Source organism: Pirellulales bacterium (assembly GCA_035499655.1).
Taxonomy (GTDB): Bacteria; Planctomycetota; Planctomycetia; order Pirellulales; family JADZDJ01; genus DATJYL01.
In genome coordinates, this window is the sequence record DATJYL010000069.1 from 1 (window position 1) to 44172 (window position 44172).

General features: G+C 56.0%; 39 protein-coding genes. 18 read left to right on the forward strand and 21 right to left on the reverse strand.

Annotated elements, in window-relative coordinates; all coding sequences use genetic code 11:
• Positions 1-44 precede the first annotated feature (44 nt).
• Positions 45-236, forward strand: coding sequence for a carbon storage regulator (locus tag VMJ32_04985; GenBank protein ID HTQ38357.1), 192 nt, complete (start codon positions 45-47; stop codon positions 234-236).
• 39 nt (positions 237-275) lie between these two features.
• Here the strand turns inward: VMJ32_04985 and VMJ32_04990 are convergent, their stop codons facing one another.
• From VMJ32_04990 to VMJ32_05000, 3 genes are read right to left on the reverse strand one after another with little or no spacing between them, the layout of a single operon-like run.
• Positions 276-668 carry a DUF4440 domain-containing protein gene (locus VMJ32_04990; protein HTQ38358.1) on the reverse strand — a complete coding sequence of 131 codons (393 nt, stop codon included), beginning with the start codon at positions 666-668 and terminating at the stop codon, positions 276-278.
• 45 nt (positions 669-713) lie between these two features.
• Positions 714-1622 (reverse strand): FAD-dependent thymidylate synthase, encoded by a 909-nt coding sequence (gene thyX, locus VMJ32_04995; GenBank protein HTQ38359.1) that lies wholly within the window; start codon positions 1620-1622, stop codon positions 714-716.
• Positions 1623-1675: 53 nt separating this feature from the next.
• Positions 1676-1939: a hypothetical protein gene (locus VMJ32_05000; protein ID HTQ38360.1), complete on the reverse strand. Its 264-nt coding sequence runs from the start codon at positions 1937-1939 to the stop codon at positions 1676-1678.
• Between the two features lie 202 nt (positions 1940-2141).
• Between VMJ32_05000 and murJ the strand changes: the two genes are divergently transcribed.
• The 3 genes from murJ (at position 2142) to VMJ32_05015 (ending at position 4736) form a co-directional block, all read left to right on the forward strand.
• Positions 2142-3767, forward strand: coding sequence for a murein biosynthesis integral membrane protein MurJ (murJ, locus tag VMJ32_05005; GenBank protein ID HTQ38361.1), 1626 nt, complete (start codon positions 2142-2144; stop codon positions 3765-3767).
• Positions 3768-3904: 137 nt separating this feature from the next.
• On the forward strand, positions 3905-4306 hold the full coding sequence (locus VMJ32_05010; protein HTQ38362.1) for a ferredoxin: 402 nt from the start codon (positions 3905-3907) through the stop codon (positions 4304-4306).
• 115 nt (positions 4307-4421) lie between these two features.
• Positions 4422-4736, forward strand: coding sequence for a P-II family nitrogen regulator (locus VMJ32_05015; protein ID HTQ38363.1), 315 nt, complete (start codon positions 4422-4424; stop codon positions 4734-4736).
• A 123-nt stretch (positions 4737-4859) separates the two neighbouring features.
• Here the strand turns inward: VMJ32_05015 and glnE are convergent, their stop codons facing one another.
• Positions 4860-8012 carry a bifunctional [glutamate--ammonia ligase]-adenylyl-L-tyrosine phosphorylase/[glutamate--ammonia-ligase] adenylyltransferase gene (glnE, locus tag VMJ32_05020; GenBank protein ID HTQ38364.1) on the reverse strand — a complete coding sequence of 1051 codons (3153 nt, stop codon included), beginning with the start codon at positions 8010-8012 and terminating at the stop codon, positions 4860-4862.
• Positions 8013-8137: 125 nt separating this feature from the next.
• On the opposite strand from glnE, the gene VMJ32_05025 reads away from it, so the two are divergent.
• The 6 genes from VMJ32_05025 to VMJ32_05050 all read left to right on the forward strand — a co-directional run bounded on the left by VMJ32_05025 (position 8138) and on the right by VMJ32_05050 (position 13821).
• Positions 8138-8677, forward strand: a complete 540-nt coding sequence (locus VMJ32_05025; GenBank protein ID HTQ38365.1) for a hypothetical protein — start codon at positions 8138-8140, stop codon at positions 8675-8677.
• 47 nt (positions 8678-8724) lie between these two features.
• Complete coding sequence (locus VMJ32_05030) at positions 8725-9222, forward strand: VOC family protein (protein HTQ38366.1); 498 nt, start codon at positions 8725-8727, stop codon at positions 9220-9222.
• A gap of 215 nt (positions 9223-9437) precedes the next feature.
• Positions 9438-10433 (forward strand): sulfotransferase, encoded by a 996-nt coding sequence (locus VMJ32_05035; GenBank protein ID HTQ38367.1) that lies wholly within the window; start codon positions 9438-9440, stop codon positions 10431-10433.
• Between the two features lie 551 nt (positions 10434-10984).
• The gene (locus VMJ32_05040) at positions 10985-11638 is read left to right on the forward strand and encodes an RNA polymerase sigma factor (protein HTQ38368.1); all 654 of its coding nucleotides are present in this window, start codon (positions 10985-10987) and stop codon (positions 11636-11638) included.
• Positions 11631-12602: a hypothetical protein gene (locus VMJ32_05045; protein HTQ38369.1), complete on the forward strand. Its 972-nt coding sequence runs from the start codon at positions 11631-11633 to the stop codon at positions 12600-12602. The genes VMJ32_05040 and VMJ32_05045 overlap by 8 nt, the downstream gene beginning before the upstream one ends.
• A 337-nt stretch (positions 12603-12939) precedes the next feature.
• Entirely contained in the window at positions 12940-13821 is an 882-nt protein-coding gene (locus tag VMJ32_05050; protein ID HTQ38370.1) for a hypothetical protein, read from the forward strand.
• A 10-nt stretch (positions 13822-13831) separates the two neighbouring features.
• Here VMJ32_05050 and VMJ32_05055 read toward each other — a convergent pair whose 3' ends face one another.
• From VMJ32_05055 to VMJ32_05075, 5 genes are all read right to left on the reverse strand, one after another.
• Positions 13832-14902 carry a dipeptide ABC transporter ATP-binding protein gene (locus VMJ32_05055; protein HTQ38371.1) on the reverse strand — a complete coding sequence of 357 codons (1071 nt, stop codon included), beginning with the start codon at positions 14900-14902 and terminating at the stop codon, positions 13832-13834.
• 3 nt (positions 14903-14905) lie between these two features.
• Positions 14906-15997: an ABC transporter ATP-binding protein gene (locus tag VMJ32_05060; protein ID HTQ38372.1), complete on the reverse strand. Its 1092-nt coding sequence runs from the start codon at positions 15995-15997 to the stop codon at positions 14906-14908.
• Positions 15998-16123: 126 nt separating this feature from the next.
• The gene (locus VMJ32_05065; protein HTQ38373.1) at positions 16124-17233 is read right to left on the reverse strand and encodes an ABC transporter permease; all 1110 of its coding nucleotides are present in this window, start codon (positions 17231-17233) and stop codon (positions 16124-16126) included.
• Positions 17234-17308: 75 nt separating this feature from the next.
• On the reverse strand, positions 17309-18301 hold the full coding sequence (locus VMJ32_05070) for an ABC transporter permease (GenBank protein HTQ38374.1): 993 nt from the start codon (positions 18299-18301) through the stop codon (positions 17309-17311).
• Positions 18302-18463: 162 nt separating this feature from the next.
• Positions 18464-20467: an ABC transporter substrate-binding protein gene (locus VMJ32_05075; protein HTQ38375.1), complete on the reverse strand. Its 2004-nt coding sequence runs from the start codon at positions 20465-20467 to the stop codon at positions 18464-18466.
• A gap of 350 nt (positions 20468-20817) precedes the next feature.
• Here VMJ32_05075 and VMJ32_05080 point away from each other — a divergent pair, with 350 nt between their 5' ends.
• The gene (locus tag VMJ32_05080) at positions 20818-24744 is read left to right on the forward strand and encodes a HEAT repeat domain-containing protein (protein ID HTQ38376.1); all 3927 of its coding nucleotides are present in this window, start codon (positions 20818-20820) and stop codon (positions 24742-24744) included.
• Positions 24745-24806: 62 nt separating this feature from the next.
• Here VMJ32_05080 and VMJ32_05085 read toward each other — a convergent pair whose 3' ends face one another.
• Positions 24807-25841, reverse strand: coding sequence for a TlpA disulfide reductase family protein (locus VMJ32_05085; GenBank protein ID HTQ38377.1), 1035 nt, complete (start codon positions 25839-25841; stop codon positions 24807-24809).
• 385 nt (positions 25842-26226) lie between these two features.
• On the opposite strand from VMJ32_05085, the gene VMJ32_05090 reads away from it, so the two are divergent.
• The 4 genes from VMJ32_05090 to VMJ32_05105 all read left to right on the forward strand — a co-directional run bounded on the left by VMJ32_05090 (position 26227) and on the right by VMJ32_05105 (position 29475).
• Positions 26227-27135: a rhomboid family intramembrane serine protease gene (locus tag VMJ32_05090; GenBank protein HTQ38378.1), complete on the forward strand. Its 909-nt coding sequence runs from the start codon at positions 26227-26229 to the stop codon at positions 27133-27135.
• 98 nt (positions 27136-27233) lie between these two features.
• Positions 27234-28157: a hypothetical protein gene (locus VMJ32_05095; GenBank protein HTQ38379.1), complete on the forward strand. Its 924-nt coding sequence runs from the start codon at positions 27234-27236 to the stop codon at positions 28155-28157.
• Between the two features lie 121 nt (positions 28158-28278).
• Positions 28279-28527, forward strand: a complete 249-nt coding sequence (rpmA, locus tag VMJ32_05100) for a 50S ribosomal protein L27 (GenBank protein HTQ38380.1) — start codon at positions 28279-28281, stop codon at positions 28525-28527.
• Positions 28528-28641: 114 nt separating this feature from the next.
• Entirely contained in the window at positions 28642-29475 is an 834-nt protein-coding gene (locus tag VMJ32_05105) for an RNA methyltransferase (protein HTQ38381.1), read from the forward strand.
• 111 nt (positions 29476-29586) lie between these two features.
• Here the strand turns inward: VMJ32_05105 and VMJ32_05110 are convergent, their stop codons facing one another.
• From VMJ32_05110 to VMJ32_05120, 3 genes are all read right to left on the reverse strand, one after another.
• The gene (locus VMJ32_05110) at positions 29587-29892 is read right to left on the reverse strand and encodes a hypothetical protein (GenBank protein ID HTQ38382.1); all 306 of its coding nucleotides are present in this window, start codon (positions 29890-29892) and stop codon (positions 29587-29589) included.
• 70 nt (positions 29893-29962) lie between these two features.
• Positions 29963-30847, reverse strand: coding sequence for a bifunctional methylenetetrahydrofolate dehydrogenase/methenyltetrahydrofolate cyclohydrolase FolD (gene folD, locus VMJ32_05115; protein ID HTQ38383.1), 885 nt, complete (start codon positions 30845-30847; stop codon positions 29963-29965).
• Positions 30848-31117: 270 nt separating this feature from the next.
• A complete protein-coding gene (locus VMJ32_05120; GenBank protein ID HTQ38384.1) occupies positions 31118-31639 on the reverse strand; it encodes a phosphatidylglycerophosphatase A in 522 nt (173 codons plus the stop codon).
• A gap of 248 nt (positions 31640-31887) precedes the next feature.
• Here VMJ32_05120 and VMJ32_05125 point away from each other — a divergent pair, with 248 nt between their 5' ends.
• Positions 31888-33669: an NADPH-dependent assimilatory sulfite reductase hemoprotein subunit gene (locus tag VMJ32_05125; GenBank protein HTQ38385.1), complete on the forward strand. Its 1782-nt coding sequence runs from the start codon at positions 31888-31890 to the stop codon at positions 33667-33669.
• 56 nt (positions 33670-33725) lie between these two features.
• On the forward strand, positions 33726-34310 hold the full coding sequence (locus VMJ32_05130) for a nucleotidyltransferase family protein (GenBank protein HTQ38386.1): 585 nt from the start codon (positions 33726-33728) through the stop codon (positions 34308-34310).
• Positions 34311-34371: 61 nt separating this feature from the next.
• On the opposite strand, the gene VMJ32_05135 is transcribed toward VMJ32_05130, so the two are convergent.
• The 5 genes from VMJ32_05135 to lpxK form a co-directional block, all read right to left on the reverse strand.
• Positions 34372-36111 (reverse strand): tetratricopeptide repeat protein, encoded by a 1740-nt coding sequence (locus VMJ32_05135; protein ID HTQ38387.1) that lies wholly within the window; start codon positions 36109-36111, stop codon positions 34372-34374.
• Between the two features lie 222 nt (positions 36112-36333).
• Positions 36334-37371, reverse strand: coding sequence for an EF-P lysine aminoacylase GenX (locus VMJ32_05140; protein HTQ38388.1), 1038 nt, complete (start codon positions 37369-37371; stop codon positions 36334-36336).
• A 105-nt stretch (positions 37372-37476) separates the two neighbouring features.
• Positions 37477-38274, reverse strand: a complete 798-nt coding sequence (locus tag VMJ32_05145; protein HTQ38389.1) for a metallophosphoesterase — start codon at positions 38272-38274, stop codon at positions 37477-37479.
• Between the two features lie 111 nt (positions 38275-38385).
• Entirely contained in the window at positions 38386-39162 is a 777-nt protein-coding gene (locus tag VMJ32_05150; GenBank protein ID HTQ38390.1) for an alpha/beta hydrolase-fold protein, read from the reverse strand.
• Positions 39159-40226 carry a tetraacyldisaccharide 4'-kinase gene (gene lpxK / locus VMJ32_05155; protein HTQ38391.1) on the reverse strand — a complete coding sequence of 356 codons (1068 nt, stop codon included), beginning with the start codon at positions 40224-40226 and terminating at the stop codon, positions 39159-39161. The genes VMJ32_05150 and lpxK overlap by 4 nt, the downstream gene beginning before the upstream one ends.
• Positions 40227-40648: 422 nt before the next feature.
• Here lpxK and VMJ32_05160 point away from each other — a divergent pair, with 422 nt between their 5' ends.
• Positions 40649-41524: a hypothetical protein gene (locus tag VMJ32_05160; protein ID HTQ38392.1), complete on the forward strand. Its 876-nt coding sequence runs from the start codon at positions 40649-40651 to the stop codon at positions 41522-41524.
• A 118-nt stretch (positions 41525-41642) separates the two neighbouring features.
• Here VMJ32_05160 and VMJ32_05165 read toward each other — a convergent pair whose 3' ends face one another.
• The 3 genes from VMJ32_05165 to VMJ32_05175 form a co-directional block, all read right to left on the reverse strand.
• Positions 41643-42749: an isocitrate/isopropylmalate dehydrogenase family protein gene (locus VMJ32_05165; GenBank protein ID HTQ38393.1), complete on the reverse strand. Its 1107-nt coding sequence runs from the start codon at positions 42747-42749 to the stop codon at positions 41643-41645.
• A 183-nt stretch (positions 42750-42932) separates the two neighbouring features.
• Entirely contained in the window at positions 42933-43397 is a 465-nt protein-coding gene (locus VMJ32_05170; protein ID HTQ38394.1) for a DUF4231 domain-containing protein, read from the reverse strand.
• A 76-nt stretch (positions 43398-43473) separates the two neighbouring features.
• On the reverse strand, positions 43474-44172 hold a 699-nt coding region (locus VMJ32_05175; protein ID HTQ38395.1), incomplete at its 5' end, for a hypothetical protein.

Consider the following 44172-nt stretch of genomic DNA (forward strand, 5'->3'; position numbering starts at 1 on the left):
TAGGGGATGTCCCCTCAATCTGGCAATCTCGAAAGGAGTCTGCCATGCTGATTCTATCGCGCAAGCAGGGACAGTCGATTGTGATTGCCCAAGACATTGTGGTGAACGTGGTCGACATTGGCCGTGGCCGGGTGCAAATTGGAGTTACGGCCCCTGCGCATTTGCCGATCCACCGAGAAGAAATTCATCGCCGCATTCGGGAAGAGAGCAGAGAACAATTAGCGGTTAGCAATTAGCCGATCATGGCAGCGTGGGTGCTTGCCAATCGCTAATCGCTAATTGCCTGGACATGCCGAGCGGTGAAAATGAATGTGCCGCCAACGGCCCCCGTCGCGCTGCCACACGCGCGTTTCCTGCATGGCCGTGGTGACGGGATTGCCATCAGGGCCAAGTTTCTGCGTCAGCCGTACATAAGCCACGACGGCCGCATCTTCGCCGCAAAAAACCACATGCGGCGCTATCATCGTGGTGTTGCGCTGACCGCCGCCATTGGGCAAGTCGAAATAAAACCGATGGAAAGACATGCCGTGGACCAAATACCCATGTGCCTCAGGCTCGAAGCACGTGAGTTGTGGGTGACAAAGTTCCTCGTACGTTTTCCAATCGCCCGCCACGATAGCGTCGAGGAGTTTTTTATTGAGCGTTAGCAATTCGTCACGAGCGGACATGGCATGCACCGAAAAAAGCTGTGCGTGAGTTAAGGACAATCTTGGTCAGGCGTTACTTTCCAGCAGCCCGAGCGAAATTAGTTTTTCCTGGCATTCGTCGCGCTCGCGGCAGCGATTCAGTCCGATCCAGGTGGAATCTTGGACGGCCATAAAATCTTCGGCGGTTCCGCGCGCGCGGCCGGTGGCGGCCAAACGAGTCATCAATCGGACGATCAACTCTCGATCCAGCCGCGTCAAAAACATGGCTTCCAGCCGGTAATCGACAAACGCTTCCCACACGAGCGGGAACAGCGGCTGCACAATTTGCTGGCCCATGGCCGTGGAATAGGCCCGAATTTCTTCCTGGGCGTGCGAATCCATCCGTAGCGCCAAAAAATGCAGCAGGTTGTGCAGATCGATTTTCCAATAGGCTTCGGTATAAGTCGATAGTGGCAAATCTTTTCGGGCTTGCTCGCGGGCCACGCCGGCGGCGATTCGCTCTTCGTACATACGCCGGGCATGGATTTGAAATTCGGCTTCGGTGGCCGAAAGCTTGGCGCCCGTTTCGGCGCTGACGGCTGTGCCGCTGCCTTGGCGATTGCCGGTGGCCTGCGAGCGCCACTGCGTCGGTTGCGTGGCCTGGGCGGCGTCGATCGCCAGCGAATAGCGAGTGCTGTACTCGTTTACGTTGGCGGTGCGGTGGCGAATCCATTGCCGCCAGCAATCCATAGGGACACGCACCAAGAACTTGATTTCCGCCATTTCGAACGGCGTGGTGTGCCGGTGCCGCATGAGATAACGAATGAGCCCACGGTCGTCGGAAACTTTGCGTGTGCCTTCGCCGTAACTTACACGGGCCGCTTGAACGACGGCCGGATCGTCCCCCATGACGTCGACCAGGCAGACGAAGCCATCGTCTAGCACCGGGATTTTTTTCCAGCGAAGCTCGTCGGCGATGGCGGCGTTGTTGGGCATGGAAGAGGGTTCAGGAGTCAGGAGCTGTAGGAATGCAGAAAAAAGTGGGCGGTTCACTTTTGTTTGGCCAGTAGTTCTTCGAGCAGCTTGGCCAGCAGCGATGGGTTGTCTTTTTGCTGCAAGTTTTCGACGCGAGTGGAGGGTATCTTCAACTTTTCTAGCACTTTGGCGATGTCTTTCCAGCGCTTGGCCCGGGCTTTTCCCTCGGCCAAATACAGTTCAGTGACATGCTCGCCCAAGCGTTGCAGCAGGATGGCTTCCTGGTTGTTGTAATAGTTTTTGATGACTTTCTGCTGATATTTCGAGTAATTGGCCATGGCTGTGAATCCGTTCAGAAAGGGCGTATGTGGGGGACCGCTGTCGTCGTCGAACCGCCGTTGAACGTAAGCAGTTGGGCGACGTTTCACAAGTGGGGGAGTGGCCAAGCTGCAATGCCGGTTGCAAATGGGTTATGCGGAAGCTCGAGAGCCACAATTTCGCCTTTCATGTTCCGCTGGCCGGCTTTACCATCGTGCTACAATGTCAACCGGCGAACGCCATCCTCTGCTGACCGGCACGGTGATTACCAGCGTCGGCACGCTTGCCAGCCGCGTGTTGGGATTGGTGCGCGACAGCGCTATAGCGGCGCTGTTTGGTCTGGCGGCCGGTGGGGTGCTGGATGCCCTGGTAATTGCCTTTCGCATTCCCAATTTGTTTCGGGCGCTGTTTGGTGAAGGCGCGCTCACGGCGAGTTATTTGCCGGTGTTCACGCAGGCTTTAGAAGAAAATCGCTCCAGTGGTTGGCAATTGTTCCGCGCCACGATGAAGTGGCTGGCGTTGCTGTTGTCGATTGTTACGCTCATCGTTGAATTAGGCATTGGCGTTTGGGCATGGTTGGCCAAGGACAATCCACATGTCCTGCTGCTGGCAGGGCTCACGGCGGCCCTGTTGCCCTATTTGATTTTGGTGTGCCTTATGGCGATTACTTCGGCTACATTGCAGGGGCTGGGACGATTTGGGGCACCGGCTTTCGCACCGGCGGCATTGAATGCGTGCTGGATTATCGGCGCGGTCTGCGTCGCTCCGCATGTTTCGAGCAATCCGGTTGTTCAAGGCTACGCACTTGCCGCATGCATTCTCATCGGCGGAATTGCGCAATGGATGGTGCAGTGGCCGGCGCTGCGGGCTGAAGGTTTCATGGTTAAGCCGGCGCTTCACGCCGATCACAAATTCGATTCCACGCTGGTTCAGTTACGGCGAATTCGCCTGGGCATGATTCCCACCACGCTGGCTTTAACCGTCACGCAGCTAAATACGCTCTCCGATAGCGTAGTGGCCTGGGCATTAGCCGCGCCGAAAAACGGGCCACACACCATCGCCTGGCTGGGAAATGTTGCATACCCCATGGAACAGGGCGCCGCAGCAGCGATTTATTTTGGCGAGCGATTGTATCAGTTCCCGCTGGGTTTGATCGGCATCGCCGCGGCGACCGTGGCATTTCCGCTGCTGGCGCAACATGCGGCCCGGGGCGATCGCGCGGCGTTGGCAGGCGATTTAACCCTGGGATTGCGGATGGTGCTGTTGGCTGCGGTACCCAGCGCAGTTGGCCTGGTTGTATTGGCCCAGCCGATTGCCCGATTGCTATTTGAACATGGCCGCTTTACCGCCGACGATTCTCAACGGGCTGCCGGCATGATCGCTGTATACGGCGCCGGCGTGTGGGCTTACTGTGCGCTGCCCGTGTTGGTGCGAGCATTTTATGCCGTGGGCGATCGGATCACGCCGTTGCGCGTGGCATTGGGGGCGGTCGGGTTGAATTTAGCGCTGGACTTCACGCTGATTTGGCCGCTGGCTGAAAAAGGATTGGCCGCTGCGACAGCCATATCTGCGGCGCTACAAGCGGGGGTTTTGACGATGCTATTTTCCAAATTTCACGTGCCGCTTGTCTGGCGAAGACTGACGGCCACTACCGTGCGATCCATCGTTGCGTCCGCGGCAATGGCTGCGGTTAGTCTGCTGGTATTGCACAGCATTCCCTACCATGCCGGCGCGTGGAACGCCTGTCTGCGCGTTGTGGCGCCTATCATGGCCTGTGTTGCAGTTTATGGCGGAGTGTTGACAATGATCGGCCGCACGGAGTGGGGGGATTTGCTCAGGAGAAAATAGCGGCTCGTTGCCTCTCGATTGCCCAGGGAACAATCATTGGCCTCCCTGGATTTTTGATCCTACGGACACTAAATTAACAGTTCCGGTTAATCCCACGATTCTCACTCCTTGACTTCTGTTCCCCCTGACCTCTGCCAATGCCCACAATCAACTTCGTTAACGAAAAGAAAGAAATCCAAGTTTCCGATGGCGCCAATCTGCGCAGCGAAGCATTGAAGGCCGGCGTCAATTTATACTACGGTTTCAATGGTGTCGGGCAGTCGGCCAACAAACTATTCAACTGCCATGGCTTTGGCTTGTGCGGCACTTGCCGAGTGCTGATTACGCAGGGGATGCAAAACGCGAATCCCATGACCGTGATGGAAAAGGTGAAATTCAAAACGCCGTTGCCCACGCCCATTCCCGATCCGCTGCCGTGTCTGGCATATATTGGCCATGAAGACACCATGCGATTGGCTTGTTGCGTGAAAGTTCACGGCGATATGACCGTGGTCACGAATCCGCCGGTTGACCTGTTCGGTGAGAATTTTTTTAGTTGAGAAGTAGAGCGATTAGCAAATGGCCAGCGGAATAAACGTTGTACATATCGGATATTGCTAATCGCGGGTTGTTGCCAGCTAATTGCTAGTCGCTAACTGCCAACCGCTTTTATTTGTGAAACAAATTGTCGCCATCGTCAAACCGTACTTAGCGGAAAAGGTGTTGGAGAGCCTGAAGCGTGCCCCTTTGGAGGCCGTCAGCGTCCGGGAGGTGAAAGGTTATGGCCGGCAAAAAAGCTATCTCGATCAATACGGCGACAGCGAATACTCGCTGGCTTTCTTATCCAAAGTCGAACTGAATCTCTGGGTCGACGACGCCCGGGCCGAGGAAATCCTCCGCAAAATTGTGGAAGTCGCCCGCACCGGCCGCATGGGGGATGGCAAAATCTTCGTCTTGCCTGCCACGCAAGCAGAAACGATTGAGTTTTGAAGCGGGGAGAAGTGACACGTAAAGCGGCCGGAGAACGTCATGCGTACGGTTGCCGGTCGAGCTGTAGTAGGGTGGGTCGCGCTACGCTTGACCCACCCTACGTAGTTGATCTTCGAATTTACTTTAAATCCCGCCGCCGCCGGTGCCGGCACCTTCGTGGGCGAAGATTTTTTCGAAGCGGGCGCGGTTTTCGCGGGTGAGCCTCTGGCAATCGAGCAGCATTTTTTCGCGGTCGGGGTATTCCAGCAGCCGGGCCAGTTTGATTTGCTCTTCCGGATCGTCGGGCAAATCGTGCCGGGCCGTGGTGTTCATCAGGCGCAAGCGGCTAACCATCGCCAGCAGCACGCGGTAGCTAGTGCTGAAAAAGTCGAAATCTGCTTGCGAAATCGCGCCGATTTTTTCCAGTTTTTCCAAGGCGTCCAAGGTGGCGGGCGCGCGCACTTCCGGATGTTGGCCGCCGTGCTTCAGTTGCAGCATTTGGGCGACAAATTCCACGTCAACCAGACCGCCCGGCCCGCGCTTCAAGTTCGTGTGCTTGGCGGTGTGTTCCATGCGGTGGCGCATGGAGCGGATTTCGTCGGCGTATTCAGGCTGCCAGGGCCGACGGTAGGCGCAATCGACCACGGCCTGCATGGCGGCGGCCGCTGCTTGCGATGAACCGTACACCACCCGCGCTTTACACAATGCCTGCCGCTCCCAAAGTTGCCCGCTGCCCGCGTCAAAGTAGCGGCGGAATTCAGCCAGCGAGGTCGCCAGGGCGCCGCTTTTTCCGGTGGGCCGAAGCCGGGGATCGATCTCGTAGAGCCGGCCGTGTGGCCCCAGTTGGCTGCCTGATTTAATCACGCGTTGACCCAGCTCGCTGAAAAAATGCTGGTTGGTGGTGGTCTCGCCGCTACGCTTGCTGCGACGTGCGTGAAACGTGCCGCCATCGGTCTCGTACAAAAACACCATGTCCAAATCGCTGTGATAGTTGATCTCGCAGCCGCCAAACTTGCCCATCGCCAGCACGATAAACTCTGACGGTTGTCCGGTCCGCTCGCCTTCGGGGATCATCGGCTCGCCCAATTTGGCAGCCAGTTTTCCGTATTCGGTACGGGTAATAAGCCGCAGACAAACCTCGGCAATGTCAGCCAATGCACTGCACGTAGCCACAATGTCTTCCTTGCCCAAAATGTCTCGTACCCCTACCCGTAGCACCTGGGCATTTTTAAAGCTGTGCAAAATCAGTTCGAGATCTTCCGCTCCGTGCGCCAATTCATTGAGGTTGGCTTCCAGCGTTTGGTGCGAGGGGAGCTTATCGAGCACCAGGCTGTCCATCAGCTCGTCGATCATGCCTGGGTTGCTGATTAAAATGCTTGACAAGTACGGGCTGGACGCACAGAGCTCGACGTACAAATGCAGCGACGGTGGATTGAAGCTAAACAACTCCCACAAGACCCCTTTACCGCCGAGGGAATCGCTGACTTTGCTCAAGTTGACCAGCGTTTGGTCGGGGTCAGGGGTGGCGGCAATGGCCGGCAACAGCCGCGGGGCAATCGCCGCCAAAAAATGACGGCACCGCCGCGTGGACAAAAAGCGAATGCGCTCCTGCGATAGCGTCATCAGGTTTTGATAAGCCAATTGCGAGTCGTGGAATGGATAGCGTCCCAGCACGCCGGAAATGTAATCGGACTGCGGATCAGGATCGAGCACGAGATCGACCTCGGGCTCAGGGTGGTCTTCTTCGCCGAACGCATCATGCAACAAGTGGTCCAAAATCTTCCGGTTTAACACCGTGCGTTGTTTGTAATCGGCGGTGAAGGCGTCCAGCGCTGGACGTTCAGGCGTGTCGGTGTAGCCCATGCGAATCGCCAGCCGCCGCAATTCCTGATTCGAAGTGGGGAGCAAATGCGTTTGCAAATCGAACATCAATTGAAGCCGATGTTCGGTTTTGCGCAGGAAGGCGTAGTTTTCCTCCAAGATGCCGCGTTCCTGCCAAGTGAGGCTACCGCCGTTTTCCAACATGGCAATGGCTTCCAACGTGTTGCCGGTGCGCAGCTCAGAGAAATCGCCGCCAGAAAGCAATTGCAAAAACTGGATGGTGAATTCGATGTCACGGATGCCGCCATGGCCTGTTTTGACATTTCGCAAATCGGCCCCTTCCGATTTTACGTGCTGTTCGATCCGCCGCTTCAGCGCCTTGATGCCGGCAATGTCGGCCCTATTCAAATAGCGTCGATAAATCCACGGCTCCAATTGACGCAAAAACTCCTGGGCGAAATCCAAATCTCCCGCTGCCGCGCGGGCTTTCAAAAACGCCTGCCGTTCCCAGGTACGGCCCGATACATCGTAATAATGCAGCGCGCTTTCAAGGCTGGGTACCGTGGGGCCATGCTGTCCTTCGGGCCGTAGCCGCAAATCGACGCGATAAGCAGTTCCCAAATTGGTCGGTTCAATTAACAGCTTGATGATGTCGCGTGCCAGGCGGTCGAAAAATTCCACATTGGCGAGCGATCGCTGCCCGTCGGTAGCGCCATCCGCTTCGTACAGAAAAATCAAATCGATGTCGCTGGAATAATTCAATTCGTCGCCGCCCAGCTTGCCCATGGCTAGCAAGGCAAATCGAGATCGCTGCCCATCGGGCCGGCGGGGCACGCCGCGCTTTTGCTCCAGCGCGCTGCGGGCGAAACGAAAGGCCGCTTCTAAAATGGCGTCGGCCAGGTGGGAAATTTGGCTGGTCACAATTTCCAACCGCTGCCCACGGATGATGTCGCCATAGGCAATCCGCAACGTTTCGCGGCGCTTGAACCGCCGCAGGGCGGTCATCACGGCCTTCTCGTCGTTGAGCGCCGCCACTTCGGCACACAATTCATCGACAATCACGTTCCGCGCTACCGGCTGCCCTTCGGTCATGCGTAGCAGGTCGTAGGCTTCCGAATCGGTCACTAACAAATCGCTGAGATACTGACTGGTCGAGAAAATTTGCAACAAGATCGGCAACGCCTCACGATCGCGCTCAAACAGCGTGGCCAGCGACAAGGGATTCCGCACAGCCGCCACAAACCTGTCCAAGTTATTGAGCGCCATGTCCGGGTCGCTGAGCCGCGGCAAGTGCTCGGCCAATTGATCGCACATGATGCCGAGCAAATCGAGCGGAATGCCGGACAGCGCCATCCGCACCAACGAGGCATGGGCCCGATCGACATCGTCCAATTTCCAAGCGCCCAGCCAGCGGCCGGCTTCTTGCGGATGATCGAGGTATTGGCGAAGTTGGTTGATGTCCATGGAAAGTGCCATTATGCACAAAAAACCGGAGGTAAATCCAGGACCGTCGGCACGGTGAAATTGGTATTCTGTGGTAGAATCTGGCCACCAGAGCTTGGGCTTCGATTGTAGTGATGACGGAAAATGGGAATCGCGCAATGGACGATCAAGAACTGGAAAACCTGGAACCAGATCCGCGATTTCCCAGCGGCGCATGGACCGGTTTCTATTTGCAATACTGGCTGCCCGGCCGGCATGCGACAAACCTGCAACTAAGCTTCAGCGAGGGAAAATTAAGCGGTGAAGGGAAAGATCAGGTGGGGAGATACACCGTTGACGGCGGCTACGATCTGGAAACGGGCCAATGCCAGTGGACCAAACAGTATATTGGCCGGCACTGCATTGCGTACAAAGGCACGAACGAAGGGCACGGAATTTGGGGCGTTTACGAATTGAATCAACTTTGGGGCTTGCTGACCGACCGAGGTGGCTTTCACATTTGGCCCGAGGGGTTCGATGCCGCCGACGCAGCTGATGCGGCCGACGAATCGGACGAAATTGAGAAAACTTTGCTGGAAGTGATGCGCAGCCAATCTGGAAATCGTACGCTTCGGTTTGTGTTTGCAGGCTTTTTGATTGTTATTATCGCGATCGCCGTCGGCCTGGGTTTTTTGCTGAAAATATTTTGGAAACCATAGTCCACTTGTGCGCGTAGTGTCAAACACTCCGACTAAAGGATGAATTCATGGTCAACGTTCAACGGATTACGCCGTTTTTGTGGTTCGACACGCAGGCCGAAGAGGCGGCCAAGTTTTATGTTTCGATCTTTCCCCATTCCAAAATCACCGCCACGACGCATTACAGCGAGGCGGGCCGCGATGTTCATCACAAACTGCCTGGCAGCGTGTTGACGGTGGGCTTTGAACTCGATGGGCTGCACTTCACGGCGCTGAACGGCGGGCCGCAATTTAAGTTTACGGAAGCCGTTTCGTTCGTCGTTCATTGCGAAACGCAGGCCGAAGTGGACCACTATTGGAGCAAACTCGGCGCCGACGGCGACCCCAAAGCCCAGCAATGCGGCTGGCTGAAAGATAAATACGGGTTGTCCTGGCAGATTGTGCCCAATGCCATGATTCAAATGCTCAGTGACCCGGACAAAACCAAATCGGGGCGGATCATGCAGGCCTTGATGCAGATGAAGAAGCTCGATATCACCAAGCTGCAGCAAGCCTTTGCAGGATAACTTGGTCGGAGGCGCAATGTTCTTCAAGATGGCATGAACGTGCGCCGATGAAGAAAATGGCGGAAACCCGAATCTAAATGGGTTCCGTGGGTCTTGTAGAAAAGGTTCCCGCACCTTTTCTCGCGAGTTCAGACTCTTTTCGCGGCTCTAGTCCGGCGTTTTTACTTACTCGGGGGGAGCGGTTCTCAAGGATTGATCCTGGAGGATCGCGAGACATGCTAGCACGGATTTACCGCCGCGCTGCGCGAACGATGCGCCCGCTCTGGCTCAAAAACCGTTTAGCCGGGCGCTTTGACGAACAAAGCGTGCTGGTGCTAACTTCGTCGCCACGTTCGGGGAGTACTTTGCTGGGGCAGGTGTTGGCTTCGATTCCAGGGACGTGCGTACTGTTTGAGCCGCTGCACTTGGATCGGGTGCCGGAGGCAAAGGCGGCCGGCTTTTCCTGGAGGACTTACGTTGAGCCGGACGTAAGTTGGCCCGCGGGAGAGGAGTTTTTGAGACGCGTGTTTTCCGGGAGGGTGATCAATAAATGGACCGCCAGCGAAATGACTTTTCGTGAAGCAACTAGAGCGAACAAGATGATCGTTAAGTTTGTGCGAGCCAATCGGCTGCTCCCCTGGATGTGCCAAACATTTGAAATGCCCGCTCCCATTTTGTTGATTCGGCACCCCTGTGCGGTGATTGCTTCGCAGTTGAAATATGGTTGGAAGAATTCCAAACGATCTGTCGCGCCGCCTTACGTCACTGAATGCCCGCTCTTCAAGGCTACGCTTTCTAAGACGGGAGGCGACGAAGAGAACCTGGCTGCCTATTGGGCATTGGATCAGCTTCCGGCGTTGATGCAATCACCGCCTCATCCTTGGACCATAGTCACGTACGAGGAACTGGTTTTGCGCCCCGTGCCGACGCTGACCAGGATCGTTCGACGATGGAACCTGGAGATCGATATTTCGGCCGCGCTGTCACGACTTAAAATTCCCTCCAGCATGGTCAGCAAGTCGGGCATTAGCGGTGTTACCGGATGGAAAAAGGACTTGTCGCCTTTCCAAATAGCAAGGATTCTCAGGATCACACAAGCGATGGGCCTGCAGTTTTATACGGCAGAAGAGGAAGCTGATTATAGCGCTTTGTACAGCCAGCAACTGGCCGAAGAATTACGTCGGGCCGGCACGACGGAAGACGGCCAAAATCAAGTCCGCCGCGCTGCCTAGGGAAGGCAAGCGTTCGTGCGTGACAATAAGTCTGGCAGAGAATTTTGCTGGACTCTTATGATTTCAGTCCACTTGTCGTGCTTGTCAGATTCCCGTGCTACAACGGCGCGATCGTCTCAGAAATCGTCTCAATTCGAGACTGCCCTTTCGGCATGAGCTAGGATTTATTTAGGAAGCCTGTTTCTAGTGTGCCAACATCCCATCGAAGGTTGTATGGGTACAATAAAAGTGAAAAGTACTATTGTCTAATGTTTTGCGATGAAATTGCTGTCCAGCATCCCTCAAAAAGCGTCTGAAATGGTTACAGCAATTGTCGCAAATCTTTGACAGGCACGGCACTTGCAACTGTAAGGGGTATCAACGTCCGACCCCTTTCAAGGCGCGATTATTTTTCTCATCTACGCTCATCGTGTGCGCTTAAATGGTGAGGCGGACAGAAGGAAAACGCCATGTATAATGCTCGTGCTTTATCCCAGGGGGTATGGGCCAAACTTTACCCCCTAGGTTCGCCCGCTGCACCGCGAACCGCTTCCCGTCCGGAACGTATAAAAATGAGTAGTGCCATCGACATACCATCGCAAACCGAAAATTCAGAAGCCTGGTCGCGGAAGTCCGACGAAGCGCTTCTGTTGGAGCATCGGTTGCGAGGGAGTCGTCGGGCTTTTGAGGAGTTAGTGCAACGTTACGAACGCGAACTTTATAGCTACCTGCGTCGCTATTTGAGCGACGCCACGCTGGCCGAGGACGTGTTCCAGGCGACGTTCCTGCAGCTACACTTGAAGGCCGAACAGTTTGAGGAAGGACGCAAAGTGCGTCCGTGGTTGTACACTATTGCCACGAATCAGGCGATCGATGCCCAGCGCCGCAATCGGCGTCACAAGATGGTCAGCCTGGATCGGCGCGGTCACAGCCAGGAGTTGCAAGACAACGTGGGCTCGCTGCTCGATTTGCTCACCAGCAAGGAGCCGCAAGCCGCCGATAACTTAGAGACAGATGAACGTCGCCAATGGGTGCGCCAAGCCATTGCGCAATTGCCCGACGCCCTGCGGGAAGCGGTGTTGTTGGTATACTATCAGGGAATGAAATATCGCGAGGCCGCTGAGGTGTTGGACATTCCGGTTGGAACCGTGAAGAGCCGGATGCACGCTGCCATTTTGAAGCTGAACGAAGCCTGGATTCAACATCATCCGAGCGAAGATGAGTAATTCCATCCGCGAGCACTTGATTGGTTATTTGATTGGGGCCGCCGAGCCCGAGGAATGCTCGTTGGTGGAGCAGCAATTGGCGCAGGATGAATCGGCGCGCCGCGAATTGGAATTGCTGCGGTCAAGTTTGCATCCATTGGACAGTGACAGCGCGCACGAGGAACCGCCCGCCGGGTTGGCGCAGCGTTGCTGCGATTACGTTTATTCTCGGACCGAGGTTTTGCCCGCCGCGCTGTCGGCAGCGGCTAGCGGCACCTCAACTAAGGCTACGCGGCGCTGGTCGCGGTTGGAGCTGGCGGTCGCCGGCGCCATAGCGGCAGCCGTGGCGGTGTTCCTGCTGCCGAAAATATATCAAAGCCAAATCCAAGCTCAACTTTTGGCCTGCCAGAATAATTTGAAGGACATCGGCTTTGCCGCGGCAGATTATAGCCAGCATAACGGCGGGTACTATCCGGCCGTGCAACCTGGCGACCGCATTAATGCCGTGGGGATGTGGGCCCCCACGTTGGTTACGCAACAATATATTCCGCCATCGGGCAAAACGATGATTTGTCCTTCGTCCACAGACGCCGGCATTTCGAACTTTCACGTTCCGACGGTCGAGGAAGTGGAAGCTTTGGACGCTGCGCGCTTGGCACAAGAGTTACCGCAATTAAGTGGCAGCTACGGCGGCCCGGTCGGCTACATGCAAGATGGGAAATATAAATTGCCCCGCAATCAGGGTCGTTCAAATATGGCGGTATTTGCCGATCGCCCTGGAAAGAATGGCACCAATAGCCCCAATCACGGCAGCGGGCAAAATGTGTTGCGCGACGACGGGAGCGTGATCTATTTGACCACGCCAGAAATTGGCCCGAACGCCGATAACATCTACCTGAACCGCAACCACGAAGTAGCGCCCGGGGTGGATGAAGGGGACTCGGTGATCGGAGACAGCGCGCTAAAGTTACCGCCCTTGCCGTGACGGAAATGTTGCTCATCTGCAACGCATCTGCCTGTTGGATGTGGGTTGCCGGCATCACGCGAAACGCCGTAGCTCTGATCCTTTCAGGCACGTCTTCTCGCTAAACTCTTGTGAGACTTCCGGTTGGGGGCGATCGAATATCTTTCGAAGCGTCCTCCGCTCGTTTGGCATCGCACCTGCATTAGACTCATATCACCTTCCTAACGGATCTCCTCCTGATCCACTTCTCCCGCGGCGGCGGAAAGGGCCCTCGTCCCCTCCGGCTTTTTTCGCCGCCCGTGGAGAAGGAAAGCCCCCGCGGTTTCAGCATTTTTAATCTCAACATGTTTTTTCCTTCATGCACGCCCGCGAGCTTATCGATCTAGCCGTTTTTGTAGCCGCGCAAGGACCTGTCCTGTTGGGTAGCGTGCGGCAAGTTCCCACGACGGCGCTGTCGCAGTATTGGACGGTGTCTAAGTGCCGATTGGATCGCTGGAACCGCACACTCCGCGAAGGGCAAGTTCCAGCCGCTGCTCGCCACGACGAACTAGCAACCGGTCGCGGTTTGCAAGCCGTGTGCGAAGAAATTCTCATTAGCGAAATGCTCACCCGCGTGTGGTCCAGCATTTTAACTGCGTTGGATTATGTCTCACAGAACAATGAAGCGCAACCTGTGGCCGCCAGCGTGCTGGCCGGGCATCTGGAAGCATCGAACCGGGTGCTGAGCCTGATTTCTTACAATCCCCAAGCCGCACTGAACAACGAAGGCGAGCTGAACCGCTTGCGCCGCCTGACCGAGCGATGGACCGATTTGCTGTTGGGCAGCCTGGGGTCGCTGATTCATGCACCTCAATTTGCTCACGATGCGGTCCGAGCGGAAGAATTTTCCCGCGACTTTGACCGTTCGCGTCAACCGCACGTTCGATTACAAGCTTGGAATTTAATTTCGGCATCGTTGCGCAGCACGTTCGAGTCCCATTTGCATGGGGTTACGCCCAACGCCGATTTGAACAGCAGCATTGCCGGGGCCGTTTTGGTTTGCTTTCCGGCGCATTTATTCGATTCCACAGGCGTTTATCATTCGCTTTGGAATCTGCGGTTATCGGCCATGACCAGTGATACGCAAAACATGGTGGACCAACTCCTGGCGGCCGATTCTCCTGAAGAAGCATCAAAGCCCGGCTTCTCTTTGCCTAAGCTCCACAGAAGTGCGGGGACGCGTCATTCCAGGCTGGAATGAATCAGGGCGTTTATTGCGCCAGGGTAGAATCGGCGTTCGTCCATTGTTTGGCCGCTATTTGTTCGCGAATAATCTGGCTGATTTGTGCGGCGTTTGAAGACCCTTGCTCCAGGGCCTGCTGTACGGCATGGCACCGCACCAGGTGTTCTTCTAAATTCAATTCTCGTGGAGGAGTCGTGCGGCACACGTCCATTGCCAATGGACAGCGTGGATGAAATCGGCAGCCCGGCGGCGGATTCATGGGGCTGGGCACGTCGCCTGGCAAAATTATCCGCTTGCGCCGGCGGCCCGGGTCCATCGACGGCACGCTCGAAAGCAGCGCATGCGTGTACGGATGCAGCGGATTGCGGTACAGCTCGCGGCAGGCGGCAAACTCGACAATTTCGCCCAGGTACATTACCGCTACACGATCGCTGATGTATTCCACGACCGACAAATCGTGCGAGATGAACAAGTACGTCAGCTTCAACTCCTCGCGCAACTGCACCAACAGATTGATGATTTGCGATTGAATGGAAACATCGAGCGCTGAAATGGGCTCGTCTAGCACGATGAACCGGGGCTTGAGCGCCAGCGCGCGGGCGATGCTGATCCGTTGCCGCTGGCCGCCGGAAAATTCGTGCGGGTAGCGGTTCACGTAGCGGCGGTCGAGCCCGGTTTGTTCCAGCGCTTCGACCACGTGGTCTAGCCGCTGACGGCGATTGCCCAGGCCGTGCACGATTAATCCTTCTTCAACAATGTTGCGGACCGTCATGCGCGGATTGAGCGAACCGTAAGGATCTTGAAACACGATTTGCATATCGCGGCGCAGCGAACGTAATTCCGCGCCGCGCAATTGCGTGATGTCGCGGCCGTCGAAGCGAATGCGGCCCGCGGTGGGCTTGAGCAGTTTGAGCAGCGTGCGGCCAGCCGTGGTTTTACCGCAGCCGCTTTCGCCGACCAGGCCGAGCGTTTCTCCCTCGGCAATTTCAAACGAGATGCCGTCCACCGCCCGCACGCGGCCTACCACGGTGCGAAACACTCCGCGCCGCACGGGAAAATGCTGCTGGAGTGCGTCAGCCTGGACTAAGGGTGTAGACATCGATCAAAGTACTTTCTGCAATCCAAAATCTAATTGCCCGGCGTAGTGGCAGCGGGCGAAGTGGCCGGGGGTGATTTCGCGCAGCTCGGGTTCTTCCTGCACACATTTGCCGGCGTCGTTGAAGGGACAGCGGGGATGGAATTTGCAGCCACCGGGAAAATGCAGCGGACTAGGGACCATGCCTTTGATGGTGCGAAGGGGCTGGCGGTGTGAGGGCACCGCGGTGGCACCTGTCGCCTTCGAGGGATTTTCGCCGAATGGGACCCCCGGTCGTAGACCGGGGGCTAAATGAGAGGCATCGCTTTTTGGGCGCGATTGGAACAGGCCGACGGTATACGGATGCAGCGGGCGGGCGAACAGTTCCCGTACCTGCGCGTATTCGACAACTTTGGAAGCGTACATGACGGCCACGTCGTCGGCCATTTCGGCCACGATGCCCAGGTCGTGCGTGATGATCATGATGGACATGCCAAATTCGCGCTGCAGGGAGCGGAGGAGATCGAGAATTTGGGCTTGAATGGTGACATCCAGGGCCGTGGTGGGCTCGTCGGCGATCAGCAGTTGCGGATTGCACGAGAGAGCCATGGCGATCATGGCCCGTTGCCGCATGCCGCCGGAAAATTGGTGAGGATATTCGTCTACGCGCTTTTCCGGCGCGGGGATGCCCACTTTGTGCAGCATGTCGATAGCCCGGCGACGGGCTTCCGCGGCGTTTACTTTTTGATGCAGCCGCACGGCCTCGCTAATTTGCGCTCCGATGGTGAACACGGGATTGAGCGAGGTCATGGGCTCTTGAAAAATCATGGAGATTTTTCCACCCCGAACTTGCCGCATTTCCCGTTCCGACAATTCGGAAAGAATCAGTGGGCGGCCATTGTCGTGCATCACAATCCGCCCGCCGGCAATGCGCCCGGGGGATGAAACCAAGCGCATTACCGATAGCGCCGTGACGCTTTTTCCGCAGCCGCTTTCGCCGACCACGCCCAGCGTTTTGCCGCGTGGAATGGTGAGCGAAACATCGTCGACTGCGCGGACCACGCCTTCGTCGGTGTAAAACCAGGTGCGGAGGTTTTGAATTTCAACGAGGTTGGTCACGTGTCACTGGTCCTTTGCCGTATGTCAGGTGCAAGCGGTGCGGTTCTCAAATGGCCGTTAGTAGTCCGTTGTCAGTGGTCAGTTGCAATGTACATAACGACCGCGGACTATTGACCAATGGCCACTTCATTTACCAGCCTCGCGGAGGCGGGGATCGGTTGCTTCTTGCAAGCCCTCGCCAATCAGATTGTAAGCCAGCACGGTGAGAAAAATCGCCAGACCGGGGAATAAAATCAGCCACCACATTTGCATGTTGGCGCGGCCTTCGGACAACAATTCGCCCCAACTGGGATTGGGCGGCGGCGGCCCGAAACCTAAGTAACTAAGAGCCGCTTCAATTAAAATCGCGCCGGCAATGCCGAACGTAATGGGGACCAGCACTGGGGCCAAAGCGTTCGGCAAAATGTGCCTGAAAATAATCCGCCCCGGCCGCACCCCCAAGGCTCGGGCGGACATGACGAATTCCGATTCGCGGAGTTTGAGGAATTCGGCCCGCGCCAACCGGGCGATGCTGGTCCATTGCGTGCAACCAATGATGGCCATGGTGTGCCAGATGGTCGGCTGATCCACCAGGCTGACGAGCGCCAGAATCAACACCAGCGTGGGAATGCACAACACGACTTCGATCAGCCGGCTGATGGCGGAATCGATTGGGCCGCGAAAATACCCGGCTAGCGAACCCAGTACAATTCCGATGGAGCCGGCGATGCCCATCGACACAAAGCCCACCAACAGCGCGGTGCGCGTGCCATGCACCATGACGGCAAAGACATCGTAGCCGGTATCGGTGGTACCGAACAGATTGAGGCTGCTGGGACTGCCTCCGATTGGGTTGCCGGGCTGATTATCCCATTCGTTTTTGCGCACGCGCCAGTATGGGTCTTGATAAATGAGGGGCCAAACGGCCCAACTGTCGGGGTCTTTCTTTTTTAAATTTTCCGGATAAATCAGGCGGACTTGCGTGCGCAGATAGGGGTTCTCCCAATCGCTGTCGAAATAGCCCAGCGCGGGAAAATATATTTTGCCTTTGAATTTGCAGATCAGCGGCTTGGTGCCCACGATGGCCGGCGCAAAAATGCCGACCAGCGACAAAAAGCCGACGAAGATCAGAGCCAGCATGGCTAATTTTCGCTGTCGAAAGCGGCGCCAGGCTTCGGACCAGAAGCCGCGCGATTTGGCCGGCAAGGGCTGCAAGTTTTCGTCGACCCGCGGCGGCACAGTGGGAACGGTGGACATAGCGGCAGAAGAGTCGAAAAGTCAAAAAGGTAAAAGGGTCTAAAAGTCGGAGGACGGAAATTGAATGGCAGATGTTTATGAATATGTAACGCGGGGATCGACGACGGCGTATAAAATGTCGGCCAGTAGTTGGCCCAACAAAGTCAACACGGAAAACAACAGCACGAGGCCCATGATCGTGGGGTAGTCGTATTCCTGGATTGCTTCAAAAAACAACCGTCCCATGCCCGGCCAGGTGAAAATTTGCTCCAAGATAATCGCCCCGCTAAGCACCAGCGGCAGCTCCAAACCCAGCATGGTAACAAACGGAATCAGCGTGTTGCGGAAGGCGTGATGCACGATAACTCTGGCGCGCGACACGCCTTTGGCGCGGGCCGTGCGAATGTAATCTTGCCGGAGCACTTCCTGCATGTTGGCTTGGATGAAGCGGGTGTCGTACGCCAACGTGCCGTAGGTCAAGCAAATGGTGGGAAGCAGCGCGTGCTGGAATAAATCCCACGCCTGGCCCCAAAACGTGAAATTGTCGAAACCTTCGCTGGTCATGCCGTCGAGCGGCAATTCCAGCCACGTGCCTTGCAGCTTGACAGCGAAGATCATCTGCAAATATAAGGCCGCCACAAATGCCGGCAGCGAGTAGAGCATGTACAGACTGACGCTGAGGGTGCGCTCGTCGAGCTTGCCGCCGCGGGCCGTGGCGTACAAGCCCATTGGCACGGCCAGTAAATAACCCAAAAGCAGCGAGGTGCCGGAGAGAAGCAGTGTGGGACCAACGCGCTCGCCAATGACTTGCGTGACGGGTTGATAGCGCGAAAAGCTGTTTCCTAAATTCAGTTGCAGTACGTTGCCCAGCCAAGCGAAATAGGCCACTGCCGCGGGCTTGTCGAGTCCATAAATCTTCTTCATTTGCTCCATGTCTTCGGCGCGAATTTTTTTACCCGGCGCCATACGTTCCATCCGGGCCAACAGCGGATCGCCGGGCATCCAGCGAATCAGCATGTAGACGAGAAACGTGACCGCCCAGAGCGTGAAGATTCCGAGAATCACACGGCGGATCAAATAGTTCCACATGCGGCAATGAGCAATGACTAATGTTTAATGACGAATGACAATGGAATGACAAATGACCAAGCACCAATGACCAACGAGGGATGTTATACTGAATCCGTTGGTCATTCGACTTTCGTCATTCGTCATTGATGCGGAAGCCATCGGGGAGGACAACGCGGTGGACTATTGCGCTGTCATCCAAATACTATTGAACCCGGGAGAGTAATCGTACGGTCCGCGCGGGCTGAATTTATAGCCCCGGAGTTGTTTGTTGAAGCCGTAGAAGGCGCTGCGCCAATACAAGAACGTGCAGGGCTGATCATGATAAATCAGCTCGTCGATTTTGGCGTAAATTTCCGCGCGTTTGGCGGGATCGAATTCTTCGATGCCTAGCTGAAACAGCTTGTCGACTTCGGGGTTTTTGTACGCCAAATAATTGCGGCCCTCGGGGGGCACCTCGGTGGAGGCCCACACGTTTTCGTCTTCGGCCGGATCGGTGCCGGTGCCCCAACCGCTGAATTCCGCTTCGTACTCGCGCTTTAGCAGCTTTTCGAAAAAGCGCGTGCCTTCCATGGGCTTGATGTTGCAGGTAATGCCGAGCTGCTTCAAGTTGAATTGCATGATTTCGCAAATTCGAATGCGTTCCGGATCGTTTTTTACAATCATGCTGAATTCAAATTTTACGCGCTGGCCATTCACCAGCTTGTCGCGGATGCCGTCGCCATCGCTGTCGACCCAACCGGCGTCGTCGAGCAGTTTTTCTGCCTTATCCAGGTCCTGTTCGTAGGGCTTTAGCGGCGTTTTCGGCGCGTACCAGGCTTCCGGATGAGCAGTGCCAGTGCATTGCTGACACAGGCCATATAGAGTTTTGTCGAGCAACTCGCGATAATCGAACGCATAGGACATGGCTTCGCGAACGTTGCGGTCGCGGAAGAAGGGAGCGGAATCGGAATCGTTGTTCCAGCCGAAGAAGAAATAGGTCCATTCGCTGCCGTAAACCTTCGTGTTTTTATTATAAAATTCTGCGTCATTTGTCTGATTAGCCCATTGCGCTTGCTGAATTTCGTAATCGTCCAGAGAGCCGCGCTTCAGGTCCAAGAGCGCTGTGTTGGGATCTTCCTTGATGACAAACCGAATTTCGTCGAAGAACGGCTTTTGCCGCACTTGCTTGCCATTTTGCAGGTACCAATCGTCGCGGCGTTTAAACACAATTTCTTGATTGCGAATGCGACTGGTCATGACGTAGGCGTTGCCGGAAACGGGGTGCAGTTCGGTCTGTTGATATTCGGGCGTTTGCAAGAGCTCCTCGAACGTCATGCCATGGTCTAGCTTGTCGTACAGCGGTTTGAAAACGTGCTCGGGAATAATGCCGAAGTTCAAATATCCATCGCCCGTGGCGAGCGCCTGCTTGTGGAAATAGACGACCGTGTAATCGTCGTAGGCGACCACGTCGCGCAGTTTGGCAGTGTCGGTGCGCATGGCGGGAATGGGAATTTTTTCGTTCATAATGGCGTGGAACGAAAAGGCGATATCGTGGGCAGTGATCGGTTTGCCGTCGGACCACGTGCAATCGCGCCGCAGAGTAACTTTGTCGATCAAATGATCCTTGCTGGATTGCCAACGAACCACGGTATCGGCATCGCAATAATAGGGCTCCATCGTCCAGCAATAGGTGAGCACACCGTACATACTGAGCGGCAGGACAGTCGCTTCCATAATGGTGTCTTCCATAATGGGGTTACTGCTGTTGATATCGCCAATTAAATAACGCGTGACATGGGCGTGCTCGTCGGGCTGTTCGCTGCCGCTGGGCAAACGGCCCAGGGCGCTGATGATTTTGGCGTTATCGTCCGGACTGTTATTCTTGAGTGCCAGCGCTTGCGGGACGCTTACGAGCGGGGGATGCTTGGCTAAATCGTCGGCCAAGAGCTTCATGGAATCGTACACGGGTTTGTCGACCCACTCGACCGATTTGTCGAGTTCCGCCAAGGTGGCCGGAGGATGAAATGGCTGTTCGGACTGGAAATTCCCGCTTTCGGCCGAAGAACCAGAAGAAGAAGTTGCGGTTGCGGCGTGAGCGTTGGATGTAAAAAACTGTGAGTGGCCGCCGTCGGTTGCTAAGAGGGCGCAAATCGCCAGAGCCAAGAATAAAACGAATCCAACAAACGATCCTCTTCGCTCCGTCATGGTTCTATTTCCCATCCGTTTGGGCGCTGCAGGCAATGCTGGCAGTCAACACAAGCAACAATCGACTTGGCGGAAGCATTGAACCTCAGAACATTAACCGCATGCTAAACCGTGGCTTGGCCAGCGGTCAAGCACGCTTAAGCGGTGTGCTGGCGTGAGAAGCCGTGTTGCTTGGATTGCCAAAACCCGCTAATGTTCCGCAGTTTAGGTGGCCGGAAGGCTGCGTGTCTGCGCGTTCAGCACCCGGAATCCGACGGAACCGCAAAACCGCTGGTTAGGCATTCCGTGCTCGAAGGCTTGGCCACAGCAGACACATAGGCACCCATCTCACAGGCGGATGAGGAACCGTTATGCAACCAGTTGATGCACGGAAGCATGCTGTTGGCGGATATCGGACGTGGTTCAAAGCTAGGGCGCTGTTGCCGCCATTGTCGTTGGCCTGGGCATGGTGGTTGAGCCTGTCGCTCCTGCCATACGTGCAACAAGCTTGCGCGCAGACCAAAAGTGATCTTAACGAGAATTCAAAATCTGCTGCCAAAGCCGATTTGAAAGCCGACTCTCAGCAGCAAGAAATGAAATGGATTTGGTCACCGGCCCAGCCCGTCGAAAAGAAAGTGCCGCCTGGGGCGTGCTACTTCCGCAAGTCGTTTCCGTTGGGGCAGCCCGAAAGCGCCGAAGTGCAAATCTCCTGCGATAACGCCTACGAGCTGTATGTCAACGGGCGCCAAGTAGCCGAGGGAGACAACTGGCGAGTGATGAAATCGCATGACATTACCAAATTCCTTGTCGCAGGCCACAACACCGTGGCGATTAAAGCGACTGTCAAGGTGGAAGGCACTGCCGGCTTAGTGGCGCGCGTATTGGTAAAGGATATTGGGGGCACGTATGTGGCCTACAACACCGACGACACTTGGCGCACCAGTCTGCAGGAATTTCCGCAATGGACGAAACATTCCTACGACGACAGCCAATGGCTTCCGGCCCGCGTGATTGGACCCTTGGGCCCCACGCGGCCGTGGCTGGACGATGTGCAAATGGCTGGCGGCGCTCCGGCCGGCCGGTTCGAAACGCTACCGGAATTTCGCGTCGAAACCGTGCTGTCGCCGGAGGATACCGGTTCGCTGCTCACCATGACCTTCGATGAATTCGGCGATATTTTGGCCTCCAAAGAAGGCTCTGGAATTCTGCTATTCCACGAAATCAACCATAGCGGCAAGTTCGAAAAGCCCGTGGTATATGCCGATCAGATCACCAATTGCCAGGGATTGCTGGCGCTCAACGGACAAGTGTTCGCCGTGGGCAAAGGACCCGTCGGCCTGGGCCTGTATCGGCTGAGCGACTCCAACGGCGACCGCCGCGCCGATAAAGTCGACACGTTATTGAAGTTCACCGGCGATTCGGTCGAGCATGGTCCGCACGGTGTGGCGCTGGGGCTCGACGGGTTGTTGTACGTCATGCTGGGCAATCACACGCAAGTCGACAAGCAGATTGATGCCACGAGTCCGCTGCACGATTTCTACGAGGGCGATTTGCTTCCCAAATACGAAGATCCGCACGGTTACGCGGCCGGCATTAAGGCGCCTGGCGGCACCATTGTTCGAACCGACATTAACGGCAGCTTTGCGGAACTGTTTGCGGGCGGTTTCCGGAATTGCTACAGCCTGGCCTTTAATCGCACGGGCGAATTGTTCACGGCCGATTCCGACATGGAGTGGGACGAAGGCCTCCCGTGGTATCGGCCAACGCGCAGCTTGCACGTCACGCCCGGCGGCGAGTTTGGCTCGCGTAGCGGCTGGAGCGTGTGGCCCGATTACTATTTCGACGGCCTGCCTACGATGACCGATACCGGCCGCGGCTCGCCAACGGGCATGGTGGTGTACGATCACATGACGTTCCCGCGCCGCTATCACGGCGCTTTGTTTGTGGGCGATTGGTCACGCGGTCGGATATTAGCGATTTACCCGCGGTCCAAAGACGGCACGTATCAAACCGATATGGAAACGTTTGCGGCCGGCAAGCCGCTGAACGTAACCGGCTTGGACGTCGGTCCTGACGGCGGGTTGTACTTTTGCACTGGCGGCCGCGCAACCGAAGGGGGCGTGTACCGCATTGTGTGGCGCGGCAAAGTTCCGGTCGAAGCCACTGCTTTAGGCCAAGGCATCGAGCAAGCCCTGCGTCAGCCGCAATTGAACAGCGCGTATGCCCGGCAGAAAATCGCGCTGCTGAAACAACAGTTGGGCGCCACGTGGGACGAGCAGCTTAGCACGATCGCCGAAAATCCCAGCACGACCAGCTTGGAAAGATGCCGGGCGTTGGATTTGATGCACTTGTTTGGGCCATTCCCTAGCGGAGCACAGTTAGCGCGACTTTCCAGCGATTCCGACGCGGCGATCCGGGCCAAGGCGGCCTTTTTGATGGGATTGCACTCCGACGCCGATACGCAGCTGAAGCTGATCCAGTTATTGCACGATCGCGATCCTGTGGTGCAGCGCATGGCTTGCGAAGCCCTGGTTCGAGCCGGGCAAAAGCCGAAGTACGAGGAACTGGCGCCGCTGCTAGGTAGTAGCCATCGGTATATTGCCTACGCTGCCACGCGGCTGCTGGAAACGCTTCCGGTCGAGGAGTATCGCACCGCCGTTCTCAGTACCGAGAACACGCGCACGTTTCTGCAGGGCGCGCTGGCTATGCTGATGATGGACCCTAGTCACGACCATTGCGTGGCCATTTTGCACCGCTGCGAAAGCATCATGGCGGGCTTCGTCAACGATCCGGATTTCCTCGACATGCTGCGCGTCATGCAGTTGTCGCTGTTGCGCGGGAATTTGCAGCCTGGCGACGTGCCAGAATTGCCGGAAACTATTGCCAAGGAATATCCGACTCGCAATGCCATAATGAATCGCGAGCTGGTACGGCTGGTCGTCTTTTTGCAAGGGAAGCCAGCCGCCTCGCGGATGCTGGAACAACTATCCGCTGACATTCCTGCTGCCGACAAGCTACAAGTGGCACTGTATGCGCGCTTTATGCCGGCTTGGTCCACATTGCAAAAATTGCAACTGATGAAGTTCTACGAAACCGCTCGGACGCTGCCCGGCGGACATAGTTTTGAAGGTTACATTGACAACGTCTCGCGCGACTTTTTTGCCACCTTCACCCCGGAGGAACGGTCGATGGTGCTGGCCGACGGCGCCAAATGGCCCAGTTCGGCACTGGCGATGCTGGCGAAACTGCCGGAAGACGTTCCGGCGGAATCCATCGCCCAAATCATCTCGCTGGACAAGCAAATGGTGGGCGTGGAAGCGGAGGCGGCGCACAAGTTGGGCATTGGCATCGTAGCGGTGTTGGGGCGTTCGCATGATCCCCAAGCCAGCGCCTACCTTCGCGAAATTTATGAGAAATATCCCGAACGCCGCGGCCAAGTTGCCATGGCCTTAACGCAAAATCCGAACCGCGACAACTGGCCGCTGTTGGTCGAATCGCTGCCGGTGGTGGAGGGTGCTTTCGCCCAGCAAGTGCTGATTACGCTGGCGCTCATCGATCAAACTCCCGACAAAGCGGAGCCGTACCGGCAAGTGATTCTGAGCGGGCTAAAGTTGGGCGAAAACGGCGGACTGAACGCCGTGAAGGTTCTGGAAAAATGGTCGGGCAAGCAAGTCAGCCAGCCCGACGACAAATGGGACGTGGCCTTGGCCGCATGGCAAAAATGGTTTGCCGAGACTTATCCCAACGAGCCCGAAGCCAAGCTTCCAGTTGAATCGGCCGAAAACAAATGGACCTACGAAGAATTGTACGCCTATCTGACCGGCCCGGACGGCTCGCACGGCGATGTGGAACTGGGGGGTAAAGTGTTCGCTAAAGCGCAGTGCATCAACTGTCATCGGTTTGGCCAGCGGGGCGACGGCGTTGGGCCCGATTTAACCACCGTCAGTCGACGCTTTCAGAAGAAGGAAATTTTGGAATCGATTTTGTTCCCTTCGCAAGTAATTTCCGATCAATACGCCAGCAAAACCATCCTCACGACCGATGGCCGCAGCGTTACCGGCTTAGCGGCGAAGCAGGACGATGGATCGATGGTTGTGCTGCAATCCAACTGCCAGAAAGTCACTATTGCTGCCGCCGACATTGACCAAATTCTGCCCTGCAAAATTTCCGTCATGCCCGAGGGCTTGCTCAACACCCTTTCGCTGGATGATATCGCCAATTTATTTGCCTTCTTAAATCACGCGCCCGGAGACAGCCTTACCAGCCGTGGCGCTGGCACCGTGGGCGACAAACGATAGAACTTGCGCGGCAACTTTATTGCAGTGCTTACCTTCGGCCGTAAGGCCGGGCGCGGAGACAATCACCGTTTTTCCGCTAGCAGTTTTTCCACCTGCTGCGGCAGTTCCTCGCCGCGGGCGGAAATAGAAACGATTTTTCCGGCCCGATCGATCAGTAGCATGGTTGGCAGGGCCTCGATGGCAAACGGTTTGGTCATGGCCGCCCCATCCCAGCCTTGCTTGGCCGGATCGTCGTCGAACAGCGTGACCCAGGGGAGCTTCTTTTGCGTCAGAAAGTCGGTCAGTTTTTGTTTGTCGTCGTCCAAGCTAATGCCGACGACGTCGAAACCTTGATCGTGATATTTGTCGTACACTTGTTTCACGTCGGGGAGTTCCTCCACGCAGTGGGGACACCAGGTGGCCCAAAAATCGATGAGCACCACTTTGCCCCGATATTGATTCCAATCGAATTTCTCGCCGCCTAGCACGGTGCCTTTAATCGTAGGCGCCGTGTTCAGCAAATTCAACCGCGTGAGTCCGCCGTGTGCAATTTCCAGCGCCATTTGGGCTAACGGACTGGGCTGCACGTCTTTAGCCGCTTTTTCCAAGGCCGTGTAAACCGATCGAGCCGAATCATACTCGCCGGCCATCACAAACACCTGCGCTGCGTCGGCGGACAGTTGAACATTCGGTTCGTCCAACTTCGCATCCAACCGCTGGCAAATTTTTGAGGCCACCGGCGCGAAATCATACGCCTTGCCTTCCTGCCAAGCCTTCACGTTGTCTTCCACTTGATTAATCAACGCTTCGAGTTCAGGATCGAGCTTGGCATGGGGGTTGTCCGCCTGGCCTGTGGAAGCGGTGGAACTATTTGGTGGCGCTTGATTACCGCTTTGCGTCGCGGGATTATTATCACCCTGATCTGACCCGATGCTCAATTTGGGAGGCGAGTTGGAAATTTCGCCCGATGGATGGCTGTTGCAACCCACTAAAAACATCGCGCCGCCGATGAGTAATCCCAAAATCGCCCGACCGTAAATGGTGGTAGCTTTGGCCGACGAGTTCATAAGCATCAGCCGCGGTGAATTGTTATTTGACAGCATTGTTTCGTTCTCCATGTTCGAAATGGGGAGATGTGCCCTTTCCAGCCATCACTTCCCTCCGCATACCAACCCCGGCGGAACTTGCCATCCTTCGGGGTTGGGGCAGAAAATTGTAAGCTCCGACCGCTGTCGTGGGCAGAGCAATTCCAGGTAAATCACGCTGTTTCCATAAGTGACTTCCAGCCGCGTATAGACTTGTGGCTACAAACATATCTGGCCTGTTATCGCACTGTCAGCGACATTGCCTCGTACAATCTTTGAGCGATACTATTACGGTGGGTTTTCACCGCCCCCTTGCGGGTCGCGGCTAAACGAAGATTGGACGCTTAACTCTGCATTTTGACCTACACGGTCGGGCTAACCTGCGCCTGCCACATACTGCTTACCGCCGAAGACTCCCATGGGTCTCTACGACCGCGATTATTACCGTGAAGATCGCCCCGGCATCCGTCTGGCCGCCGCCGCCAACTGGTCGGCCGTGGCCACGCTGATTGCCATTAACGTGGCGGTCGAAGTCGTAGGCTTCTTTCTGCCCACGAATCCAATTACAGGAAACTGGATCACACAACATTTAGGGCTCCAGCCCGATTTATTCCAGCATCCCTGGGATTTCTACCAGCTGCTCACCTATGGATTCGTGCACGATCCGTCCAGCATTTTTCACTTGCTATTCAACATGATTGGCTTGTTTGTGTTTGGCGCAGAGGTGGAAACGGTTTACGGCAAGCGCGAGTTTTACAAGCTGTATCTGAGCCTGATTATCCTGTCCGGTTTGTTCTATGCGGTCATTACATCTGCCACACATTCCGAACATCCTGTCGTCGGCGCTTCCGGCGCCATTATGGGTGTGGCGGTAATTTTTGCGTGCCATTTTCCTCGCCGAACGCTCATACTGTTTCCTATTCCCATTCCTGTTCCGGCTGCGGTGTTCGTCGGCGCGTACATTCTTATCGATTTGCTCGGCACTCAAAGCCACGAAAGCACGGTCGCCCACTGGGCGCATTTGGGTGGGGCGGCGTTTGGCTTTTTGTACTACCGCACCGGCTGGAGTTTGTTCCGGTTATGGCCGCGGGGTTGGTCAACGGGGTCGTTTAGCTTACCGCGGCGGGGGCCGAAATTGCGTGTCCATTCCGAACCCGATGAAGTCGAAGCACCTCCTGACGATTATCTCACGACCGGCCGCATTCAGCAGCGTGTCGACCAACTGCTGGAAAAAATCAGCACTAGCGGCGAAAGCAGCCTGACGGCCGAAGAACGCCAATTCCTCGCCGACGCCAGCCGGCGGTATCAGCAGCAGCGGCGACGGTAAGCGGCCTTTTGCCTGTTTGACCGCAGCCAAAAGCGGCAATTATACTGGAAAGAGCGAGTTTCTTGGGCGCTTCTTATCTCCGTAATCGGTGCGCAATCATGCTGAATCGAAAGTTCTTCCGCCTTTCTTGTGCCGCGCTTTTTGTGGTTGTGATTTGCGCGCTGCAAGCCTTTGCTTCTGATCCACCGAAGGGGTATCGCAAACTGGGACCGGGCGTGGAAACGACGATACCGGCGGAGCCCAATCCGCAAGATACTGTTACCACGCACGACATTGTGGAAATTCAATCGGCTGGCCAGCAACTCGATTGGAAGCCGGAAACGCAAAGCGCCAGCACGACGCTGCAATCGCTGACCAAAGAAATTCCCTTCCGCCGCGGCGTGTGGTATTTGGAGTTCAGCTTCAAGCCGCTGCGGATTATCAACATCGACATGCCGCTGGCCGACGGCAAAATGGACCGCCGCATGGTATGGTACATGGTGTACCACGTGAAAAATTTGGGCCAGCATTTGGAAGCCGATCCGGACGGCGGCAAAAACCAAAGCCTGGCGGCGAATCAGCCGATGACCGATCCGATTTATTTCCATCCGCAATTCGTGTTGGAAAGTCCGCAGTTCAAAAAGGCGTATCTTGACCGTGTCATGCCGCTGGCCGTGGACGCCATTGAAGCACGCGAAGATCCGCATCGCACGCTGCTCAATACCGTGCAAATGGGCGAGAAGCCGATTCCGCTGAGTACGGCCGACGACGACCACAGCGTGTGGGGCGTGGCCACGTGGGAATACATTGACCCTCGGATCGATTTTTTCAACATCTATGTGAAGGGACTCACCAACGCTTACCGGTTTGCTGATCCGCCGGGGGCCTACAAACAGGGTGATGTACCCGGCACGGGGCGACTTTACGCCCAAAAAACGCTGAAGCTGAATTTCTGGCGGCCGGGCGACGAACATGAGCCGGACAAGGAGGAAATTTACTTCGGCACACCGGGACAGATTGACCACGAGTGGGTTTTCCGGTAGAAAGTTAGATTCGTCAATTGGTCAACATTGGACATAGAACCAGGACCGCCGGTTTGCCGAGCGCCGCTTCTTGTCTCTATCTCCTACACCCTAATCCCTACCCTCTAATCCCTATTCCGCCATGGCACATAAGAAGGGTCAAGGCTCCAGCCGCAATGGGCGAGATTCCGCCGGCCAACGCCGCGGCGTCAAGCGATATGCCGGCGAAGCGGTCATTGCGGGGAACATTATCATCCGGCAAGTAGGCAACACCTATCACCCCGGCCGTGGCGTGGGGCAAGGCAAAGATTTCACACTATTCGCCCTGGTTCCCGGCGTGGTGAAGTTCGACCGCAACGGTCGCCGGGTGAACGTGGTGGATGCGAATTAAGTTTGTTGATTACTTTCGTAGTGCAATCGACCTGTTCGTGATCCATCCGCTTGCGGCTTAGCAAATCGAATATGATAGGAGGACACCCATTGGTGTCCTTTTTTATTGCGCAGCATGAAAATCACCAGCACCGCCAATCCGCGCGTGAAAGCAGCCGCCAAGTTGCGCAACCCGCGGCAGCGCGCCGCACAGGGGCGGTTCATGATCAATGGCGTACGTGAAATTGGCCGGGCCTTAGACGGCGGAATGAAGCTGCAGGAAGTGTTTGTTTGCCTTGAGCAGTGCGACGGCGCCGAGTGCCAACGGTTGTTGCGGCGACTGGAAAAAACCGCCGCGGTCCAGTTTGAAGTCAGCCCGGCGGTTTACTCGGTGCTGGCTTATGGAAGCCGGGAAGAAGGGGTGCTGGCCGTGGCCGAAACGCCACAGCGCAATTTGAATGATTTGTGGCTGCCGGACAATCCGCTAGTGGCGGTGCTGGAAGGCGTGGAAAAACCGGGCAACCTGGGGGCGGTGTTGCGCAGCGCCGACGGAGCGGGTGTTTCCGCAGTGATTGTCGCCGGGGGGGGCGTTGATCTTTACAATCCCAATGCCATCCGGGCCAGTTTGGGAGCCATTTTCACGCTGCCGGTGGTAGCGGCCAGCAGTGAGGAAACCATCGCCTGGCTGCGGACACAAAATCTTAAGATTTTCGCCGCCCGAGTGGATGGGGCAGTCAATTATACCACCTGCGATTTTACCGGGCCATGTGCGGTGGTGTTGGGGAGCGAAGCGGCGGGGCTTTCGGATGCGTGGTGGAGCGATTCAAAACGTGGCGATTCAAGACCCGGCGATTCAATACGTGGCGACATTACGGCCATTCGCTTGCCGATGTGCGGGGCTGCTGACAGTTTGAACGTATCCGCCGCGGCCGCCGTGTTGTTTTACGAAGCGCTGCGGCAACGACGCTAGGGCGATTGTCACATCGTTTTAGCGAGTGTAGTGATCGCTGTCTCCAGCGACCTGCAAGCGGCTGAGGACAGCCGCCGCTACATTGAAGCGAAATGCACGCTAAGCGTCCTTTTATCGCCCGAAAAACAATCCACAAATCAACAGGATGGCAACTGCCTCCCGATAATTGATCGCTCGAACAGGAAATAGATTTGAAATCAACCGGCCCCAAAATTCTTTGACAAAAAAACTGCCGATGAGGAGCATGACGGTATAACGCACAGCATCGATGGCACTGACAAACATTACGCCTTCGAAGGAAAGGCCTTTGGCCCGATCACTCAAAGCGAATAGGGCGACGCCGACGATGGCCAGGAACACAAACAGCAAGACGTTGAATTCCACGGTGATGGAGTTCTCACTTGAGTTTTCAGACATGGTGACCTCGCTTGAAAGGAATTACATGAAAAGAGATCGAAACAACATGCCGTGCGGTCCTATCGCTGTTTTATTGGCCGTGATTGGCGATCTGGAGTTTGGCCGCTTTTAGCGTGTTTTCCAAGAGCATGGTGATCGTGAGTGGGCCGACGCCGCCGGGAACAGGCGTAATGGCGCCGGCCACTTGGCGCACGGCGTCAAAATCGACATCGCCGCACAGTTTGCCATCGACGCGGTTGATGCCCACGTCGATGACCGTCGCCCCGGGCCGAATCATATCGGCTTTGACGAACCGCGGTTGGCCGATGGCGGCAATGAGGATATCGGCCTGGCGCGTGATGTCGGGCAAATTGTGTGTACGGCTGTGGCAAATGGTGACTGTGGCATCGGCTCCGGCGCCGCGTTGCACCAGCATTAGGGCGATAGGCTTGCCGACGATTTCGCTCCGGCCCAGCACCACCACATGCTTGCCGGCGGTTTCGATATGGTTGTGGACCAATAATTGTTGAATGCCCTGCGGAGTGCAGGGCAGAAACCGCGGACGGCCTTGGACCAGCCGGCCCACGTTTTCCGGGTGAAAGGCGTCGACATCTTTCAGCGGATGGACGGCGTCGAGAATGGCCTTTTCGTCGATTTGCTTGGGCAATGGAAGCTGCACCAAGATACCATGCACTGCATGCTCGCCAGAGACATTATTCAATTTGGCGATCAGGTGCAGCAAGTCTCGCTGCGCGGCTTCGGCAGGCAGGCGGTGCAGCTGGCTGGCCATGCTCACGCGCTCGCAAGCTTGCCGCTTGTTGCGCACATACACTTCGCTGGCCGGATTTTCGCCCACTAGGACCGCCGCCAAGCAGGGCGTGATTCCCGATTGCGCTTTGAACTGCGCCACCTGGGTTTGCAGCTTGACCTGTAATTTTGTGGCCAGTGCTTTGCCATCGAGCAGTTTAGCGGTCATTTAGCAAACCCTTTAGGCATCATTTGAACTGCAGAGGACGCTGAGAAGAGCAGAGTCTAGAAACCACAGATGAACGCGGATAAACACAGATGAAGTCATTTAGAAAACCGGGCAATCATTGAATCCTGATTTCTTCAAATGCCCGCATTGAACAATGGATTTTCGAATTGTCCGCTGCCAGCATTTCCAGTTTTATCTGTTTTCATCCGTGTTTATCTGTGGCTTCCTGTTTTCTGTGCGCTGCTCTCCGCGTCTCTGCGGTGAATTATTTTACAGCCAACCAGCCCAAAGTATGGCGTGCAACACGAGGCAGGAGTAGACCCCGGCCGCCCAATCGTCAGCCATAATTCCCAGTCCCATGGGCAAGTATTCCAACTGTCGGGCAGGCGGCGGCTTGGTGATATCAAAAATGCGGAAGAGAACAAAGCCTGCCAGAAGAACCAAGGGACGTGACAACGTATCGTGCGAAACAAGGAAGAAGGTGATGGGCATGGCGGCAATTTCATCCAGCACAACCATCTGTGGGTCTTTTGCGCCGCCGAGCAACCGAGCGGCCGTGGTACAGATGGGAACACCGACGATGCATACGGCAAGAACGGCGGTGGCCTGAAGCCAGACGTTTGGGATGAAACTAATGCCCCAGGCCAGCGGTAGGCCAAGCAGTGTGCCGAACGTTCCCGGGGCAAACGGGACACGGCCGATCCAAAAACCTGTCGCCAAAACAACCGCCGGGTGCCGCCAGACCAAGGCCGCAGGGGATTGGGAAACGCTGCTTTGTGACTGACGTTTCATATTCGTGAGATGGTAGATTGCTCTCGCTGCCCAGTCGGTGTAAGGTTATCATCGCTTGACCGCAAGCATCAAATGGTAATAATTATCATAATCTTACTAAACATTCGTCGATTGTTATCAATAGCATTGAAATCTGCCGGGAGACGGTGATTTTAGCTTGCCATTGAATCCATCATTCTTTTGGTATCTGCCTGACTGGCCGCAAAGTACAATTTCTCCAGCCCTTTCTTTTGCAGCCACTAGCCCATATGGCCGAACACGAACCCGCTCCTGCAAAGTTGTCCGCTGCTGAAAGCGTCAAGCTGAACAGCAATTATCTGCGCGGAACGATTGCCCAGGAGTTAGCCGAGCCCGGGGACAAATTCAACAAGGATAACTCGGCGCTGCTGAAATTTCACGGCACGTATCAACAAGACGACCGTGAGAACCGCGTGAAGCAAGAGGGGGGCAAAAGCCTGCGGCAATATATTTTTATGGTCCGTTCGGCGATACCCGGCGGCAAACTTACGGCGGATCAATTGTTGGGCGAGCTAGATTTGTGCGACGAATTGGGCAACGGCACGCTGCGCATCACCAGCCGACAAGGACTGCAATTGCATGGCATTCCAAAACGCAGTTTGCAGGAAACCATTCGGCGAATCAACGAAATCAAGCTTTCCACATTGGCCGCTTGCGGCGACGTGAAGCGCAACGTCATGTGTTGCCCCGCGCCACACTATGGCGATCCGGTGCATGCTGAAATGCAAACTTTGGCCGATCAACTGGCTGTGCACTTTACTCCCCACACACAGGCCTACCACGAAATTTGGCTGCGCGATCTAGGCACCGGCGAAGAACAATATTTGGGCGGTAGCGGCACCAACGGCCGTCATTCCGGCGAAACAACGGGCAACGGCCAGACCGAGATGGAACCCATTTATGGCCCCACGTATCTGCCCCGTAAATTCAAATTCGCTATTGGCTTGCCTGGCGATAATTGCGTCGATTTGTACGCCAATGACGTAGGCCTGATGGCCATTTGCCGGGACTGGCGGATTGTGGGTTACAACGTGCTGGTCGGCGGCGGGATGGGAGTGACCCCAAGTGCCGCTAAAACTTTTCCTGCCGTCGCCAAGCGGATGGCGTTCGTCGAGCCGCAACAGGTCATCGATGTGTGCATGGCCATTGTCAAGGTGCAGCGAGATTATGGCAACCGTGTCGACCGCAAAGTGGCCCGCTTAAAATACGTGATCGCCAACCACGGGCTAGATTGGTTCAAAGCTAAGGTTGAGGAATACTATGGTCAGCCACTGGCGGAACCCGACCCTGAAGACGTAGTCGGGTTTGACGATCACATGGGCTGGCATGAACAAGGCGACGGCCGTATGTTCTACGGATTGAACATTGAAAACGGCCGCATCAAAGACGACGAGCACATCCAGCTTAAAACCGCACTGCGCGAGGTGTGTCGCACGCTATGGCCCAGCATCCGGCTGACCGCGCACCAAAGCCTTTTGTTTTGCGACCTACCCTCCGAGGCACGTGGTTCATTGGAGGAGATTTTACGGCGGCATCACGTGCCGTTGACGGAAGAAATTTCCAACATCCGGCGGTGGTCGATGGCCTGCGTGGCCTTTCCGACGTGCGGCCTGGCGATTACCGAAAGCGAACGGGCGCTGCCGGGGATGATCGATCAACTGGAGATGGAATTGGCTAAGCTTGGTTTGTCTCGCGAAAACTTCACGCTCCGCATGACGGGCTGCCCCAACGGCTGCGCACGCCCTTACAATTGCGACATTGGTCTGGTCGGCAAAACCGTGGGCAAGTACACCGTGTTTGTGGGAGGACGGCTGCTGGGAGATCGGCTGAACTTTATCTACAAAGATTTAGTGCCGGCCGAAGAAGTGGTGTCGACGCTGGCACCACTGTTTGTATATTTCAAGCACGCGCGCCAGGAAGGGGAGACTTTTGGCGATTTTTGCCATCGCAAAGGGGCCGAGGACTTACGGGCTTGGACGGACCAATATGCGGCTCAAAGCACCGCGGTGTAAAGTGAGCACACCGGAAACCCTATGAGCCTGTTCGCCGGGTTGTTAACATTACTGTTATGGCGACCTATGGCGAAGTCTCTTGGGAGAGGATGATTCGGGCCGTGGAAAAAGTGCGCGAACGTTTGTTGCGAGCCACAGCGGCGTTAGAAAAAGCAGGCATTCCTTACGCAGTTGCCGGGGGGAACGCGGTGGCTGCGTGGGTGTCGCGTGTGGACGAAGCGGCCGTGCGAAACACGCAAGATGTCGATATTCTGGTTCGCCGCGCCGATTTTCCCGCTGTCACGACTGCGTTGGAAGCGGCGGGGTTTTATCATGCGCACGTATTGGACGTCGAATCGTTTCTGGACAGCCCCACGGCGAAAGTGCGCGATGCCGTGCATATTTTGTTTGCCGGCGAGAAAGTGAAACCGGGTTACGAGACGCCGGCGGCGGAGATGACTGAATCGGAGCGGGGCAAAGATTTCCAGATGCTCCAGTTGGAAGCGCTGGTGCGCATGAAGCTGACGTCATTTCGTGATAAAGACCGCACTCATTTGCGCGACATGATTGACGTCGGCTTGATCGATCAGAGCTGGCCGACACGTTTTCCCAACACGTTGGCCGTGCGATTGCAGCAGCTGTTAGATACGCCTGGCGGTTGAATGCTTTGCGACAATCAGCGTCCGCCGACTATTTTTACCAACGTCCCGCTAGTAGAGCCGATTACTCGTTCTTTGTTGTCGTATCGTTCGCTGTGGAACCGGCATTCTTTAGCGGCGGGGGCGCGGGGAGCTTTTTGGCCGACGAGTTGGCATCCGGCGGGGCGGATGATTCAGAGTCTTTCTTTTCGTCAATCACCTGCTTTTCTCGCCAGGGTTTTTTGCTCTCGTAGCTGCTCAATTCTTTTTTGAGTTGGGTGTTCACGTCTGCGTCGTCGCTGCCTAAGTCAACTGCCTTTTGCGACCATTGGCGGGCGGCGTCGAAATCGCCCGATTCGGCGTAACTGGCGGCCAGCGTGCTTAAAATATAGGCCTGTTTGTAATCGCTTTGCTTGGCGGCCTGCGTGCCCAATTCGATGGCGCGTTTACCGTTTCGTACATTGTCGTCGGGCGAAGTGGCCAGCACCCAGGCCAAATTATTGAGCACACCTAGATCCTCCGGATTGATTTTCAGGGCCGATTCGTAATCGGCCACGGCCTCGGCGTGTTTGCCAACGCTCAAGTAAGCATCGGCCCGGCCGCGCAAGGCGGATAAACTTTCCGGGTTGGCTGTCAACGCTTCGCTATAGGTGGCAATTGCCTTGCGCGGCTGCTTGTTGGCTTCGTAAAGCACGCCCAATTGATCGAGTAATTCCGGATTGTGAGGAGATTTTTTTAACAACGTCAGCGAGTCGTCGATGGCTTGCGCATAATCTTTCTCGGCCGTCGATAAAATGGCCCTTAATTCCAAGGCCGGGGCCCAGTCGGGAACATCTTTAAGGGCTTCATCTACATCGGCGCGGGCCGCCTTGGTGTCACCGGCTTGCTGATGCACCACAGCACGCAGTCGCAGCGTCTCAACGACATGCTCCAATTTGTCGGGTTCGTTTTTTACGGCGTGGTCGAGGTCATCCAGGGCTTCCTTGGTTTTCTTTTCAGCTGCGTAGACTTGCGCCCGATGCATGTACGGGGCGGCTGCATTGGGCAGCAGCTTAATTTCTTCGCTAAACGCATCGATGGCTTGGTCGTTTTGCTTGAGCGTGAACCAGGCCAGGCCACGGATTTCCTGCAATTCAGGATTGTCCGGGTCGGCTTTAGCGGCGGCGTCTAAATCGGCGGTCGCTTCCTGCACCTTGCCCGACAACAACAGGAACATGCCGCGTTGCCGCAACGCTTCCAAGTTATTGGGGGCGATTTTGAGCGCCTGGCTGAAATAATCGAGTTTTTTGTCCGGCTCGTCGCTCAAGTCGGCCAAGAGCACCAGCGCTTCGACCTGATCTTCCTGCTTATCTTTGGACAAATCTAGCGCTGTCTGTGCCGCTTTAAGCGCGGCCGCATGATCGCCCCCTGGAAGCTGCTGCAAACGGGCAATCATCAATTGGGCAGGCGCCAGTTGTGGATTGATTTTTAGCGCCTTTTCTAAATCGCCCATCGCCAAAATGCGCAACTGGGCCCAACCGGCTGGTTTATCCTGCACGATTTTTTTGGAGAGCACGCTGGCCCGTTCCAACAAGGTCCCTGTCAGCAGATTATTCGCGAATTCGGTGTTACTGGCATCCAGCCCCTTTTTCAAGGCGCTTTCGCACAAGTTGACAACTTGCGACAAATCATCCAGGCTTTCCGCGGCGAGTTTTTTATCGCTTGCAGAATCGAGATCGTCCTGGCCAGCGTTTTCTGCCCGGGACACGCCTGTGCACCACAATGTCGTGCCGATGACTGCCACACTCAAGCAAATCAAACGCGAACTTGCAAATCGGAACGACATGGGACACTCCGTTGGGACTAAAGCGAAATATTCTCGCGACGGTTTCTGTAGACACTTCTATTATTACGTGTAACTGCCGCTGACGCTATGCGAAGTTAACAGTGCCGAGAACAGCGTCAAACGACATTTGATAACAAAAATTACGAAAGTGCGGCGGATTGATATTCCAAACCAGCCCCCGGAAATCCGGCCGAAGAATTCAGTGCAAACTCATTTCTCGTTTTAAGCGCGGTCGATGGAAAATGCCAGCACTTCCGCCAGCGACTTCGCGCCGGCCGCCAGCATCACCAATCGATCAAAACCCAGCGCCACACCGGTACACGCTGGCAGTCCCGACTCCATCGCCGCCAGCAAACGACTTTCCTCCGGCAACGCCGGTTTGCCCTGCGCCACTCGGGCGGCATTGGCGGCGGCGTTGCGTCGCCGCAATTCGGCGGCGTCGAGCAGTTCGTGGTAGCCGTTGGCTAGTTCTACACCCCGCACATACAACTCGAATCGCTCGGCCACCGCCGGGCTGGAGTATGGCGAGCGTATTTTACTCAACGAGACTTCGCCACTTCCCAACATTGAAGGTCTTTCATCAATTCGAATTTTGGCCAGCGCCGCCTGGCTGGCCGGATAATCGTAGACAATGATCGGCGTCACCTGACCCAAATGCGGTTCCACGCATTCGGCCAACAGCACGTTCAGCCAACCGGCGCGATCATCTCCCAAACCGGCCGGCACGGCAATTCCGTTTTGCTTGGCCGCCATGGCCAATTCCGCCGTAGTGGCCGTGTGGGGATCGATTCCCACATGCCGTTGAAAAGCCCCCGCAAAGCTTACTCGCTCCGCCTCTTGTAGACCGAGCAGTGTTTGGCACACTTCGGAGAGCAGCATCATGCCAGCGGCCATGTCGTCTCCCGCCCGATACCATTCCACCATCGTGAATTCCGGATTGTGCAGCAGGCCAACTTCACTGTTGCGGAAGGCCCGTGAGATTTGGTAAATCGCCGTGGCCCCGGCGGCCAACAGGCGCTTCATGCCAAACTCGGGCGAGGTTTGCAGCCACAGACGTCGACCCACGTCCGGTGTTCGCGGATCGTCAGCCAAAACTGTCGACATTGGATCGAGATGCCGATCGATCGTTACGTCGGCCGACAGAATGGGCGTTTCAACTTCGAGAAATCCCTGCTCTGCAAAGAACTGCCGCACCCGCGCCAATAGTTCGGCCCGTAAACGAAGAGTGGCCAACGATGCGGTGGGAAGAAAATCGGACATGGGGTAAGCATGCGGCCGGCGGCAGTTCTACATGATGAGGCTGATGGGGCAAAGCAGCGATGGCTTGGTCAGCGGTAAGTAAGCAGGATGTGGCGCTGGATAGTACTATTTCAACTCGATTATCTGTTGCACGGCCGGCTCGCCGTATTTTGCACTGCCGGTGTGAATGGTCACGTTGGACAATGGTTGGCAAATTCCAGCGCTATGTGTGTGACCACAATATACCGTTAGCTTCCGTTGCGGCGTGGCACGCATGATTTCCAAAATGGCGTCTCCCATTGCTTTGCAGGTGAAGTGCGGCAACCATTCGTCGTTGGATAATTGTCCTTCGTGCCAGCATGCCTCGCGCATGGGGGGCACGTGCGTCGCCAAAATGACCTCGGGAAACCGCGTCAAGGCAGCCGGCAATATCCGACGAATGTGCTTCGCGGACAGGTCGCCTAACTCCTTCAGTTTGGGCCAACGAAATTCCTTGGTTAGCGGCGCTAGCTCGGCGATCAGCCGGTAATCGTTCATCATCACGTACGATTGCACATAATTCCCCAGTCGGGCATCGGCCCAACCGTCGTCGCCGATTAGTCCCACACTGCCTGTGAGCGTTACCACCTCCGACGCAGTCAAATAAACCAGCCGGGGATGGCGCCGCGAAAGGGCCGTTACCTCTGCCCGCACGCCGGCAATCGATCCACCGTAAAAATCGTGGTTGCCCAGGACAAAATAAATGGGCCGCTGCCAGACGTCGTCCAATCGTTCCAATAGCGGAACCACGCTGTGTGCTTCGCCAATATCGCCGGTCAGCAAAATTGCGTCGGCTTCGCGCGCGCGAACCAAGGACAAAAAGCGCGCTGTCTCGTCGTCAGCGAGAAAGTTCAAATGAATATCCGTCAACCAGACCAGTCGCATGGATCAAGAGATTCGGGGTGTTAGGAATCGAGCATTAAGAGTCAGAAATTGTGTCAATCCAGGCCAGCAATGTACTGTCCAGCCGGCGACTTGTCACCAGAAGGATTTAATTCACACCACTCGCAACCGTTCGCGTTCCAAGCGATCCACAATAAATTGCATTGCCGCCGGCGTCATCCGGTTGTAATACTCGAACCCGTGTCCGCCGCCGCTGGTTTCCAAATCGTAATCGTGGCCAATGCCGAGAGCGACCAATTTGGAATGCAACCGCTCGGCGCTTTCGTGCCAACGACGGTCGCTTGGGTCGCAGCAAAACCACACATGCCGCGGCCAATTGAGCGGGTGCACGTGGAGCGTGGCCGTATCTTGCCGAGCGGCTTCCTGGTCGACATACATTTGCGGGAGTGTTTCATCTCCTTCGTTCCACCGCAAGTGATAATCGATAGCCGGCGAAATCGCCGCCGTCACCGGAAATATGCTGGGATGCTTGAAAGCCAGCCGCAGCGCGCCCTGGCCTCCCATGCTGGTGCCCAAGAGCGCAATTTGCGGCGGCGCTGCATTCCAAGCTGCGGCGACATACCGTAGCACGTTGTCCGTTACGTGCCGATGCGCGGTAATCTGCTCGTCAAACTCGGGGCAAATGCGGTCGGTCCACCAACTGCGACCGGTCAGGGGGGCGATCACGCGTAAGCCATGCCGGGCAAACTCCGCTGTAAAGGCGGGCTTGTCGCTCAGCCGATTCTGATGCACGCCGTGCAAATAGATCACTACAAAACCATGCGGATGCGGAGAGGATGGCTGAAACGCATCGCACGGCTTGCCCGCGACAGAAACGGTTGACCATCCGGTAGCTTGCCCGGCTGATGCCAGTTCGGAGTGGTCTGTCATTTTGGACTCGATACCAGGGGCAATAGTGTTTTTAATTTTGCTTCCAATGCATCCTGTCCGCGCAAAAATTCCAAACCCACTAGCACGGCTCGCAGCGGCCGGTCGCCCAATTTGTTCACGGGCAGCTTTACCAGGTCTTTATGCGTGCACACTGCAACATCTGCGCCGTGCAAAGCCGTCCAACGAGCCAACTCGTCCACCGTATTATTATTGTAAATAAAATGGTCGGGGAACTCTCGCCAGGCGACAACATTGCAGCCGCACTCGGCAAGCGTGTGGCGAAAACCCGCTGGATTCCCCAGCCCACAAAAAGCCGCCACCTGCCTACCCCGCAGCGCGCCCAGCGATTCTTCTTGTCCGTCGGCGGCCAGCAAACTGCGCGGGGCGTGGCGGCATTCGACCCAAGCGATTTGAGGCGCATAGCGCTCCACGATGCCGCGAATTCGGGCGCGCTCAACTTCATTTACCATGTCGGCCCGCGTGAGCACTGCCAGATTGGCCCGGCTCATTCCGGCGATCGGTTCGCGCAACATGCCGCGTGGAAAAACATGGCCGAAGCCGAAGGGCTCGAGCGCATCCAAAAGTACGATGTCCAAATCCCGCGCGATGCGGCGATGCTGAAAGGCGTCGTCGAGAATAATCAGTTCGCTCTGAAATTCTCGGACCGCCAATCGAGCGGCAGCAACACGATCCGGATTTTGTAAATGAACCACGCCGGGTAACTTTTGCGCCAGCTCTTGGGCTTCGTCGTTCGGCGCGCCGTTGGAAGATTTGTATCCACGACTGACCAGGGCAATTTTAATGCCGCGGTTCAAAAACCATCGGGCGATCCATTCGACCAGCGGCGTTTTGCCGGTCCCCCCCAGCGTCAGGTTTCCCACACTCACGACGGGGATGCCGATTTTTTGGCTTGCCTTTCGGCCGGATTCAAAGGCTTTATTTCGACCTACCACTATCCAGGTGTAGAGAGATTCAGCCCAGCGCAACAGACCGCGCAGCAGGCTTGCCATCGGGCCACGCCGCCGACCGCTGACCAGTTCGCGAAAATCGACCGCATTGAGCAAGAAAAAAATCTCGCAGAAAATGAACGTAGAAACGCCACGAAACAGACTCGAATTCTAGCGGGTTGCCAATGCGTTCCAGAGGGCATTTACGAGGGGAGCAAATGCTTGCATTCACCGGCGGCGCAGCTAAATTTACTTAAAGGTGTGTTCTGTCGGTCGGCATCGGGGGATGATCCGACAAAATGAAAGGGTTTTTGAAGCTCATGGGTTTCCTGCGAAAAAATCCGGACAAAGCGGCTCCGTTGGGAGCCTTTGGTCCCGCCCCCCCCCAGGCCCCGCCGAAAACGCCGGCTCCTGGTGCCCCTAAAACTCCAAGCCCAGCGCCTGCCAAAACGCCGATCGCGCCGGCTCCAGCGGGCCCAGCCTCTGGGACATCAAAAGCGCCCGTGCCTCCGGCGCCAGTTGCGCCCAAAGCGCGAGTGATGCCCGCTCCAGCTCCGCCGAAAGTCCCCGCGCCAAAGACCACTGCGCCCAAGCCTGTCGCGTCTCCCGCTCCGGCAGCGCCGCAAGTGCTGCCGCAGCCGCCCGCCTCCAAAACTGCGCAGCCAATCGTGCCCCAACCTCCGGTTCAAGCGACGCCCCCCGCCTCCTTGCCGGCTGCGCCCGCTCCCCATCTCGCAGTACCCGCTGCACCACTGCCAGTTAAACCCATTCTCTTTGAGCAGGCACCATCACCCGCCATCGAGCCCCAAAAGTTCACTCGCATCGAAGCTGATCAACCATCCGATATCGAGCCGCCGCAGGCAACTCCTATCAAACTTGATGAACCAAGCATCATCGAACCAGAGCTACCCGAGACGATGGAAGAGTCGGCTTCCTTCGAAGGCCAAATCGTAGCCGACGCACTCGTGGAAGATGTTGCCGTCGAAGATATGGAGAATGCACTACCCCAAGTTGCAATCGAGATGGAAGCTGAATTACTTCCCGCCGAACGGACGCGTTTCCGCGCGGCGAAAAAAGCCTATTCGCCACTTTCGACTGCCGGCGAAGCGCTCTCCGAAATTGAAGCGGCTCCGAAAAATATCGGCGACTGGCTTCGCACCCGGCCGATATGGTTTTGGGCAGCGGTGGCGGCCGTGTGGTTGGTAGCGGCGGTCCTGTATGTGGCGCTTACACCCCACGGTCCCAGCCGCCAGGAACAAGAGTGGGAACGCCTGCGACAACTCTATATGCAAAGCCAGCCAGGCAAAAAAACTTCCGCCCCGGCCGGTAAAGCAGATCAACCTCCTGCGGCCGATCAAACCCCCGCGAAATCCGACGGCGCGCAAAAGAGTGCAGCCGATGCGCCCGCCAAGTGATTCTTTGCAGCAATTCGGGGCACGGTTGAGGTGCAGTGCCAAACAAAACGGCGAATGTAGACGCCTCTTTCCGAGAGACGCTGCGTACAGCCGCTGTGTCTTATAGGTGAAAGCCCGCTTATCGCACCGGTTTCAGCTTGGCCACAATCGCCTCGGCCATTTCGCGCGTGCCAACGGCGGTGGGATCGTCGCGGTTGGGCTTCAAATCGTACGTGACACTTTTGCCTTCGGCGATGACGTCGGCCACGGCTTTTTCCAGGCGCTTGGCCGCGTCGGCTTCGCCCAAGTGTTCCAGCATCAGCATGCCGGAGAGAATGACCGCCGTCGGATTGACTTTGTTTTTGCCTTTGTACTTGGGCGCGCTGCCGTGCGTGGCTTCGAACACGGCCCCGTCCGGTCCGATGTTCGCGCCCGGCGCCACACCCAAACCGCCGACCAGGCCGGCCGCCAGGTCGCTGAGCACGTCGCCATATAAATTCGGCAGCACCAGCACGTCGTACAACTCGGGCTTTTGCACCAACTGCATGCACATGTTGTCGACAATGCGGTCTTCAAATTCGATGTCCGGATACTTGGCCGCCACCTGCCGCGATACTTCCAGCCACAACCCGTCGCTGTATTTCATGATGTTTGCTTTGTGAACGCTGGTGACTTTCTTGCGGCCGTATTTACGGGCGTACTCAAACGCATACTTCACAATCCGCTCGGTGCCCGAAACGCTGATCGGCTTGATGGAAACGCCGGTTTCTTGTGGCCTCGTTTTGATTTTGTTGCCGGTCGATTTTTCGTTGATGAACTTGATGAGGTCGGCGGTTTCGGGCTTCCCTTTTTCGAACTCCACGCCGGCGTACAGGTCTTCGGTATTTTCGCGGACGATGACCAAGTCGACCGGCACGCTTTCGAAGAAGCTGCGCACCCCTTTGTATTGCTTGCACGGTCGCACGCAGGCGTACAACCCCAGCGCCTGTCGCAAATACACGTTGATGCTGCGAAAGCCGGTGCCCACCGGCGTGGTGATGGGCGCCTTCAGCGCACACTTGGTCCGCTTGACGCTTTCCATGGTGGCTTCCGGCAGCGGCGTGCCGGTGCGGGCCATGACATCGACGCCCGCCTCTTGCACATCCCAATTGATTTTGACGCCCGTGGCGTCGATGCATTTGCGGGCCGCCTCGGCCAACTCCGGCCCGGTGCCGTCGCCCATGATTAACGTAACATCGTGTGCCATGATGGTTCTGCTTTCAGTTTTCAATTGCGCGCTGCCGCCGTCACTCCCTCGAAAAAATCGTACGAAATCTGCTCGTGAAAATTAACAAATGCAGCGCGGAGCGTCAACGAGGTCTGGCTAATACACAGCACGTAACATAATCAGCGTGCAGGAAGCACTATAAGTTGTCGTGGCTACTTCTGTTTATTTGTTGTCGGTCGGGGAACGATGTGGATCGACCATTAGAGTGAAGTAATTGATGTCCGTCCCCTCAAGTAGCTTTTCCACAATCTCGACAAACATTTTTTGCGATTGTTCCGGAGATAAATTATTGTACGGTCCCGTCTTAAATTCGAAGTAAGCTCGCTGGTGTTTGAGGTTCTCAGCCACCAGGCGAAATTTGCTCCACTGAGAACCGTAGTTATGTACTTCCTCCCACTGATAAGAACCAACGGCGATGGTTGAGAGAATCATCGGAACGATAGCCCAATAGTCTCTCCAATCCTTTACCACAAGGAATTGGACGAAGATTGCCACCGGTGTCAACCAACTTGCAATCAACATCAGCCGTCGCATGAGAAGATAACGGCGCTGGTTAAAGGCCGACTTTGCTTCAAAATATTTGAGTTGAGGATCGAATCGCTCGTCTAAATAGTTGAAGTCTTTCATGACATATTCCATCTGATCAATCACTAAGTTTTATCAATCTCATAAACTGGCGAAAAGAAGCCACATGTTCTATTTTTTATGATGATGGTTTGAATTTTTGTATTGTCTGTTCCGCCGTTTTGTTGCGGTCCGGCTTCGCCGCGCTCGGATTTAATTCCCAGTGCTCACCGAAAAAGCCGGCGGTTTCGATTTTGCCTGGTTGCGTGATATCTGGCGGGGTGCGGATGTCGACAATGGCCCAATCGGGCAAGCGAGGCACTTGCCTGGCGTTGGAGGAATAATCGCTTTCACGGAAGGTGAAGCCGCTGTTCAGAACGACGTAACGATTGGGATTGAGCGGATTGGGATAAATTAGGACCGGGACATGATCGGCCGCCGAGAATTTTTTCTCGTCGGCCGTCAGGTTGTCGCCTTGCCAATGGATCGGTAGCTTGTCGTTGATGTGCTTGATCACCGCGTTGCTTTGCTCGTCGCCCCACAAGATTAAATTACTTACGGCAATATCGTCGTCGGTCACGGCCGTGTCGTCCTTCACTCGAGCCTCACCGCGGAATTGGTTGCGCCATTGGCGGATGGCACGTTCCATTTCGGTTTGCACCCAATGGTTGACTTCGGGGCGCCCGGACTTGCCGGTAGGCCGCACGATGATGAACGAATCCATGAACGCATCATCAATGGGCCCTTGCAGACCATGGCGTTTGACTAAGTCGCGTGGGCCGAGTTCGCGCGCACCTAGCACCCAATTTCCTTGATCGTTTTTGTGCAAGTTGCACTG

Excerpts from the sequence above, each read along its gene's own strand:
- VMJ32_05120 (HTQ38384.1), bottom strand. The coding sequence starts at position 31,639 with ATGAAACGTCAGTCACAAAGCAGCGTTTCCCAATCCCCTGCGGCCTTG.
- murJ (HTQ38361.1), top strand. The coding sequence starts at position 2,142 with ATGTCAACCGGCGAACGCCATCCTCTGCTGACCGGCACGGTGATTACC.
- VMJ32_05080 (HTQ38376.1), top strand. The coding sequence starts at position 20,818 with ATGCAACCAGTTGATGCACGGAAGCATGCTGTTGGCGGATATCGGACG.
- VMJ32_05045 (HTQ38369.1), top strand. The coding sequence starts at position 11,631 with ATGAGTAATTCCATCCGCGAGCACTTGATTGGTTATTTGATTGGGGCC.
- VMJ32_05090 (HTQ38378.1), top strand. The coding sequence starts at position 26,227 with ATGGGTCTCTACGACCGCGATTATTACCGTGAAGATCGCCCCGGCATC.
- VMJ32_05025 (HTQ38365.1), top strand. The coding sequence starts at position 8,138 with ATGGACGATCAAGAACTGGAAAACCTGGAACCAGATCCGCGATTTCCC.
- VMJ32_05000 (HTQ38360.1), bottom strand. The coding sequence starts at position 1,939 with ATGGCCAATTACTCGAAATATCAGCAGAAAGTCATCAAAAACTATTAC.
- VMJ32_05140 (HTQ38388.1), bottom strand. The coding sequence starts at position 37,371 with ATGTCCGATTTTCTTCCCACCGCATCGTTGGCCACTCTTCGTTTACGG.
- VMJ32_05050 (HTQ38370.1), top strand. The coding sequence starts at position 12,940 with ATGCACGCCCGCGAGCTTATCGATCTAGCCGTTTTTGTAGCCGCGCAA.
- VMJ32_05040 (HTQ38368.1), top strand. The coding sequence starts at position 10,985 with ATGAGTAGTGCCATCGACATACCATCGCAAACCGAAAATTCAGAAGCC.
- VMJ32_05095 (HTQ38379.1), top strand. The coding sequence starts at position 27,234 with ATGCTGAATCGAAAGTTCTTCCGCCTTTCTTGTGCCGCGCTTTTTGTG.
- VMJ32_05160 (HTQ38392.1), top strand. The coding sequence starts at position 40,649 with ATGCCCGCTCCAGCTCCGCCGAAAGTCCCCGCGCCAAAGACCACTGCG.
- VMJ32_05030 (HTQ38366.1), top strand. The coding sequence starts at position 8,725 with ATGGTCAACGTTCAACGGATTACGCCGTTTTTGTGGTTCGACACGCAG.
- VMJ32_05170 (HTQ38394.1), bottom strand. The coding sequence starts at position 43,397 with ATGAAAGACTTCAACTATTTAGACGAGCGATTCGATCCTCAACTCAAA.
- VMJ32_05135 (HTQ38387.1), bottom strand. The coding sequence starts at position 36,111 with ATGTCGTTCCGATTTGCAAGTTCGCGTTTGATTTGCTTGAGTGTGGCA.
- thyX (HTQ38359.1), bottom strand. The coding sequence starts at position 1,622 with ATGCCCAACAACGCCGCCATCGCCGACGAGCTTCGCTGGAAAAAAATC.
- VMJ32_05075 (HTQ38375.1), bottom strand. The coding sequence starts at position 20,467 with ATGACGGAGCGAAGAGGATCGTTTGTTGGATTCGTTTTATTCTTGGCT.
- VMJ32_05110 (HTQ38382.1), bottom strand. The coding sequence starts at position 29,892 with ATGTCTGAAAACTCAAGTGAGAACTCCATCACCGTGGAATTCAACGTC.
- VMJ32_05070 (HTQ38374.1), bottom strand. The coding sequence starts at position 18,301 with ATGTGGAACTATTTGATCCGCCGTGTGATTCTCGGAATCTTCACGCTC.
- VMJ32_05065 (HTQ38373.1), bottom strand. The coding sequence starts at position 17,233 with ATGTCCACCGTTCCCACTGTGCCGCCGCGGGTCGACGAAAACTTGCAG.
- folD (HTQ38383.1), bottom strand. The coding sequence starts at position 30,847 with ATGACCGCTAAACTGCTCGATGGCAAAGCACTGGCCACAAAATTACAG.
- VMJ32_05145 (HTQ38389.1), bottom strand. The coding sequence starts at position 38,274 with ATGCGACTGGTCTGGTTGACGGATATTCATTTGAACTTTCTCGCTGAC.
- glnE (HTQ38364.1), bottom strand. The coding sequence starts at position 8,012 with ATGGCACTTTCCATGGACATCAACCAACTTCGCCAATACCTCGATCAT.
- VMJ32_05085 (HTQ38377.1), bottom strand. The coding sequence starts at position 25,841 with ATGGAGAACGAAACAATGCTGTCAAATAACAATTCACCGCGGCTGATG.
- VMJ32_04990 (HTQ38358.1), bottom strand. The coding sequence starts at position 668 with ATGTCCGCTCGTGACGAATTGCTAACGCTCAATAAAAAACTCCTCGAC.
- VMJ32_05130 (HTQ38386.1), top strand. The coding sequence starts at position 33,726 with ATGGCGACCTATGGCGAAGTCTCTTGGGAGAGGATGATTCGGGCCGTG.
- VMJ32_05165 (HTQ38393.1), bottom strand. The coding sequence starts at position 42,749 with ATGGCACACGATGTTACGTTAATCATGGGCGACGGCACCGGGCCGGAG.
- rpmA (HTQ38380.1), top strand. The coding sequence starts at position 28,279 with ATGGCACATAAGAAGGGTCAAGGCTCCAGCCGCAATGGGCGAGATTCC.
- VMJ32_05010 (HTQ38362.1), top strand. The coding sequence starts at position 3,905 with ATGCCCACAATCAACTTCGTTAACGAAAAGAAAGAAATCCAAGTTTCC.
- VMJ32_05125 (HTQ38385.1), top strand. The coding sequence starts at position 31,888 with ATGGCCGAACACGAACCCGCTCCTGCAAAGTTGTCCGCTGCTGAAAGC.
- VMJ32_05035 (HTQ38367.1), top strand. The coding sequence starts at position 9,438 with ATGCTAGCACGGATTTACCGCCGCGCTGCGCGAACGATGCGCCCGCTC.
- VMJ32_04985 (HTQ38357.1), top strand. The coding sequence starts at position 45 with ATGCTGATTCTATCGCGCAAGCAGGGACAGTCGATTGTGATTGCCCAA.
- VMJ32_05150 (HTQ38390.1), bottom strand. The coding sequence starts at position 39,162 with ATGACAGACCACTCCGAACTGGCATCAGCCGGGCAAGCTACCGGATGG.
- VMJ32_05105 (HTQ38381.1), top strand. The coding sequence starts at position 28,642 with ATGAAAATCACCAGCACCGCCAATCCGCGCGTGAAAGCAGCCGCCAAG.
- VMJ32_05055 (HTQ38371.1), bottom strand. The coding sequence starts at position 14,902 with ATGTCTACACCCTTAGTCCAGGCTGACGCACTCCAGCAGCATTTTCCC.